This is a genomic window from Stenotrophomonas sp. STEN009, from assembly GCF_056760395.1.
The window spans coordinates 56,950-108,498 of the sequence record NZ_JBRRES010000011.1; the positions used below are offsets into that span (position 1 = coordinate 56,950).

Annotated in this window: 43 protein-coding genes (1 of these 43 only partly in view); 20 read left to right on the forward strand and 23 right to left on the reverse strand. The window is 67.8% G+C overall.

The genetic code is table 11. The features are described from left to right. A protein-coding gene (locus ACVOMM_RS07410) for a TonB-dependent receptor plug domain-containing protein (RefSeq protein ID WP_164151368.1) crosses the window boundary here: on the forward strand, nt 1-1,435 show its 3' portion. The gene continues 1,109 nt to the left of window position 1, outside the view; the window shows 1,435 of its 2,544 coding nt (coding positions 1,110-2,544); its start codon lies off the left edge, out of view; its stop codon occupies nt 1,433-1,435. A gap of 161 nt (nt 1,436-1,596) precedes the next feature. Then, the gene (locus ACVOMM_RS07415) at nt 1,597-4,113 is read left to right on the forward strand and encodes a PepSY domain-containing protein (RefSeq protein WP_263175997.1); all 2,517 of its coding nucleotides are present in this window, start codon (nt 1,597-1,599) and stop codon (nt 4,111-4,113) included. A 36-nt stretch (nt 4,114-4,149) separates the two neighbouring features. Here the strand turns inward: ACVOMM_RS07415 and ACVOMM_RS07420 are convergent, their stop codons facing one another. Beyond that, the gene (locus ACVOMM_RS07420) at nt 4,150-6,684 is read right to left on the reverse strand and encodes a methyl-accepting chemotaxis protein (protein WP_481526075.1); all 2,535 of its coding nucleotides are present in this window, start codon (nt 6,682-6,684) and stop codon (nt 4,150-4,152) included. 203 nt (nt 6,685-6,887) lie between these two features. Here ACVOMM_RS07420 and ACVOMM_RS07425 point away from each other — a divergent pair, with 203 nt between their 5' ends. Then, the gene (locus ACVOMM_RS07425) at nt 6,888-7,727 is read left to right on the forward strand and encodes an arylamine N-acetyltransferase family protein (RefSeq protein ID WP_065181569.1); all 840 of its coding nucleotides are present in this window, start codon (nt 6,888-6,890) and stop codon (nt 7,725-7,727) included. Between the two features lie 259 nt (nt 7,728-7,986). After that, nucleotides 7,987-8,703 carry a transporter substrate-binding domain-containing protein gene (locus tag ACVOMM_RS07430; RefSeq protein WP_481526076.1) on the forward strand — a complete coding sequence of 239 codons (717 nt, stop codon included), beginning with the start codon at nt 7,987-7,989 and terminating at the stop codon, nt 8,701-8,703. A 51-nt stretch (nt 8,704-8,754) separates the two neighbouring features. Here ACVOMM_RS07430 and ACVOMM_RS07435 read toward each other — a convergent pair whose 3' ends face one another. Further along, the gene (locus tag ACVOMM_RS07435; RefSeq protein WP_065174425.1) at nt 8,755-9,651 is read right to left on the reverse strand and encodes a LysR substrate-binding domain-containing protein; all 897 of its coding nucleotides are present in this window, start codon (nt 9,649-9,651) and stop codon (nt 8,755-8,757) included. A gap of 98 nt (nt 9,652-9,749) precedes the next feature. Between ACVOMM_RS07435 and ACVOMM_RS07440 the strand changes: the two genes are divergently transcribed. Further along, nucleotides 9,750-9,932: a hypothetical protein gene (locus tag ACVOMM_RS07440; RefSeq protein WP_081279699.1), complete on the forward strand. Its 183-nt coding sequence runs from the start codon at nt 9,750-9,752 to the stop codon at nt 9,930-9,932. Between the two features lie 34 nt (nt 9,933-9,966). On the opposite strand, the gene ACVOMM_RS07445 is transcribed toward ACVOMM_RS07440, so the two are convergent. Together ACVOMM_RS07445 and ACVOMM_RS07450 are read right to left on the reverse strand one after the other, a co-directional pair. Beyond that, a complete protein-coding gene (locus ACVOMM_RS07445) occupies nt 9,967-10,533 on the reverse strand; it encodes a GIY-YIG nuclease family protein (RefSeq protein WP_180875465.1) in 567 nt (188 codons plus the stop codon). 61 nt (nt 10,534-10,594) lie between these two features. Beyond that, the gene (locus tag ACVOMM_RS07450; RefSeq protein WP_481526077.1) at nt 10,595-12,145 is read right to left on the reverse strand and encodes an alkaline phosphatase; all 1,551 of its coding nucleotides are present in this window, start codon (nt 12,143-12,145) and stop codon (nt 10,595-10,597) included. A 120-nt stretch (nt 12,146-12,265) separates the two neighbouring features. Here ACVOMM_RS07450 and ACVOMM_RS07455 point away from each other — a divergent pair, with 120 nt between their 5' ends. Then, nucleotides 12,266-13,054 (forward strand): D-alanyl-D-alanine carboxypeptidase family protein, encoded by a 789-nt coding sequence (locus tag ACVOMM_RS07455; RefSeq protein ID WP_460256057.1) that lies wholly within the window; start codon nt 12,266-12,268, stop codon nt 13,052-13,054. A gap of 13 nt (nt 13,055-13,067) precedes the next feature. On the opposite strand, the gene ACVOMM_RS07460 is transcribed toward ACVOMM_RS07455, so the two are convergent. Then, nucleotides 13,068-13,661: a TetR/AcrR family transcriptional regulator gene (locus ACVOMM_RS07460; protein ID WP_053515691.1), complete on the reverse strand. Its 594-nt coding sequence runs from the start codon at nt 13,659-13,661 to the stop codon at nt 13,068-13,070. A 16-nt stretch (nt 13,662-13,677) separates the two neighbouring features. Continuing rightward, entirely contained in the window at nt 13,678-14,265 is a 588-nt protein-coding gene (locus ACVOMM_RS07465; protein WP_481526078.1) for an NAD(P)H-dependent oxidoreductase, read from the reverse strand. Between the two features lie 202 nt (nt 14,266-14,467). Between ACVOMM_RS07465 and ACVOMM_RS07470 the strand changes: the two genes are divergently transcribed. Next, nucleotides 14,468-16,516 carry a TonB-dependent receptor domain-containing protein gene (locus ACVOMM_RS07470; protein WP_081284364.1) on the forward strand — a complete coding sequence of 683 codons (2,049 nt, stop codon included), beginning with the start codon at nt 14,468-14,470 and terminating at the stop codon, nt 16,514-16,516. Nucleotides 16,517-16,580: 64 nt separating this feature from the next. Here ACVOMM_RS07470 and ACVOMM_RS07475 read toward each other — a convergent pair whose 3' ends face one another. After that, the gene (locus tag ACVOMM_RS07475) at nt 16,581-17,408 is read right to left on the reverse strand and encodes an isocitrate lyase/PEP mutase family protein (protein WP_481526079.1); all 828 of its coding nucleotides are present in this window, start codon (nt 17,406-17,408) and stop codon (nt 16,581-16,583) included. A gap of 153 nt (nt 17,409-17,561) precedes the next feature. Between ACVOMM_RS07475 and ACVOMM_RS07480 the strand changes: the two genes are divergently transcribed. The 4 genes from ACVOMM_RS07480 (at nt 17,562) to accC (ending at nt 20,888) form a co-directional block, all read left to right on the forward strand. Continuing rightward, complete coding sequence (locus tag ACVOMM_RS07480) at nt 17,562-18,296, forward strand: DOPA 4,5-dioxygenase family protein (protein ID WP_111186283.1); 735 nt, start codon at nt 17,562-17,564, stop codon at nt 18,294-18,296. Nucleotides 18,297-18,527: 231 nt separating this feature from the next. Further along, a complete protein-coding gene (aroQ, locus tag ACVOMM_RS07485) occupies nt 18,528-18,971 on the forward strand; it encodes a type II 3-dehydroquinate dehydratase (RefSeq protein ID WP_053515684.1) in 444 nt (147 codons plus the stop codon). A 59-nt stretch (nt 18,972-19,030) separates the two neighbouring features. Further along, nucleotides 19,031-19,510: an acetyl-CoA carboxylase biotin carboxyl carrier protein gene (gene accB, locus ACVOMM_RS07490; protein ID WP_053515682.1), complete on the forward strand. Its 480-nt coding sequence runs from the start codon at nt 19,031-19,033 to the stop codon at nt 19,508-19,510. 10 nt (nt 19,511-19,520) lie between these two features. After that, nucleotides 19,521-20,888: an acetyl-CoA carboxylase biotin carboxylase subunit gene (gene accC, locus ACVOMM_RS07495; RefSeq protein ID WP_014648613.1), complete on the forward strand. Its 1,368-nt coding sequence runs from the start codon at nt 19,521-19,523 to the stop codon at nt 20,886-20,888. 132 nt (nt 20,889-21,020) lie between these two features. On the opposite strand, the gene ACVOMM_RS07500 is transcribed toward accC, so the two are convergent. Both ACVOMM_RS07500 and ACVOMM_RS07505 read right to left on the reverse strand, forming a co-directional pair. Further along, on the reverse strand, nt 21,021-21,395 hold the full coding sequence (locus ACVOMM_RS07500; protein WP_065174417.1) for a hypothetical protein: 375 nt from the start codon (nt 21,393-21,395) through the stop codon (nt 21,021-21,023). Then, nucleotides 21,392-22,366 (reverse strand): hypothetical protein, encoded by a 975-nt coding sequence (locus ACVOMM_RS07505; RefSeq protein WP_180875472.1) that lies wholly within the window; start codon nt 22,364-22,366, stop codon nt 21,392-21,394. The genes ACVOMM_RS07500 and ACVOMM_RS07505 overlap by 4 nt, the downstream gene beginning before the upstream one ends. 150 nt (nt 22,367-22,516) lie before the next feature. On the opposite strand from ACVOMM_RS07505, the gene prmA reads away from it, so the two are divergent. From prmA to fis, 3 genes are all read left to right on the forward strand, one after another. Then, complete coding sequence (gene prmA, locus ACVOMM_RS07510) at nt 22,517-23,437, forward strand: 50S ribosomal protein L11 methyltransferase (protein ID WP_481526084.1); 921 nt, start codon at nt 22,517-22,519, stop codon at nt 23,435-23,437. Between the two features lie 42 nt (nt 23,438-23,479). Continuing rightward, nucleotides 23,480-24,232: a DUF3426 domain-containing protein gene (locus tag ACVOMM_RS07515; protein WP_322522625.1), complete on the forward strand. Its 753-nt coding sequence runs from the start codon at nt 23,480-23,482 to the stop codon at nt 24,230-24,232. Nucleotides 24,233-24,347: 115 nt separating this feature from the next. After that, nucleotides 24,348-24,623: a DNA-binding transcriptional regulator Fis gene (gene fis, locus ACVOMM_RS07520; protein ID WP_005419706.1), complete on the forward strand. Its 276-nt coding sequence runs from the start codon at nt 24,348-24,350 to the stop codon at nt 24,621-24,623. Between the two features lie 28 nt (nt 24,624-24,651). Here the strand turns inward: fis and ACVOMM_RS07525 are convergent, their stop codons facing one another. Genes ACVOMM_RS07525 through ACVOMM_RS07550 form a run of 6 tightly spaced genes read right to left on the reverse strand, consistent with a single transcriptional unit; the run spans nt 24,652 to nt 30,468 of the window. Then, a complete protein-coding gene (locus tag ACVOMM_RS07525) occupies nt 24,652-25,647 on the reverse strand; it encodes a phosphatidate cytidylyltransferase (protein WP_053515673.1) in 996 nt (331 codons plus the stop codon). Then, nucleotides 25,644-26,273 (reverse strand): lysophospholipid acyltransferase family protein, encoded by a 630-nt coding sequence (locus tag ACVOMM_RS07530; RefSeq protein ID WP_053515671.1) that lies wholly within the window; start codon nt 26,271-26,273, stop codon nt 25,644-25,646. Before ACVOMM_RS07530 ends, ACVOMM_RS07525 begins: the two co-directional genes overlap by 4 nt. 12 nt (nt 26,274-26,285) lie before the next feature. Next, on the reverse strand, nt 26,286-26,723 hold the full coding sequence (locus ACVOMM_RS07535) for a hypothetical protein (RefSeq protein WP_481526080.1): 438 nt from the start codon (nt 26,721-26,723) through the stop codon (nt 26,286-26,288). Then, entirely contained in the window at nt 26,720-28,063 is a 1,344-nt protein-coding gene (locus ACVOMM_RS07540; protein WP_481526081.1) for a phosphatase PAP2/dual specificity phosphatase family protein, read from the reverse strand. Before ACVOMM_RS07540 ends, ACVOMM_RS07535 begins: the two co-directional genes overlap by 4 nt. After that, a complete protein-coding gene (locus tag ACVOMM_RS07545; RefSeq protein ID WP_197600793.1) occupies nt 28,063-29,826 on the reverse strand; it encodes an alpha/beta fold hydrolase in 1,764 nt (587 codons plus the stop codon). The genes ACVOMM_RS07540 and ACVOMM_RS07545 overlap by 1 nt, the downstream gene beginning before the upstream one ends. 24 nt (nt 29,827-29,850) lie before the next feature. Next, nucleotides 29,851-30,468, reverse strand: a complete 618-nt coding sequence (locus ACVOMM_RS07550) for a CDP-alcohol phosphatidyltransferase family protein (protein WP_053515665.1) — start codon at nt 30,466-30,468, stop codon at nt 29,851-29,853. A 210-nt stretch (nt 30,469-30,678) separates the two neighbouring features. On the opposite strand from ACVOMM_RS07550, the gene purH reads away from it, so the two are divergent. Both purH and purD read left to right on the forward strand, forming a co-directional pair. Next, nucleotides 30,679-32,262 (forward strand): bifunctional phosphoribosylaminoimidazolecarboxamide formyltransferase/IMP cyclohydrolase, encoded by a 1,584-nt coding sequence (gene purH / locus ACVOMM_RS07555; RefSeq protein ID WP_368865255.1) that lies wholly within the window; start codon nt 30,679-30,681, stop codon nt 32,260-32,262. Nucleotides 32,263-32,323: 61 nt separating this feature from the next. Beyond that, nucleotides 32,324-33,610: a phosphoribosylamine--glycine ligase gene (gene purD, locus ACVOMM_RS07560; protein ID WP_340044405.1), complete on the forward strand. Its 1,287-nt coding sequence runs from the start codon at nt 32,324-32,326 to the stop codon at nt 33,608-33,610. Between the two features lie 81 nt (nt 33,611-33,691). Here the strand turns inward: purD and rpoH are convergent, their stop codons facing one another. From rpoH to rhlB, 6 genes are all read right to left on the reverse strand, one after another. Then, nucleotides 33,692-34,567 (reverse strand): RNA polymerase sigma factor RpoH, encoded by an 876-nt coding sequence (rpoH, locus tag ACVOMM_RS07565; protein WP_053515659.1) that lies wholly within the window; start codon nt 34,565-34,567, stop codon nt 33,692-33,694. A gap of 277 nt (nt 34,568-34,844) precedes the next feature. Then, on the reverse strand, nt 34,845-35,558 hold the full coding sequence (ung, locus tag ACVOMM_RS07570) for a uracil-DNA glycosylase (RefSeq protein ID WP_053515657.1): 714 nt from the start codon (nt 35,556-35,558) through the stop codon (nt 34,845-34,847). Continuing rightward, nucleotides 35,555-36,397 carry a response regulator gene (locus ACVOMM_RS07575; protein ID WP_053515655.1) on the reverse strand — a complete coding sequence of 281 codons (843 nt, stop codon included), beginning with the start codon at nt 36,395-36,397 and terminating at the stop codon, nt 35,555-35,557. The genes ung and ACVOMM_RS07575 overlap by 4 nt, the downstream gene beginning before the upstream one ends. A gap of 7 nt (nt 36,398-36,404) precedes the next feature. Next, on the reverse strand, nt 36,405-37,352 hold the full coding sequence (gene ftsX, locus ACVOMM_RS07580; protein WP_053515654.1) for a permease-like cell division protein FtsX: 948 nt from the start codon (nt 37,350-37,352) through the stop codon (nt 36,405-36,407). A 3-nt stretch (nt 37,353-37,355) separates the two neighbouring features. After that, on the reverse strand, nt 37,356-38,042 hold the full coding sequence (gene ftsE, locus ACVOMM_RS07585) for a cell division ATP-binding protein FtsE (RefSeq protein ID WP_053515652.1): 687 nt from the start codon (nt 38,040-38,042) through the stop codon (nt 37,356-37,358). Nucleotides 38,043-38,165: 123 nt separating this feature from the next. Further along, nucleotides 38,166-39,893, reverse strand: coding sequence for an ATP-dependent RNA helicase RhlB (rhlB, locus tag ACVOMM_RS07590; RefSeq protein ID WP_065181549.1), 1,728 nt, complete (start codon nt 39,891-39,893; stop codon nt 38,166-38,168). Nucleotides 39,894-40,416: 523 nt separating this feature from the next. On the opposite strand from rhlB, the gene trxA reads away from it, so the two are divergent. Together trxA and rho are read left to right on the forward strand one after the other, a co-directional pair. Continuing rightward, nucleotides 40,417-40,746, forward strand: coding sequence for a thioredoxin (gene trxA / locus ACVOMM_RS07595; protein WP_025878607.1), 330 nt, complete (start codon nt 40,417-40,419; stop codon nt 40,744-40,746). Between the two features lie 230 nt (nt 40,747-40,976). Continuing rightward, a complete protein-coding gene (gene rho, locus ACVOMM_RS07600; RefSeq protein WP_065174406.1) occupies nt 40,977-42,710 on the forward strand; it encodes a transcription termination factor Rho in 1,734 nt (577 codons plus the stop codon). Between the two features lie 78 nt (nt 42,711-42,788). On the opposite strand, the gene ACVOMM_RS07605 is transcribed toward rho, so the two are convergent. Next, nucleotides 42,789-45,320 (reverse strand): glycoside hydrolase family 3 protein, encoded by a 2,532-nt coding sequence (locus tag ACVOMM_RS07605; RefSeq protein ID WP_481526082.1) that lies wholly within the window; start codon nt 45,318-45,320, stop codon nt 42,789-42,791. Nucleotides 45,321-45,661: 341 nt separating this feature from the next. On the opposite strand from ACVOMM_RS07605, the gene ACVOMM_RS07610 reads away from it, so the two are divergent. Then, the gene (locus tag ACVOMM_RS07610; protein ID WP_053515642.1) at nt 45,662-46,669 is read left to right on the forward strand and encodes a LacI family DNA-binding transcriptional regulator; all 1,008 of its coding nucleotides are present in this window, start codon (nt 45,662-45,664) and stop codon (nt 46,667-46,669) included. A 20-nt stretch (nt 46,670-46,689) separates the two neighbouring features. Here ACVOMM_RS07610 and ACVOMM_RS07615 read toward each other — a convergent pair whose 3' ends face one another. Next, complete coding sequence (locus ACVOMM_RS07615; protein ID WP_164151402.1) at nt 46,690-47,967, reverse strand: sugar MFS transporter; 1,278 nt, start codon at nt 47,965-47,967, stop codon at nt 46,690-46,692. Between the two features lie 409 nt (nt 47,968-48,376). Between ACVOMM_RS07615 and ACVOMM_RS07620 the strand changes: the two genes are divergently transcribed. Further along, nucleotides 48,377-51,370, forward strand: a complete 2,994-nt coding sequence (locus ACVOMM_RS07620; protein ID WP_481526083.1) for a TonB-dependent receptor — start codon at nt 48,377-48,379, stop codon at nt 51,368-51,370. Nucleotides 51,371-51,549: the final 179 nt, after the last annotated feature.

Sequence of the window (51,549 nt, forward strand, 5' to 3'; positions counted from 1 at the left end):
ACTGGAAGACGCCTCGGTGTTCGCCGGCGCCAAAGGCACCTGGGGTGAGTGGTACTGGGACGTGAGCGGCTCCTGGGGACGCAACGACATCGAGTTCACCATCTACAACACCGTCAACGCCTCGCTCGGTCCCGACCAGCCGGCCGGGCTGTTCTTCCGCCCGGGTGGCAATACCCAGACCGAAAAGAACCTTAACGTGGACGTCAGCCGGGACATCCCGGTCAGCTTCAGCAGCCAGCCGCTGCGCCTGGCGATGGGTGCCGAATGGCGCGAGGAGAGCTTCAGGATCAGCCCCGGTGACGGCCCGTCCACCGCCATCGGGCCGCTGACCGAGCAGGGCTTCGCGCTGGGCTCCAACGGATTCAACGGCTTCAGCACGCGCACCGCCGGCACCTTTGATCGTCGCAACTGGGCCGCCTACGCCGACCTGGAAGCACAGCTCACCGAGCGGCTGCTGCTGGCCGGTGCGCTGCGCTACGAGGACTACGATTCGTTCGGCAGCACCACCACCGGCAAGCTCACCGCGCGCTTCGACTTCAACGAGCACTTCGCTCTGCGCGGCGCCTACAACACCGGCTTCCGTGCACCAACGCCCGGCCAGGCCAACATCAGCCAGATCAGCACGGTGTTCGGCGGTACCGCACTGGAAGACATCGCCACCCTCCCGCCGACCAATCCGATTGCCCAGCTCAAGGGCGCGCAGCCGCTTACTCCGGAAGAGTCCAGGAATGTGTCATTGGGCGCGGTGTGGACCGAAGGTGACTGGCTGGTCACCCTGGACGGCTATCAGATCAAGGTGGAAGACCGCATTGCTCTGAGCACCAGCTTTGCAGTCACTCCGGAGGAGCGTGCGGCGCTGGTGGCCGGCGGCAATGCGGAAGCCGCGTCCATCTCGCAGGTGACCTACTTCGGCAACGCCTTCGATACCACCACCACCGGCGTGGACCTGGTGACCAGCTTCAAGAGCAACCACTTCGGCGGGGTCACCACCTACTCGCTGGCGGCCAACTGGAACCGCACGAAGGTGGACCGCTACGACACCGACTTCATCGACGAAGCGCGCGTGTACAAGCTGGAGAAATCGCTGCCCAGGACCAAGGGCTACTTCAGCATCAATCACCAGCGGCAGATCTTCCACGCCAATCTCCGGTTCAACTATTACAGCAGCTGGTACGAGGATCACCTGGACAGCGGCGTGATCTCCGCCGAGGACGGCGGCCTGCCGATCTACGGGGGCAGCGCGTTGATCGTGGATGCGGAGGTGGGCTGGAAGTTCGATTCGGGCCTGTACGTCAGCGTGGGCGCGCAGAACCTGTTCGACCGTGTGCCGGCCAGCAACCCCTGGGGGGGGGTGGCCGGTGCGCAGTATCCGGTGCATTCGCCCTACGGATTCAACGGCGGGTTCTATTACACGCGGGTGGGCTGGAAGTTCTGACGCAGGTGCAAGTGCGCGCTACGGTGGCCATGGAAGGCCCCGTCGCTGGCGCCACCCCACCGGCTTGACCGCAGGCAGGGCGCCCCCGAGAATTACGCGACTAATTCTCATTTGCTGTTGCGCAGGATGCGGGCGGCAGCCCTCCTGGCTTTCATCCCCCGATGTTCAAGAACGTCCTGTTCCAACTGCACTGGCTGCTGGGCATCACGGCCGGCACCGTCCTGGCCATCATGGGCCTGAGCGGCGCAGCCCTGTCTTTTGAAGATGAACTGCTGCGCGCCGCCAACCCCGGCTTCGCCGCCATCGCCGAACATCACGCCGAAGGCCAGCAGCCGCTGCCCCTGAGCGAGCTGGTGCCGATGCTGCAGGCCGACAGCAAACGGCCGTTGCAGCGGCTGCGCGTGGATGCCAGCGGCCAGCGCCCATCGGTGGCCCGTTTCGCCGGCGGCAAAGCGCACTGGGTGTACTTCGACCCCTACAGCGGCGAGCGCTTCAGCGCCCTGCGCGGGCAGGCCTTCTTCGACTTCGTCGAAGACCTGCACCGCCACCTCGCCGCGGGCGAGCGCGGAAAATGGATCACCGGCAGCTGCGCGATCGCCCTGCTGTTCTTCACGCTGTCCGGGCTCTACCTGCGCTGGCCCCGCCGCTGGTGGCACTGGCGAAGCTGGCTGGCCGTGGAATGGAAGCGCAGCGGCCGCGGCTTCCTGTGGAGCCTGCATTCGGTGGCCGGCACCTGGGTGCTGCTGATCTACCTGATGAGTGCCCTGACCGGCCTGTGGTGGTCGTTCGACTGGTATCGCAGCGCGGCCAATGCCCTGCTCGGCGTGGCGCCACCGGCCAAGCAGGTGATCGATGCCGGCGCCGTGCTCGACCTGCGCCGCGTGGAAGCGACGCTGTACGCGCAGGCCGGGGTGCGCACCGGTTACATCGACCTGCGGCTGCCCGAGAAGCCCGGCCAGGCACTGAATGTGCGGACCATGGCGGGCGATCCAGCATTGCGCGGCGGCCATCATGACCGCGCGCACGATCTGCTGCAGCTCGACCCTGCCAGCGGTGCGATTCTGGACGCGCGTCCCTACGCGCGCCAGGGCGCTGGCGGTCAGCTGGCTACCAGCGTGTTCGCGCTGCACTCGGGCAGCTACTTCGGGATTCCCGGGCGCATCATCGTGATGCTCAGCAGCCTGGGCATGAGCCTGTTCTTCATCACCGGCTGGCTGCTCTATCTCGACCGTCGCCGCAGCCAGCGCGCCGCACGTGCGCTGCGCCAGCCGCTGCCGGCGGCCGCAGCCAACGGCGCCGCATGGCTGATGGTGCATGCCAGCCAGAGCGGCCTGGCCGAGCAGCTGGCATGGCGCGCGGCAGCGCAGCTGCAGGCCAGCGGACAGGCGGTGCAGGTATTGCCGCTGGCAAGGATCGACGCGCACCGCCTTCAGGCGGCGAGCCACGCGCTGTTCGTGCTCAGTACCTTTGGTGACGGCGAACCGCCGGATTCGGCACGACGTGCCTCGCGCCAACTACTGGGCCGATCCCTGGACCTGGCCACACTGCAGTTCGGCATGCTCGCGCTGGGCGACCGCCAGTACCCGCACTACTGCGCCTTCGGCCGCCAGTTCGATGCGTGGCTGCTGGGCAACGGTGCCCGCGCGATGTTCGACCGCATCGATGTGGACGCTGCATCGGTCACGGCACTGCGCCAGTGGCAGCAGCAGCTCGGCCTGTTGACCGGCATTGCTGCCGACGACAGCGTGCTGCCGGCGGCCACCCGCATGCACGACTGGCAGCTGCTGGATCGCCAGCAGCTGAACCCGGGCAGCGTCGGTGGTCCGATCTGGCGGATCCGGCTGGCCGCGCCGGATGACGTGCAGTGGCAGGCCGGCGACATCCTGCATATCGCGCCGCGGCACAGCGCCGCGCATGCCCGTGCGGTACTGCTGGCGCATGGACTGGACCCGCTGCAACCGCTGCTGATCGAAGGCGACACGCAGACCCTGCAGTGCCTGGCCAGCGAACGCGAACTGCCGGACGCGGCCAGTGCGCTGCAGGTGCAGGATGCCGGACGCTGGCTGACGGCCCTGCCCGTACTGCCGGGCCGCGAGTATTCGATCGCCTCGTGCCCGGCCGATCGCGTGGTGGAACTGGTCGTGCGCCTGGTGCACGACAACAACGGGCGCCCGGGGCTGGGTTCGGGCTGGCTGTCGCTGCACGCGCCGGCAGGCGCGCACATCGCCGCGCGCGTGCACCGCAACCCCGGCTTCCATCGCGTGCCGGGCGCACCCATGGTGCTGATCGGCAACGGCACCGGCATCGCCGGCCTGCGCGGCCTGCTGCGCGAGGCGGCACACGCAGGCGAGCACGGCCACTGGCTGCTGTTCGGCGAGCGCCAGCGCGCTCATGACTTCCTGTTCGCCGATGAGGTGAGCGCATGGCAGGCGCAGGGCCATCTGATCCGGGTCGACCTGGCGTTCTCGCGCGACGCAGCGGGCGGTTACGTCCAGGACCGCCTGCGGTCGGCCTGCGATGAACTGCGGGAATGGATGCAGCGTGGCGCCGTGATCCATGTCTGCGGCTCGCTGCAGGGCATGGCCGAGGGCGTGGATCAGGTACTGCGGGGCGCGCTCGGTGACGAGGTGGTGGAAACGCTGCTCGAGAGCGGCCGCTACCGGCGCGACGTGTATTGAGCCGCGCCGCCGGGCTGGACCCGGCGGCGGACGCGATCACGCCGCCGCGCGGGCCTGACGGTCCGGCTGCAGGCGGAACGCGGACACGGCTTCGGCCAGCGCGCGCACCTGCGCCTGCATCTGCGCGGTCGACGAGCCGGCTTCTTCCACCAGGCTGGCATTGCGCTGGGTACTGGCCTCCATCTGCACGATGGCGTGGTTCACCTGGGCGATGCCTGCGTGCTGATCCTGCGAGGCGCTGCGGATGCCAGCGAGCAGGTCCGCCAGCTGCTGCACGCTGCCGACGATCTCGTCCATGGTGGTGCCCGCCTGCGCGGCCTGCACGCTGCCCTGGCCGACGCGTGCCACGGAATCCTCGATCAGCGCCTTGATCTGCCTGGCTGCCTCGGCACTGCGCTGCGCGAGCAGACGCACTTCCGCCGCCACCACCGCGAAACTGCGGCCCTGCTCTCCGGCACGCGCAGCCTCCACGGCGGCGTTGAGCGCAAGGATGTTGGTCTGGAATGCGATGCCGTCGATCAACTGGGTGATGTCCCCGATGCGGTGCGATGCTTCACTGATGCCCTGCATGGTCTCCACCACCTGACCGACGGCCACCCCACCCCGCTGTGCAACCGCTGCAGCCCCCTGCACCAGCGCGTCGGCACGTCCGGCGGCGTCGGCGTTGCGGCCGACGGTGTCGGTCAGCTCATGCATCGAGGCTGCGGTCTCTTCCAGATTGGCCGCCTGCTGCTCGGTACGCTGCGAGAGGTCGTGATGGCCGGCAACGATTTCACCGACACCGCTGTCCAGGCTGGCAGCGGCGCGCTGGATGCGGGTCACGATGCGGCCGAGCTGTGCGACGGTTGCATTGGCGTCGTCGCGCATGCGTGCGAACACGCCCTGCAGCTCACCTTCCATGCGCACGCTGAGATCCCCACGGGCCAACGCCGCCAGCAATGCCTGCAGGTCCCCCAGGTTGGTTTCAAAGGTGGACAGCAGGCGGTTGATGCTGGTGGACAGCGTATGCACGAAACCGTGCTTGCCCTGCAGCGAAATGCGCCCGTGCAGGTCACCCTGCGCGGCAGCGTCGACCAGTGCCGCCACCTCGGTCTCCAGCAGCGTTTCCAGCGCACGGCTGCGCCACTCCAGCGCCACGCCCAGGAACTGGTCGTCATCGACGATGGCATTGGCGATCAACTGATAGCGCACACCGGCATGACTGATTTCCCGCTCCTGGCGGTGGCGCGCGTCGACCAGGCCGGCCAGGGCCGGATGCAGGTCCCGCGCGTCAGTGCCGACCAGCGCGTCGGCCTGCAGGCCCAGCACGTGCCGCAACGCAGGATTGGCGTAGGCCACCTGGCCTTCGGCATCGACCACCATCAGCCCGGTCTGCGCGCAGTCCAGGGCCTGGCGTACGCGCGTGTTGCCACGGGCCATCGCACGCTCGGTCTCGATGCGCGCACGCAGCCGCTGCTGCATGTCCACCAGGCGCTGTGCCAGCTGGCCGATCTCGTCGTTGGCGTTGTGCACGCGCAACGTGGTATCGAGCCGGTCATCGGCGATGTCACTGGCGAACCGCAGGGTGTCCTGGATCGGCCTGCGCACCGCGCGCAGCACCAGCAGCAGGCTGGTGATCAGCACGCCGGCCACCAGCAGCAGGGTGAGGGTGAACAGCACGCTCATGGTGCGTGCACCGGCCTGCTGCCGCGCCTGCGCCAGGGCCAGCGCCTTCACCTGTGCCTGCTGGAAGGCGGCGAGCGCAGGCGCCACGCCGGCAGCCGTCTCCAGCAGCGATTGCGTCTCCACATCAAGGCCGACGCGGGCAGCGGTATAGCCAAGCAGTGCCGACTGATAGGCGTCCATGCCGGTGCGGAGGGCCTCCTGTACGTCGGGCGGCAACCCCGCCAGCGCCAGATCGAACGGCAGCTTCTCTTCGCTGGCGCGGTCGGCATGAGTCGAATCGCCATCGAGCAGCAGCAGCGCTTCCTGGCGCCGCATCTTCTGCAGGTGCAGCGCCAGTGCCGGCCGGTCCAGGCCATCCACCTGCTGCTGCAGGGCATCGGCGGCCTGCTGCAGCTGTGCAGCCAGGCCGGCATCACCACGCCCCATTTCGTCCACACGTTCGAACAGCGCAGCCACTCCCTGCGAGAATCCCTCGGCGGCCTCGGTGAGCGCCTGCAATGCCTTGCGGCGACCGGCATCCATCGGCATCGCCCTGAGCGCCTTCAGATCGACCTGCAGTGCCTGCTGGGCCGCCTGCAGCTGGCTGCGGTCAGCATCGTCGAAACTGCGTGCATACTGGGTCTGCAGGCGACGCGCCTCCGCCACCCGCGTCGCCAGGCGTGCGGCCAGATCGCTGCCACGCTGGTAACTGGCCTGGCTGCGTGCGGCCTGGCTGCTGGCATGGCCGGTCCAGGCATGGACGGCGGCGATCGCCACCAGGCCCGCGCCGCAGACCAGCAGGGTGGCCTTGAGTTTGTTGGCCACGCTGAGTCGATGCGGCTGCAGCCAGACCAGCAGGCGTGGAAACGCCGAGCGCATCGCGATGAGACGGGTGCGCAGGGACCGAAGGGGGACGACGGCCGACATCACAGACTCCAGGCGGAAGGACGCACCTGTATCGGCCTGACCGGCGACAACTTTAGGCACATTGCCGAAGCCGTGGCACGCACCGTGCCGGTTGCGCTCTTTGTACCGGCCCCAGGCGACGGAGACGTGACACGGCGCCCGCGCTTGACCTCAACCCCGGTTGCGGTTGCACAGTGGGATTCTTCCCACCTGCCGCCCTCGCCATGACCCCGCTCGACGTCCCCCGTTATCTGCAGCGCCTGCAACTGGATGCTCCGCCGTCGCTGGACCTTGCCGGACTGACCCTGCTGGTGCAGCGCCACAACGCCCTGCTCCCCTTTGAAACCCTCAGCAGCCTGCTGCGCGACGCGGTGCCGATCGATCTGGACAGCGTGCAGCACAAGCTGCTCGACCAGCAGCGCGGCGGTTACTGCTTTGAACTCAACGGCGGCCTGCTGGCGCTCCTGCAGGCAGTGGGCTTCGACGCACAGCCGCTGAGCGCGCGCGTGCTGCTGGCGGCACAGGACAATGCCCCGACGGCGCGTACCCACCTGCTGCTGCGCGTGCACGTGGAGGGAGAGGACTGGCTCGTCGATGCCGGCTTCGGTGGCCTGACGCCGACGGTGCCGCTGCGGCTGTACGAAACGGCGCCGCAGGCCACGCCGCACGAGTCTTTCCAGCTTCAGCAGCTGGCGGGTGAAGACGACTTCGTGCTTTCCGCCCAGGCGGGCGACGCATGGCGGGCGATGTACCGCTTCGACCTGCGGCCGCCAGCGCCGATCGACAACGTGGTGGCCAACTGGTACGTGTGCACGCACCCGGATTCGGGTTTCCCCGGCCAGCTGCGCGCGTCACTGGCCGGCCCGGACTGGCGGCGCACCATCGGCAGTGGCAACTACACCGAGTACCGCCCCGGGCAGGCGCCGCTCAAGCGTCCGCTGCGCGATGCCGCCGACGTGCGCGACGTCCTGCAGTCGGCATTCGGCCTGCGCGTGCCGGACGATGCGCGGCTCGATCCGGCGATCACCGATTGGCTGCAGCGCTCGCACGCCGCATCACGGTAGCACCGCGCGGCACGGTGCCCGGGTTACGGCGTCACCGGCGCCTGCAGCGCAATGCGGTTGCCCTCGCTGTCGCAGATCTCGGCCACCCGCCAGTGGCCGGCACCATGCAGTTGCAGGTAGAAGGCAATGGCGTGAGCAGGTCGCTGGCCGGAATCTCGGCATGCGCGATGGGGTTCATCGTCGCAGGATAGCGCCGCCCTGACATTCCGTGCGCATCGTTGCGGGCATGCTGGCCTGCCCACCCTTCGCGGAGCGCTGCATGACCCTGGCCGATCACCGAAGTGCACTGGCGCCACTGGGCCATCTGCGCGTCGCCATCAATCTGGGGAATCCGGTCCTTGCGCAGGGCGACACACGATCGCCGCGCGGCCCCTCGGTGGAGCTGGCCACCGCGCTGGCGCAGCGGATGGGCGTGCAGGCGCGATTCACCTGTCACGATGCGGCCGCATCGGTGGTCGCGGCGGCAGCCGACGACGCATGGGACCTGGCCTTTCTCGCCATCGAACCGGCACGTGCCGACCGCATCGCCTTCAGTGCACCGTATGTGGAGATCGAAGGAACCTACCTGGTGCGCGAGGACAGTCCCGCGCGGCAGGTGGCCGATCTGGATCGCGATGGGCTGCGTATCGCCGTTGGCCGCGGTGCCGCCTACGATCTGTTCCTGAGCCGGGAACTGCGGCACGCCACGATCGAGCGTGCCGACACGTCGGCGGCCGCCATCGATCTGTTTGACGCGCGGCGCCTGGATGCCGCCGCTGGCGTGCGCCAGCCGCTGCAGGCCTGGGCACTGCAGCATCCGGGACACCGCGTGCTCGCCGACCGCTTCACTGCGATCCAGCAGGCCGTGGCCGCACCTGCGGCGCGCCCCGCTGCCGCCCTGCGGGCCCTGTTCGACGAGGTCGAGGCGATCAAGGCAGGGCCCTTGCTCGAGGACGCTTTCGCACGTTCCGGACAGGCGGTCACCCTGGTGCGATGACGCAGCAGTGGCCCGCAGCACGCGACAGGTGGCTGCGTGCGCCGGGCCGGATCAGCCCTGCGTCTCCATGTGCCGCGCATGCTCGCTGGCCTGCGCATGCAACCACTCACGGAAGGCGAGGAATCCACGGTGGCGCGCCGAGCGCTGCGGATACACCAGCCAGTGCGGCCAGGCGGTTTTCAGCCGCTGCTCCGACAGCGCGACCAGCTGGCCCGAATCCAGCAGCAGGCGCGCGCGCGTCAGCCGGCCCAGGGCCACACCGACGCCATCGAGCGCTGCACGGTGATGCGCTTCCGAATCGTCGAGCACCGCCACGAACCGCGAAGGGGGGCTCTGCCCGATCAGGGCAAACCACGCGGCCCATGCGCCATCCGGATCGCCCAGCAGCGGCCACTGCGCCAGTGGAGCACGGTCGATGCCGCCCATCCGCGCGATCAGCGCCGGGCTGGCCATCGGCACCAGCCACTCATCGAACAGCCGCTCGACCACCAGCCCGGCCCATTGCCCGCCGCCTACGCGCAAGGCCGCGTCGAACTGCAGCTGCCGATCGAAATCGACAAGGCGCTCGCTGGACTGCAGGTTGATCTCGATCTGCGGGTGTGCGGCGACGAAATGACCCAGCCGTGGCACCAGCCATGCGGAGGCCATCGACGGTACGGCGCTGATCGTCAGCACATGTTCGGCGCGCGCGGCGTAGCGCTGGAACACCTCGTTGATTGCATCCAGGTGCGGCCCGACCCGATCGAGCAGGCGCTGGCCCTCCAGGGTCAGTGCGACCCCGCGCGCCTGGCGGACCAGCAGCGGCTGGCCGAGGCGTTCTTCGAGCTGCCGCATCTGGTGGCTGAGCGCGCTGACGGTCAGGTTCATCGACGCCGCGGCGCGTGACAGGTTGCCCAGGCGCGCGGCAGCCACGAAACCCTGCAGGGCATGGAGGGGTGGGCGGGACATGAGGCTTGAATCCTGTTCAAGTCAAGCTTGCGGAAATGTCGCTTTTTACGTCCTCATGCTGCCCGTATCGTTCAATCCACTCAAGTGGAGCGACGATCATGAACATCTTCAGCAGTCTGTTGTTCCTGCACGGTCACATCGCAAGCGCCGAGCTGGCCCGCCAGTTGGCCACGCCGGTGGCCAGCACGACCGGGGCACCGGCAAAGCCGTACCGGAGCACACACCTCGACCGTCCAGCTGCAGCAAAGGTGACTTGCCCCACCTGCCCCGCCCCGCGCTGAGCGCGGCAGCGGCGGGCTTACCAGTGCCGGGGCGCTAAGGCCCGTACCAGGCCTGCACATGGGGCGGTAGCGATGGCAGCGGGTCGATGTCCAGCGCGCGATAGCCATCGAGGGTATCGCGCAGCAGCGCCGGTCCGGGGCTGCCCGGCATGCGCAGGCTTTCCTCTTCCGGCAGCTGCAGGGCGGCCCAATCATGCAGGCGATCCAGCCGCTGGACCATGGCGGCGCGCAGCCAGGGGCGCAGCGGGAAGGTCCGATATCCGCGCCCATCCAGCGTACGCACAGCATCGGACAGGGCCTGGTTCGCGCCACGCACCCATTCGGTGCGTCCGCCGGCCTTGTCCTGCACGGTCATCGGTGCCGGCGCGCGATGTGCTCGGAAGGGGGCACGCAGCTCCAGCTCCAGGTCACGCGCATCGCGCTCGGTTTCCGCCTCCACCAGCGCCCCGGCGCACAGATCGAAGAACTCGAACCAGCGCCGATGCAGTGCGCTGATGCGACCGAGCGGGTCACGCGAGAAACCGATCTTGGCGTAATCCTCCCAGGCGCAGGGAAAGACGTAGGCGAAGACACGACCATCGATGCGGATCTGCGGTTCCATCGGCGCAGGCTGCATCGCTTCGGACGCGATGGCAACCGGGCCGAACCGTGCGCCGTTCGGGTCACGGCCGCTGCAGCACGTCCTCCACTGCGGCAGCCACGTCGGTGTTGTCGATGTAGCTGCCATCATTCCACCGCACATGCTGTCGGTAACCGGCGTCGATGCCGCGTACGCGGGCGCCGAGCCGCTCCGCGCCGGCGCCCTTGGCCCACAGCGGTACCAGTGCATTGGAATGATTGCCGGTGGGGCGGAAGCTCATCCCCGGCATCTGCCCGCGCCCGTTGTTGCGCACCGGCTCGAACGCCACCTGCTGCGCGTCGGGCCCCATCGGCATGCTGTTGTCGTGGTCGGTGGTGACGATCAGCAGATTGCGCTGCCATCCGCCGTTGCGCTCGATCCACGCCACCACCGCCGATACCGCATCGTTGAACTCGACCGTCTCTTCGATCAGGCGGCCGTACTGCGGCTGGTCGCCGCACTGGCCGTAATGCCATTCGGTGCCGCACGCACTGGTATGCGCGGCCCAGTCGGTGGCCCCACCTTCCACCATCAGGAACAGGCCCTTGGACGAGCGCTGCTGCAGGAACTGCAGGGCGCCGCGGGTCATGGTCGCCAGGTCCGGCACGCTGTCGATCTTCCTCACGCCGGAGGGAGTGGTCTCATCCCTGCCCAGGACCTGCAGCTGACGCGCCTGCTGCAGGGTGCTGGCCACACGCGGTACGCCGATCAACGGGCGGTCGGCTGGCAACCTCCCCTGTGCAAGCGCAGCGAACGCTTCCTTGCTGCGGATCAACCGCCACGGTCCGGCAGGATTGCCAGCGATGGGGGTGCCTGCTTCCAGCTGCTGCCAGTCCTGCTGCGACACCCACTCCCAGGCGTTCGCGCAACCCTCTTCCTTCACTGCGCCTGCATCGTCATCGCAGGCGCGGCCATCGACGCTGTAGCCGGGGCCGCCGGTTCCCATGACCAGGTCCATGTGGCCCTGGGCCAGCATCTGGTGGGCGATGGCATGGTAGTTGTTGCGCGACGCGTTCTGCGCGGCGAACGCGGCCGGTGTCGCGTGCGAGAACGGCACCGAGGTGACCACACCGGTTGCCATGCCCAGGCGCTTGGCGCGCAGGGTGTTGAACTCGACCGCGACGCCGTCGTTGTTGACGTTGATGGCGTTGTTGTACGTCTTGATGCCCGACGACAACGCCGTGCCCGCCGCGGCGCTGTCGGTCGCCACCGCGGCCAGGTACTGATAACCGGCGAACGGAAGATCCGCTGCCGGTACCGGGGTGGCATCCCATGCTTTCGCGGCGTCGTAGCCGAGCGTCTGCGCCGAATCGTGCGTGGGCTGGCTGCTGGCGTTGAGCGGGAACGTGGCCACCGCAAGGCGCTGCGGGAATTGCGCGTACGGGGCGCCTTCGCGGCTGCCATACTGCCAGTACGCGGCGGCATCCCAGGTTCCCCAGCCCGCGCCGTCGTTGATCATCACGATCACGTTGTGCGGGTAGCCGCCGGTCGCCACCGGCGCCTGCGCACGCGGTGCCGGCTGGCAGCCGGCGAGGGCTGCCAGCGCGGCCAGAATCGAAGGGTAGAGCCAACGGCGCGGCGTGTGTGCGGTCATCGTGCATCCTGTGGGGTCGGGCAGGCGGCCCGGAATGCGCGACGTTATATCATTGCAATATTGCAGATTCACGCATCGTGGCAGCGGTATCCTGTGGAACGTCTCCCCTGCCGCGCCACCATGCCGTCTCCACGTCCCCCGGTCTCCTCGATCACCCTGGATGCCGGCAGCTTCGCGGTCATCCACCAGGAGAACGCCGACCTGCAGCGTCCGCCTGCTTCACTGACCAAACTGATGACCGCGTACGCAGCCTACGAACAGGTCGCATCCGGCGCCGCCGCTTGGGAGATGCCGGTGACCGTTGCCGCCGAGGACGTGCACGCGGTTGCTGACGATGAAACGCGCATGGGCCTGGTGCCCGGCGAAACGGTCACGCTGGGCCGGCTGCTGCAGGGCATGCTGGTGGTATCGGGCAACGACGCGGCCCTTGTGCTTGCCCGCCATCTGCACGGCTCGCAGGCGGCGTACCTGCAGCACATGAACGCGCTGGCGCGGCGTCTCGGCCTGGGCAGTACCTGGTTCGCGTCGGTGTCCGGCATCACCACGCCGCGGCACGTATCCAGCGCACGCGACATGGCGGTGCTGGCGGGCCGCCTGCTGGCAGATCATCCGCAGGTGCTGGCCATCACCGCACAGCCGGCGTTCGCGCACGGGACGTTCAGCCGCAGCAACCAGAACGCACTGCTCGCCGATGAAGGTGTGGACGGCCTGAAGACCGGCTATACCCGCGCGGCCGGGTTCTGCCTGGCGGCTACGGCGCGCCGCCCCATCGCCGGACACGCGCAGCCGGTGCGATTGATCACCGTGGTGCTTGGCTCGGAAGACCGCGAAGCACGCGATGCGCGGGTGCGCAGGCACCTTGCCAGTGGATTCGCCGCGTTGGCCGGCGACACCGTCGCAGAAGCCTGAGCTGCGCGGGCAGTCAGTCCCGTACAACGGTGGATACGATCACCCGCTGCAGTTCGCGTTCCGCGTCGGCTTTGCCGATCGCGCCATTGGCCACCGCTTCGGACAGCGCTTCGGCAGCGCCGAGGATCGCCCAGCGCCCCTCCACCGGTACCTGGCCGTCACCGGCGAACGGGCCCAGCCAGTCCGCGCAGTTGTCGATGAACTCCTGCTGGTAGCAGTGCCGCACCTCGCGCAGCTCCGGCGCGCCGACCAGCGCTGCGAGGATGCTCTGCACGTCACTGCCCTGGCTCAGCACGCAGTCGATGTAACCGGACGCGATGGCCGCTGCGCGCGCGGTCAGTTCTGCCGGCGCCGCGGCGATACGGTCATTGAAGATGAGCGTCTGCCGCTGGTCGTAGTCATGGTAGAGCGCCGCCAGCAGGCCGTTGCGCGTCACGAAGTGATCGTAGGCCACCGGCTTGGTCACGCCCGCCGCTTCGGCCAGGCGCCCCAGGGTCAAGGCATCGGTGCCTTCGGCGCCTACCAGCGCCCATGCGACATCCAGCAGCTGGCGGGCCCGCTGCTCGCGGGTCAGTCGGCGACGCGTGGGGGTGTCGGTGGCAGGCATCGGCGGAACACGGCTGTCAGCTCGTTGGATGTCCGATTTTACGGCCGATCTCCATCGCGGTCTGCAGATGCGCCGCGGCCGCCCCGGTGTCCGCCTCCAGCAGCAGGGTGGAGGACAGCACGCGCGCGCCGCAGTAATCGAAGATGCCCATGTCGATCTGCGTGTTCATGGCCGCGCCATAGCCACGGCGTTCAATCATCGCGGCATCGGCACCCCCGATGCCGACCAGATGCACCTGCAGCCGCTTCTCCACTTTTCCATCGGCACCCTCGGCGTAGGCCCAGCCCTGGGTGAAAACGCGATCGATCCAGCCCTTCAGCAGCGCCGGGAACGACCACCAGTAGAGCGGGTAGACCAGCACCAGCGTGTCGGTCGCATCCAGCCGTGCGTGCTCGGCCGCCACATCGGCCGGTGGCGGCGCGATGCCGCGGAACAGGGCCTGGTCCTGCCCGTTGAAGCGCGGGTCGAAGCCTTCGGCCATCAGATCGGCCATGGCGGTGGTATTGCTCTCATCGGCATCGGCGATGGCCTGCGCGATGCGAGCGGCTACCGCGTGGGTCAGCGAGGCAGGATCGGGATGGGCAACAACAATCAGGCTGTGCATGGGCAACTCCTTGGAGATTAGTTACTAATGGTAACTAGCGCACCCAGCCCGATCAGCACTGCCAGCAGGACACTGTTTCTGGCGTTCTGTATCGCCTCAAGTCAAATGCAAATGATTCGTGATACGATTGTTAAGGAGATCTGAAACCCCACACGGACGTCCCAGCCATCGCCAGTGGACCCCTCACCCGGAGTACCGCGCGATGTTGCATGCCAGTCTGAAGTCCCGTCGTTCCGTTGCCACGCTGGCCGTGGCCATCGGCCTTGCCCTCGCCTCCCAGGCCCACGCCGAGGCGTCAGCCGATGCCGCCGCCAAGCAGATGGACACCGTGGTGGTCACCGCCACCGGCGCCCAGCAATGGATCCGGGATGCCCCCGCCAGCATCAGCGTGATCACCCGCGAGGACATCGAGCGCAAGCCGGTCAGCAGCATCGGCCAGCTGCTGAGCACCGTGCCCGGCGTGACCGGCGGTTACGCGCTGTCCGGTGCGCAGTCGAAGATCCGGCTGCGCGGCCTGCCCGAGCAGTACACACTGATCCTGATCGATGGCCGCCGCCAGGGCAGCTCGGCCGGCGTGAACTATCGTGATGACCTGGGCCCGCAGGATCTGAACTGGCTGTCGCCGGACATGATCGAACGCATCGAAGTGGTGCGCGGCCCGATGTCCTCGCTGTACGGATCGGACGCGATGGGGGGTGTGATCAACATCATCACCCGCAAGATCGCCGACCACTGGGGCGGCTCGGCCACCTTCAACTACAGCAAGCCCGATTCGGACACCCGCGGCAACACCACGCAGATGGGAGCGCTGTTCAGTGGCCCGCTGACCGACAACCTGGGCGTGCGCATCGGCGCCAACGTCACTGACCGCGAATCTGACCGCGGCGCGCGGCAGACACCGGGCAACAAGGCAGCGAACGCCAACGTGCTGTTCAACTGGCGCATCAGCGACAGCCACGTCGTGGGCGTGGAGGCCTCGCGCGGAACGCAGCGCAACAGCGGGGCCGGCCAGGTCAACAGCTGGGGACTGTCCAAGCTGGTGCAGACCGGCTACGTCATCCGCCATGACGGCACCTACAGCGACGCCACCACGTCGAAGACCACGCTGGTGCAGAACGAATACGAAGACAAGGGCAGCGACGTCGGCAACCGTTCGAAGGAAACGGTGTTCGATACCGCCTTCAACACCGGCTTCCACTGGGGCGTCGAGCACAGCCTGAATGTGGGCGGGCAGTGGAAGCGCGAGGAGTTGGAGAACAGCGACACCATCGGTACCGTTCCGGTCACCTGGACGGGCAGCGGCCGCATCAGCCCGACCAGCGAGGCCGACTCCTGGGCGCTGTTCGCCGAGGACCACCTCACCCTGCACGAGCGCTTCGTGCTGACCCTGGGCCTGCGCTGGGACAACACGGAAAACTACGATGACAACCTGAGCCCGCGCATCTACGGCGTCTGGCACCCGGCCGACGCATGGACCGTGCGCGGTGGCATTTCCAAGGGCTTCCGTGCCCCCAACCTGAAGCAGGGAACGGCCGGCGCTGCGACCCAGTCCGGCGGCAACGGCTGCCGTGCCCTGACCGCCGAAGGCTGGAGCAGCCGTTCGGTGAATGCCGACGGCACGCGCGGCTGCTACATGGCCGGCAACCCCAACCTGGAACCGGAGACCAGCACCAACTACGAGCTGGGCGTGGGCTTCGACCGCGAGGGCTGGTCGGCCTCGGCCACCTACTTCCTGACCAACTTCGACGACAAGATCGAACAGGTGCCGCTGAGCCAGATCCCCGGCCAGACCACCAGCTTCGTCAACGGCTACTGGTGGACGGTGGCACAGAACATCCAGAAGGCACGCACCCGCGGTGTGGAAGCCAGCGTGACCGTGCCGCTGCACGAACGCCTGAACTGGACCACCCACGCCACGCGCATGCTGGAATCGAAGAACCGCACCACCGGCGCCACCCTGCTGGTAGTACCGGAGCTGACCGCCAACACCTCGCTGGAATGGCAGGTGACCGATGCCTGGTCGTTGAATGCCAGTGCGCAGCACATCGGCAAGCAACTGGTATCGGCCACCAGCGCCACCTTCGCCAAGGCGTACACCACCTGGGATCTGGTGACCGGCTTCGACGTGAACGAGAACCTGACCCTGCGTGCCGGCGTCCTGAACGTAGGCGACGTGTCCACCATCGACGAAGGCAACAACTACGACGGCGGCGCGCGCACCTTCTTCGTGGGCGCCACCGCACGGTTCTGATGCAGCACTGGCTCGGATCCCTTCGCGCAGCGAAGGGATCCTGCCGTGCATCCGCGGCCCTGCCTCAGCGGAACAGCGCGTTCAGCGCCGCACCCGATGCTGCCGCCTGCAGGCCATCAAAGCGGCCTTCCTGCTGGATGGGATCGGTGGCCCGCATCAATCCCCCCCACGCCGCACGGGCCAACGCCCCGCCCAGGCTGACCCGGCGTACCCCCATCGCAGCGATGTCCTGCAGCGTCAGTGACGTCGGTCCGCCCACCAGCAGGTTCACCGGCTTGCCGCCGGCCGCGGCCACCACCGCCTGGATCTGTTCGGCCGTGGTGATGCCCGGTGCGTACAACACATCGGCACCTGCGGCCGCGTAGGCACGCAGGCGCTGCAGCGTGTCTTCCAGATCCGGTACGCCCACGAAGAAGTTTTCCGCCCGGCCCACCAGCAGCACATCGGCCGCGGCGCGATCGATGGCCGCACGCGCCGCACGCAGGCGTTGCACGGCCTCCTCCAGCGGGCGCAGCGGCGCGTCGGCCAGACCGCTGGCATCTTCAATCGACAGAGCGGCGATGCCCGCATCCAGGGCCGCCGTCACGGCCTCAGCCACGTCCTGTGGCGTGGCGCCGAAGCCATCGCCGAAGTCTGCGTTCACCGGCAGGTCGGTGGCGGCCACCATCAGCCGCAGGTGGTCAAGCGTCGCCTGCAGCGATACCGCACCATCGGGGCGACCTTCGCTCCATGCACATCCCGCGCTGGTGGTGGCCAATGCCAGGAAGCCCTGCCGCTGCAGGTAGCGCGCGCTGCCGATGTCCCACGGATTGGGCAATACGAAGCAGCCCTGCGCATGCAACTGCCGGAACGTGGCACGTCTGCGGGCAGTGCTGGCATCTGCGCTGTTCATGGCGGGTATCCGTGCGGTGAGCTGACCACCCTATCCGGGCCGCGCACAGGACTCAACGCACCTGCGGCGCAGCATCAGGTGATGCCACCGGATCATTGGACGCGGCCCCCGCATCCGTCCGACGGTGACGGTCCGCCGTCCACGGAAACAACCATGCCGCGCTCCCCGCATTCTTCTGACGCCATTGCTGGCGACGACACCGATGCACACCAGGCCGCGCCGTTCTCACCCAGCCGGCGCCGCCTGATCGCATCGGCCGGCCTGGCCGCAGGTGGCCTGGCCGGCGCCACGAGTCCGGCCGCCGCAACACCGGCCCGAGAGGTGGCGAACACGACCGCACCGGGGCGTCCCGGATTCCAGGCGATCGTCCCGCCGCCGGCGCAGGGCCGCAGTCCCTGGGGACAGGACACCGCCAGCGAACCGACCCCACGACCGCGCAGCACACGCCCGGGCGAATCGCCATTGCCGACCCTCCCACGCCCCTACACCGACATCAAGAGTTACCACGCCCACATCTATTTCGACGAGGACACCTCGGCCAAGGCCGCACTGATCCGGCGCTGGGTGGCGGAACGCTTCCCGGTGGAACTGGGCAACTGGAATCCGGAGCCACGCGGCCCCCATGTCACCCCGTCCTTCTACTTCGGCTTCACCAACGATCTCCTGCCGGTCGTGGTGCCATGGCTGCAGCTCAACAGCCTGGGCCTGACGATCCTCATCCACCCCAACACCGGCGATGGGCGCGCCGACCACCTGCACTACGCGCTGTGGGTGAACCGCGCGCAGCCGGTGAACGCCTACGACTGGCCCGCGCCCCGGCCGGGCGAGCAGGAGCCGCTGGAACAGGTGTTCCCCAACGTCGTGCCGACGCGGCCGCTGGAAACCTGAGCAGACCCGCCCGGCCTGGCCGGACAGGAGCGGTCGGCCGCCATCGTCGGCGTACGTGCGGGTATCAGCAGCCGTCGCCGCGTTCAGCGCGCCTTGAGGCGCTGCCCGGCATACGGGCACAAGCGCTTCCAGCGATTTCAAACAATTGATTGAAACGCGGCAAACTTCGCCGAACTGGACAGCATCGGCCGCTTCCGCCAGACTGCCGCCCTTTCCAGTCGATCGGATCCCATGGCGAAGCTGCTGGTCCTGCACGGCCCCAACCTCAACCTGCTCGGTACCCGCGAGCCGGAGGTCTACGGCCACACCACCCTGGCCGACATCGACCAGGCGCTGGCCCGCCAGGCCGACGCCGCCGGGCACGTGCTGGAGAGCCTGCAGTCCAACGCCGAACACGCGCTAGTGGACCGCGTACAGGCCGCCCGCACCGACGGCACGGCGTTCATCCTGATCAACCCGGCCGCGTTCACCCACACCTCGGTCGCCCTGCGCGATGCGCTGGCGGCCGTGGCCGTGCCGTTCATCGAAATCCACCTGTCCAACCCGCACGCCCGCGAACCGTTCCGCCAGCACAGCTATTTCAGCGACAAGGCGGTCGGCGTGGTGTGCGGCTTCGGCGCCGACAGCTACCGCTACGCGATGGACGCGGCGCTGCTGCGGTTGTCCGCCACCTGATTGTCGACCCGGGCGCCCACGGCGCTCTCCTCACCTAGATAGAAACCCAAGAGGCCCTCATGGATCTGCGCAAAATCAAGAAGCTGATCGACCTGCTGGAAGAGTCGAACCTGGCCGAAATCGAAATCAAGGAAGGCGAAGAGTCCGTGCGCCTGTCGCGCGCGCCGGTCGCCGGCTATGCCGCCCCGGTCGCCGCTCCGGTGTATGCCGCCCCTGCCGCGCCGGCGCCGCAGGCAATGCCGATGCAGTCGCCGACCGAAGCCTCCACCGGCGGCACCGCCAAGCCGGGCCCGGCGCTGCCGGAAGGCCACGTGCTGCGTTCGCCGATGGTCGGCACCTTCTATGCCTCGTCCGCTCCGGACAAGCCGGCCTTCGTCACCGTGGGCCAGCAGGTCAAGGAAGGCGAAACCCTGGCCATCATCGAAGCGATGAAGATGTTCAACCCGATCGAAGCCGACGCGTCCGGCACCATCGTCGCCATCCTCGGCGAGAACGGCCAGCCGGTGGAGTTCGACCAGCCGCTGTTCGTGATCGGCTGAGGGGCACGCCATGCTCGACAAAGTCGTCATCGCCAACCGAGGGGAGATCGCGCTGCGCATCCTGCGCGCGTGCCACACCCTGGGCATCCGCACGGTGGCCGTGCACTCCACGGTCGACCGCAACCTCAAGCATGTGGCCATGGCCGACGAGTCGGTCTGCATCGGCCCGGCGCCGTCGCCGCAGAGCTACCTCAACATCCCCGCCCTGATCGCCGCGGCGGAAGTCACCGATGCCCAGGCCATCCATCCGGGCTACGGCTTCCTGTCGGAGAACGCCGATTTCGCCGAGCGCGTGGAGGAATCCGGCTTCATCTTCATCGGCCCCAAGGCCGACACCATCCGCATGATGGGTGACAAGGTCGAAGCCATCCGCGCCATGAAGGCCGCCGGTGTGCCGTGCGTGCCCGGCTCGGGCGGCCCGCTGGGCGAGGACATCGTCGCCAACACCAAGATCGCCCGTGAGATCGGCTACCCGGTCATCATCAAGGCAGCGGGCGGCGGCGGCGGTCGCGGCATGCGCGTGGTGCACGCCGAAGCCTCGTTGAAGACCTCGATCGAAACCACCAAGAGCGAAGCGAAGGCGGCGTTCGGCAATGGCGAGGTCTACATGGAGAAGTTCCTGGAGAACCCGCGCCACGTGGAGATCCAGGTGCTGGCCGACGGCCAGGGCAATGCCATCCACCTCGGCGAGCGCGACTGCTCGATGCAGCGCCGTCACCAGAAGGTGGTCGAGGAAGCGCCGGCACCGGGCATCACCGCCGAGCAGCGCGAGCAGATCGGCAAGGTCTGCGTGGAGGCCTGCATCCGCATCGGCTACCGCGGCGCCGGCACGTTCGAGTTCCTGTACGAGGACGGCCGCTTCTACTTCATCGAAATGAACACCCGCATCCAGGTGGAACATCCGGTCACCGAAATGGTCACCGGCATCGACCTGGTGGCCGAGCAGCTGAAGATCGCCGCCGGCCAGAAGCTGTCGATCAAGCAGAGCGACGTGGTGCTCACCGGCCATGCCATCGAGTGCCGCATCAACGCCGAAGATGCTGAAACCTTCGTGCCGAGCCCGGGCACCATCACCGGCTTCCATCCGCCGGGCGGCCCCGGCGTGCGCGTGGACACCCACATCTACAGTGGTTACCGCGTGCCATCGAACTATGACTCGATGATCGGCAAGCTGATCGTGCACGGCCCGGACCGCGAAACCGCGATCGCCCGCATGCGGGTGGCGCTGAGCGAAATGGTGGTCGACGGTATCAAGACCAACATCGCCCTGCAGCAGCGGATCATGCGCGACAAGGGCTTCCAGGCCGGTGGCCAGAACATCCACTACCTGGAAAAGCGTCTGGCCGAGCGCAAGAACAAGCCGATCGCGCTGACCTGATCGGCACAGGTGCCGGACATGAAAAGGGCGGGGATATCCCCGCCCTTTTCTGTTTTCTGCAGCGCCTTCCCCCGCGCCCGGCGTACCGGGAAACGCAGCCGCGCGTGAGGGCCCGGCGCTGCAGGATCGGTGTCAGTGCCTGTCGGCCGCGGTTGCCGGAATCTGCGAGTTCGGCAGCGGGCGCACGCCATTGGGCGAGGTCGGATCGACGATCACCATGGTCTCGGTCGAGCCATCGGGCCAGACCACCTGGAAGGTGCTGCCCGCCGGCAGCGATGCGAACGGCACGCCGCTCTGCGCGCGATAGACCGCAGCGACCTGGCTGGCGCCGGCGCGGCGCAGGTCTTCCTGTGCCTTCACCGTGGTCAGCTCCACCTTCGACAGATGCCGGTAGCGATCCTCGTAGGTATCGATCATCAACAGGCCCACCGCGCCGGCCGAATAGGCCACGAACAGTGCCACCCAGAACCAGAACTTGGCCCCGTGAAGGAATCGACGGTAGTTCATGGCCTGCTCCCCCTTCCAATCAATCGCTTGATCCATTCGTTCATCTTCCCAGCACCTTGCCGCGAAACCGCAGCGTCATACACGAAATCCCGGAAATCCTGCGTCTCATCCTGCGAACAGATCCCTCCATTCGCACAAAAACTGTTGACCAGCACGCTGTCGGCCCCACACGGTAGACCGAGTTCGCAGGCCGCAAGCCGCCACGCCATTTCGCTGAGCTGCTCGCCGGCCACCAGCCCGTCCAGTGCACTGTCACCGGCGGCGCGCACGCCCATTCCCGGAGCGAGGGCCATGAATGCCTCCGGATCGCGCGACAGGCGCACGCGCTCGACCAGACCACGGCGGTAGTCCGCGCTGTCGTGCAGCGGCTCACCTTCAGCGAACAGCGCAGCTTCGGCCGCCAGATTGCCCTGCGCGGCCGCCTTGCGACGCTCTGCCAGCACCAGCGCCGCGCCCAGTTTGTCGCCGGGCACGAACCCGCCGCAGCGCTGGGCGACGCGCTCGCGCGCATCGACCATGGCCGGTGCGGCACTCAGGCCCAGCCCCGCCAGCACGTTGTTGTCCAGGCGATACCCGCCCGGATCGACCGCGTACTGCGCGCAGTAGTCATACACGCGGCTGAGCATCCAGCGCGCTTCGTGGTTGCCACCGTCGGCCTGCGCGCGCAACCGCTGCGCATAGGCGAACAGATCGGTGGCGCCCTCGATGTCGGCCCGGATGTCCAGCGGCAGGCCGGACGGCAGTGCGCCGCCCCGCTCGAAGGCCGCCAGACGCCGCGCCAGCGCCTCGGGCATGACCGGCATCGTCGTGCCATCCTCGTTGCCCGTCACCTGCGCCGTCGGCAGCCCGGAGGCCGCCACCGGCGACGATACCGTGCCCACGTGCCCGCTGGCCCGATACCCGGCCACGCCCAGCACGGCCACCGCCGGCAGCACGAGCAACCAGGTTTTCAGTGTCGGAGCGAGGGCCATCGGCAACGGAAGCGTCGGGGGCGCACAGGAAAGCGCGCAGTTTAGCAAGGCCCGGCAGGCCTGTCTGAACGGGGGCCGTTCATCTCAGAGCATACGGAGACGCCCCGATGGTCTAGCATGGCCCCCTTTCCCGCGATTGCCCCCGATCCCATGCCGTTCCTGGAACTGACCCTGCGTTGCACCGAAGCCACCCAGCCCCGCTATGAGAATGCGCTGGAGGACGTCGGGGCGTTGGCCGTGACCCTGCTCGATGCCGAGGCCGACACCAGCAACGAGCAGGCGATCCTGGAACCGGGCGTGGGCGAGACGCCGCTGTGGGACAGCCTGGTGCTGACGGCGCTGTTCCCGGCTGACAGCAACGCGCTGTTGCTGCTGGCGGCGCTGGAAGCGTTCGACCCGGAACTGGACTGGAGCGGTGGCAGCTTCCGCGCCGTCGAGGACGAGGACTGGGAGCGTGCCTGGCTGGACCAGTTCCAGCCGATGGACTTCGGCAGCCACACCTGGATCGTGCCGTGGAACCATGAGCTGCCGGAGGCGGCGCAGGCCGCCGACGCGGCCGTCGTCCGGCTGGACCCGGGCCTGGCCTTCGGCTCCGGTACTCATCCCACCACCGCGCTGTGCCTGCGCTGGCTGGACCAGCTGGCCGTGGACGGCCAGCTGCAGGGCCAGCGCGTGCTCGATTTCGGGTGCGGCTCGGGCATCCTCGCCCTGGCTGCGCTGAAGCTGGGCGCCGCCGAGGCGATCGGCGTGGACAATGATCCGCAGGCCCTGGTCGCGACCGCCGACAATGCCGAGCGCAATGGCGAGCAGGGCCGCATGCAGGTCTATCTGCCACAGGACGAGCCGGTGGCAACCTATCCCATCGTGGTCGCCAACATCCTCGCCTCGGCACTGGATGCCCTGGCCGAGCTGCTGGCCGCGCGCGTGGCCGGCGGTGGCCGCATCGCACTGTCGGGCATCCTGCATGGACAGGAGCACGAACTGCTGCAGCGTTACAGTGCCTGGTTCGACGACCTGCAGGCGACCCGCGATGGCGACTGGATGCGCATCACCGGCGTGCGCCGCGCCTGATCGTGTTTGAATGAGCGCTCGACCCGAACCCGCACCGTGAGCATGTCCGAGCCGACCCCCGCACGACGTCCACTGGCCACCTTCCTGCGCCCCGCGCCGGAAGGCGGAACGGCACCTGCCGTCGAGGCGCACGTCGATACGCCTGCACAGGCCGGTCCGGCGCCCGAACCCACTGCGGCGGAGATCGAACATGCGCCGGCAGCGGCGGTGATCACTGCGCAACCCGTTCCGCAGCACACCGATGATGTGCCCCCGCATGCCGCGGCGGTGGCATCACCATCGAACCATGACGCACCCGGTTTCCTCGCCCGTGCACCTTCACGCTCGCGCCCGGCGCCGCGCTGGCACTGGCTGCTGGTGGCGGGGCTGGCGGCGCTGCTGATCCTGCAGAGCGTGCTCGCCGACCGCGCGCGGCTGGCCGCCGATGCCGGCCACCGCACATGGCTGGTGGCGCTGTGCAGCGTGCTGCGCTGCAGCCTGCCCGCCTGGCACGAACCCACCGCCTTCACCATGACCAGTCGCGACATCCGCCCGCTGCCTGATCAGGCCGGCGTACTGCAGGTCCAGGCCAGCATCCGCAATGACGCGCGATGGCCACAGGCCTGGCCCGACCTGCGGCTTTCGCTGTCCGATGCGGACGGACGGGTCATCGGCAGTGACGTTTTCAGCCCCACGCAGTACCTCGGCGAGAACCCGGGTACCGCCGTGCTGGAACCGGGTCAGAGCGCACACATCGCGTTCCGCGTGCAGGAGCCTGCGGCGTCCACTGTCGCATTCACCTTCGAGTTCCTGTGATCGGGACGAAGGCGACCAGCCATGGCAGGTCGGGCACGCTCGCGCTAGACTGACAGCCACCACCTCATCCGGCCGCGCGCTCCGCGTGCACGGGCCAACCAGATCGGGAACCCCCTTGAACGCTGTCCTTTCTCGTCCTGACAACAGTCGTGGCGCTCCCCGGCCACCGCTGCGCGAACACGTCGCCCAGTCCGTGCGCCGGTACCTGCGCGACCTTGATGGCTGCGATGCAGACGACGTCTACGAGATCGTGCTGCGCGAGATGGAGATTCCGCTGTTCGTGGAAGTGCTCAACCACTGCGAAGGCAACCAGAGCCGGGCCGCGGCGATGCTGGGCATCCACCGTGCCACGCTGCGCAAGAAGCTGAAGGAATACGGCATCAGCGCCTGAGCGCGGATGGCGACGTCGTGGAAGCGGGTCACCCGCCGCCGCCCGCCTTCCAGTAGTACCGCACCACGTGGAAGAACACCGGTGCGGCGAAGCACACCGAATCCAGCCGGTCGAGCATGCCGCCATGGCCCTCGATCATGTGGCCCCAGTCCTTGATGCCACGGTCGCGCTTGATCGCCGACATCACCAGGCCCCCCCAGAACCCCATCAGGTTGATCAACAGCGACAGGCCGAACGCCTGCAGCGGCGTGAACGGCGTGATCCACCACAGCGCAGCGCCCACCACGCTGGCACTCAGCACGCCACCGATGAAGCCCTCCACTGTCTTCGATGGCGACAGCCTGGGTGCGATCAGGCGCCTGCCCAGCAGCTTGCCCCAGATGTACTGCAGCACGTCCGAGGACTGCACCACGATCACCAGGAACGCCAGCAGCAGCACGTTGCGCGCGGGCTCATGCCCGGGCACACGCAGGTTCAGCAGCAGGGGCACGTGCGAAATGCAGAACACGCAGATCATCAGCCCCCACTGCACCTTGGCCGTGCGCTCCAGGTAATGCGTGGTGTCACCGCCGATGGTGGCCAGGATCGGCAGGAACAGGAACGCATAGACCGGAATCAGCAGCGTGTACATGCCATACCAGTCGATCCACACCAGGTAGTACTGCCAGGGCAGTACGATGTAGAACGCCGCCAGGAGCGCGTAGTAGTCACCTGACCGGGTGGGTGCCAGGGTGATGAACTCGCGCAGGGCAAACAGCGAGATGATCGCGAACAGCACGATCACCCCGGCCCGGCCGAACAGCAGCGCCAGGCCGACCACGATCGCCATCACCCACCAGGCGCGGATGCGCGAGACCAGATTGGCGATGACCGCGCTGGGCCGTCCACGCTGCCGCCAGCGCAGGGTCTCGGCCACCAGCGTCGCCAGCACCAGCACCGCGCCGACCCCGGCGAACAGCAGCCCGGTCTGCTGGCCCACGCTGCGCGCGGCGAGGTCACCCGATACGGCGATCAACCCGCTCATGCGCGTCCTCCGTCCGGCGCCAGATCCAGCAGCGCCTGGCGGCTGCGCTCGAGAAACGCCGTCTTGTCCTCATCGGCCTGCAGCCGCAGCGGAGTACCGAAGGTGGCCGTGCACAGCAACGGCAACGGCAGGAACCGTCCCTTGGGCATCACCCGCTTCAGGTTGTCGATCCACACCGGGACGAATTCCAGTTCCGGACGCTGCCGCGCAAGATGGTAGATGCCACTCTTGAACGGCAGTAGCGGCTCATCGCCGACGTTGCGCGTGCCTTCCGGGAACAGGATCAGTGAGCACTCCGCATCCACCGCGTCACGCAGCGCCTGCAGCGGATCCTGCTGGCGGCGCGCCGCTTCGCGCTCGACCAGCACGCCGTTGAACACCGCATCGATCAGGTAGCGACGCAGGGCATCGCGCTGCCAGTATTCGGCGGCTGCCACCGGACGCACCTGCCGCCGCAGTGCCGGCGGCATCGACGACCAGATCAGCACGAAATCCCCGTGGCTGGCGTGGTTGCCGTAGTAGACACGGCGCTCGCTGGAGGGCGCGCAGCCGAGCCACAGCGCCCGCGCGCCGGTGAGCACATGGATGGCGCCACTGCAGGCGCGGGCGATCAGTTCAGCAAACATCGATGTCTCTCCTCAGGTCTGCGGCCACAGCACGGCCACCAGCAGCGTGGCGAACTGCAGCAGCGCCGCCGCGTACTGGCGCAGCAGCAGGCCCCGCATGCCCGCCCAGCGCGCATCCCATCCGCGCGTAGGCGCCTGTGCGTCGCGGCGGCGCAGGCCGGCGACATGCAGGGCCGCGTCCACCCGTTCGGCCGCCGCCTCACCGTGCAGATTCTCCTGCAGCAGCAGCTGCAGGAGGCTGGCGTCCAGCTGTACGCGCACCGCGTAGTACGCCTGCACCATCCCCGCCGCCACGCTCAGCAGCAACAGGCCGGCCGCGAACATCGCCAGTCCCGGCTCGATGCCCAGCAGCAGCAACGCCACCAGCAGCAGTCCCAGCGACAGCGCAGCGGGCAGCCGGCCCTGGCGCAGCAGCAGGCGCATCATCGGCAGGTCGACAGCGAGGCTCATGCGGGGCTCTCCGAGGTGATGGCGGCCTGGATGGCGCGCAGGTGGTCGTCATGCAGAACGATGGAGGGCCGCGCGGCACGTATCCGTGCAACCGCCTCCGCTGCGTCCCGTGCCCGGCCGCTGCACAGCAGCCAGGTCGCTACGCTGGCCGCACTGCGCGAATAGCCCAGGGCACAGCACACCAGTACTGGCCCCTGCATGCGCAGGCGTTCGATGGCGGCAGCGGCCTCGCGCAGCTGCGCCGGCGAGGGCACCACCATGTCCAGCATCGGAACGCTGGCATACGCAGCACCTGGCGCCCGGCACGACAGCTCTGCGCAGGTATCGACCACGCCGTGCAGTGGCGACGCCAAGGCCGCCCGTGGAATCCGTCCCAACCACACGCCATCGGCCACCGCCGAGGGCTGCGGTGCCCGCCATGTCCATAGCCGCGAATTGATCCAGGCGGCGCCCAGGTAAGGCGCGAGCAGCCAGCGCGCGGCCATGGTCAGGCGCCCGTCGTCGCGCTTCTGGAACATGGCCGTGCCCAGTCCGGCGTACGCCAGCGCCACCAGCAGCAGCGAGATCGCCGGCCACAGCAGCCACAGCAGCCACAGCGCAGTGTCTCGCAGCGCCAGCGCCGGCACCAGCAGCACGGCGGCACCCAGGAGGTAGAGCAGCGCCAGCCGCCACCGCGCGGGATCCTCCGCGGACTGCCAGGCACGCAACGGCGGTGTTCCCTGGTCCGGCCACAGCCACACGCACAGCCAGCCCACCAGCAGGCCGGTGGGAATGTCGATGAAGTGATGCTGGAACGTGGTCAGCACCGAAATGCCGATCAGCAATGCCCACGCATGCAGCACCAGCCGCCAGGCGCCCTGCAGGTAGTGGGCGAACTTCACCCACAGCACGATCAGCAGCACGATGTGCAATGACGGCGCCTGGTTGAAAGGCTTGTCGAACCCCAGCAGCACTTCGAACAACCAGCCATAGGCACCGCCCGTCTCCGGCCGCTCGAAGCTGAAGCGCAGCGGCCACAGCAGAAAGCAGGCCACTGCGATCACCTGTGCGCTGAGCAGCCGCAGCGCATGGCGGTCCAGCTCCAGGCGCTGCCGGCACAGGAAGAACGACACCGCGTAGAACAGGTCGATCGACCAGTACGGCACGATCGTCCAGGGCACGAACGGAATGCGCGTCTCCCAGTCGAACACGACAACCGGAACCACGTCGTGGCGGCCGGCCATCCAGTTGGCAAAGCCATAACTGGCAAAGAAGAACGGGCCCAGCACCGCCAGCCACAGCAGCGCGCGGCGCCACGGACGCGGTGCATCGGCAACGATCGGCGTTGCGGTGATGGCCATCAGGCGACCCGACGCGCCAGCGATACGGTGAAGATGCCGAACGCGTCAATGCGCTGGGTCACCTTCTCAAAGCCCGACAGCCGCACCAGCTCGTCCATCTCCTGCTGGGTGCGCCGTCGCATGACCCAGGCCGCGCCCCCGCGGTGGCTGGTGAGTGCACGGGCGATGAATTCCAGCTGCGGGTGCCAGGGCTGGCCGGTATAGGCCAGGTAGCCCCCCTCCGTCACCACCGCGGCAATACCCTGCAGCGAACGCAGCACGGCGTCGTTGTCGGGGAACAGCTCGTACAGCCCTGAGACCACAGCCAGCGTCGGCGCGGGTTCCACCGTCGCCAACGACGCCGGATCGAACGCGTCGCCCTGCTCGAAGCGGGCGATGTCGGCGGCTCCCAGCCGTTCGATCAAGGCCTGGCCCTGGGTCACATTGAGCGGGCTGAAATCACGCAGCACGATGCGGTCGGCGCGCTGTTCGCCCTGGCCCAGAGCTTCCAGCACATACCGGCCATGGCCGGCGGCCACGTCCAGCACCTGCACCGGCAGATCCTGACCGCGCAGGCGCATGGCCGCATCACGCAGCAGTTCCTGCAGGTGCTGGCCACGCACGCGGATGCCGCGCCAGCCGATCGCATCGAGGTAGTTGCGGTCGATCATCCGCCCCAGCGGCCCCTTGCCGCGCGCTTCGTCGCGGTAGATGTAGTCCAGCGTGCTGCCGGAGTCGAAACCGGTCTGCAGGCCCAACGCGATGCCTTCGGACAGGGTGCCGCCCAGGCGCAGGCCCGCACGCACCCCGCGCCAGCGCAGGTCGGCCAGGCTGTTGCGTTCCGGAGGCCAGGCCAGGATCTCCGACTCCTCGAACGTCGGCCCATGCCGATGCGCGTCGCGCCGCGACAGCGTGCGCAGCGGTTCGGCGAAACGCGCCTGGATGAAGTCGCGGATGCGCGCCAGTGCCGGTGCACGATCGCGCTCGCCCAGCGTGTCGTGGAAGAAACCCGGCAGGTACACGCGCTCCTTGATCGGACTGGACAGGCGCTCATAGAAGCGGTCCTGCGGACCACGGTGCACCACGAAGTCGGAGCCGGACACCAGCAGTTGCACCGGCACGCTGATCGCCTGCGCGTCGGCCACGATGCGGTCGGCGGCTTCATACAGGCCCAGCAGCACGCGTACCGAGATCGGCCGGGTGATCAGTGGATCGGTGCGGTAACTCTCCACCCGTGCCGGATCATGCGTCAGCCACTGCGGCTTGACGTAGCTGTTGACGAAGAAATTGCCGCGCAGCTTCTGCATCAGGGCCAGGCCTGGACGTGCGAACGGCACATACAGCTTCACCTTGAATGCCGGTGACGCCAGCACCAGCGCGCGCAGGCGGGGGGCATAGTCGTGTACCCAGGTCGCAGCGATGACCGCGCCCACGCTCTGCGCGACCACGACGATGTCCTCGACCGCGATGCCGTGCTCGCTGCCGATGTGGGCGATGAAGCTGTCCAGGTCGCGCACCAGCGCAGGGAAGCCCGGTGCGTCGCCACGCTCGCCCGGCGAGCGGCCGTTGCCGCGCGCGTCCCAGGCGAAGAAGGCGATCTCCGGCAGGTCCAGCTCGTCGACCAGATGGGCGACCCGCCCTGAATGCTCGTGGCCACGATGCAGCAGCACGATGGCCCGGACCGTGCGCCCCGGTGGTGTGCCTGCGGCCGCAACCGGCCAGTGCCGGTAGAACAGCGGTACTTGGTCGAAGCTGTGGAATTCCCGTTCCTGCACCTGACGCATGCCTTCTCCTGGTGGGCTGTTGACTTATCGCTGCGCTGTGGCCGCTTCCTTCAGTCCCCGCCGGACGCGGTTGACCGCCGTTACCCCGCACAGCAGCGCCATCGCTGCGGCCACGCCGCCGACCGTCAAGGCACCGGCCCAACCGAACGCCAGCAGCAGGCCCAGCAGGCCGATGACGAAGGCACGGTCGCTCTTGCCCATCGGGCCGTCATAGCGGCGGCTGGCACCGACCATCAGGCCCAGCACGCCGGCGTACTCGCTCAGTGCTGCGCCCCAGGCCAGCAACCACAGCGCTTCCGGGCGAACGCCCGGCACGCTGAGCAGACTCAGGTACAGCGCCGCATCGGCCACCACATCGCACAGCTCGTTCAGATAGGCGCCCAGCCGCGACTGCTGGCCGAACTCGCGGGCCAGCATGCCGTCCACGGCATTGAGGGCCATGCGCAGCAGCATCCACAGCGGCAGGGCCAGATACAGCAGCGGTTGCTGTGGCGCACAGCACCAGACCACGACGGCGACCAGCAGCGAGACCACGGCAGCGGCCACGGTCACCGCATTGGCAGTGATCCCCGCGCGATGCAGGCCGCCTACGGCCGGACGCAGCAGGTCCTGGAAACGTCCTTTCAATGCATAGATCGACACGATCCGAACCCGCAGCTCCCTGGCAGTTCCGGCACAGCCTACCCGATTGGGAGCGCACCTCCGTCGAAATGTCCGCGGCGCGGCGCCGGCCAGGGCATACCGAAGGCGGCCGCAGGGCCGTTGGGGCCGGTCAATTTTGCCGCCGCCGCCCGCCGTCGGCCCCCACCGCCTACAATATCGGCCCCGCTCCGCTGCCGATTGCCCTGTCCCATGACTGCTGATCTGTTGCCCGTCCGTCGGGCCCTCCTCTCCGTTTCCGACAAGACCGGCCTGGTCGAGCTGGCCACCGCTCTGGCCGCCCGCGGCGTCGAGCTGCTGTCCACCGGCGGCACCGCCAAGGCGATCCGTGATGCGGGCCTGGCCGTGAAGGACGTCGCCGAGGTCACCGGTTTCCCGGAAATGATGGACGGGCGGGTCAAGACCCTGCACCCGATGGTGCACGGCGGCCTGCTGGGCCGCTCGGGCCTGGATGACGCCGTGATGGCCGAACACGGCATCGGCGCCATCGACCTGCTGGTACTGAACCTGTACCCGTTCGAATCGGTCACCGCCAAGGCCGACTGCACCCTGGCCGACGCGGTGGAGAACATCGACATTGGCGGCCCGGCCATGCTGCGCTCGGCGGCCAAGAACTTCGCCCGCGTGGCCGTGGCCACCGACCCGTCACAGTACGCCGAGCTGCTGGGCGCCCTGGACACCCATGATGGCCAGCTGCCGGCGGCCACCCGCTTCGCCTTCTCGGTCGCCGCGTTCAACCGCGTCGCCCAGTACGATGCGGCGATCAGCAACTACCTGTCAGCGGTCACCGCCACCGACGCCGCCGTGCCGGTGCGTGCCGAGTACCCGGTGCAGATGAACTCCACCTTCGTCAAGGTGATGGACCTGCGCTACGGCGAGAACCCCCACCAGAGCGGCGCGTTCTACCGCGACCTGTACCCGGTGCCGGGCACCCTGGCCACCTTCCAGCAGCTGCAGGGCAAGGAACTGAGCTACAACAACCTGGCCGATGCCGATGCCGCGTGGGAATGCGTGCGCCAGTTCGATGCGCCGGCCTGTGTCATCGTCAAGCACGCCAACCCGTGCGGTGTGGCGGTGGGTGCCGGCAACGGCGATGCCTACGAGCTGGCCTACGCCACCGACCCGACCAGTGCCTTCGGCGGCATCATCGCCTTCAACAAGCCGCTGGACGCTGCCACCGCGCAGGTCATCCTGGACCGTCAGTTCGTGGAAGTGCTGATCGCCCCGGACTACGAGCCGGCGGCGCTGGAATACGCGCAGAAGAAGGCCAACGTGCGCGTGCTGCGCATTCCGCATGGCGACGGCCTGAACAACTTCGACAGCAAGCGTGTCGGCTCGGGCCTGCTGCTGCAGTCCTCGGACAACCGCGGCATGACCCGTGACGAACTGAAAGTGGTCAGCAGGCTGGCACCGACCGACAAGCAGTTCACCGACCTGCTGTTCGCCTGGAAGGTGGCCAAGTTCGTGAAGTCCAACGCGATCGTCTATGCCAAGGACAACCGCACCATCGGCGTGGGTGCCGGCCAGATGAGCCGCGTGTATTCGGCGCGCATCGCCGGCATCAAGGCGGCCGACGCGAACCTGGTGGTTGAAGGCTCGGTGATGGCTTCCGATGCGTTCTTCCCGTTCCGCGACGGCATCGATGCCGCCGCCGCCGCCGGCATCAAGGCGGTCATCCAGCCGGGCGGCTCGATGCGCGACGCCGAGGTGATCGCCGCCGCCGACGAGCATGGTCTGGCCATGGTGTTCACCGGCGTGCGCCACTTCCGCCACTGATCCGCATCACCAAGCCGGGCCCTGCCCGGCTTTTCTTTTCTGCTTACGAGAACCCTGTCCCATGAAGATCCTCGTCATCGGCTCCGGCGGCCGCGAACACGCCCTGGCATGGAAGCTGGCCCAGTCCTCCCGCGTCGATGAGGTACTCGTGGCACCCGGCAACGCCGGCACTGCCACCGAAGACAAGTGCCGCAACGTGGCGGTGAAGGTCACCGACATCGATGGCCTGCTGGCCCTGGCCCAGGCCGAAGGTGTTGAACTCACCGTGGTCGGCCCGGAAGTGCCGCTGGTGGCAGGCGTCGTCGATCGGTTCCGTGCCGCCGGCCTGCGCATCTTCGGGCCAACCGCCGCCGCTGCCCAGCTGGAAGGCAGCAAAGCCTACGCCAAGGACTTCCTGGCCCGGCACAACATCCCGACCGCGTTCTACGCCGTGCACACCGACGTGGAGGCAGCACTGGCCTACATCCGCGAGAAGGGTGCGCCGATCGTGGTGAAGGCCGATGGCCTGGCCGCCGGCAAGGGGGTGATCGTTGCAATGACCCTGGCCGAGGCCGAGGATGCGGTGCGCGACATGCTCTCCGGCAACGCATTCGGTGACGCCGGCGCACGCGTGGTGATCGAGGAATTCCTCGACGGCGAGGAAGCCAGCTTCATTTCGATGGTCGATGGCGTGCATGCGCTGCCGATGGCCACCTCGCAGGATCACAAGCGAGTCGGCGACGGTGATACCGGGCCGAACACCGGCGGCATGGGCGCGTACTCACCGGCCCCGGTGGTCACGCCGGAGGTGCACGCGCGGGTGATGCGCGAGGTGGTGAACCCGACCGTGCAGGGCATGATCGCCGACGGCATTCCGTTCACCGGCTTCCTTTACGCCGGCCTGATGATCGATGCCAGCGGCGCACCGAAGGTGATCGAGTTCAACGTGCGCTTCGGTGACCCGGAAACCCAGCCGGTGATGCTGCGCCTGCAGTCGGATCTGGTCGAGCTGGTGGAAGCCGCCATTGATGGCCGCCTGGACCAGGTGCAGGCACAGTGGGATGCGCGCCCATCGCTGGGTGTGGTGCTGGCCGCGAAACCCTACCCGGAATCGCCAGTCACCGGCGATGTGATTTCCGGCCTGGATGAGGTGCCGGCCAGCGCCAAGGTCTTCCATGCAGGTACTGCACTGGACGCGCAGGGGCGGGTGGTCAGTGCCGGCGGCCGCGTGCTGTGTGTGGCGGCGCTGGGTGACAGCGTGCGTGATGCGCAGGCCAATGCCTACGCCGGTGTGGCCAAGGTCAGCTGGGCCAACGAATTCCACCGCAACGACATCGGCTGGCGCGCGATCGCGCGTGAGCACGCGTAAAGGGCAGCGGCCTGTTGCTTGGCAGACCCAACAAAAAACCCGGCAATGCCGGGTTTTCTGTTGGGTACCTGTGACGTCACATCACGCGGTGAACAGCGCCTTCATCTTCTTCAGGGCATTCGCCTCGACCTGGCGGATGCGTTCGGCCGACACGCCGTACTCGTCTGCCAGTTCCTGCAGCGTCACCTTGCTGTCCGCATCCAGCCAACGGCGGCGGATGATGTCACGCGAACGCGCATCCAGTTCGGCCATGCCTTCGCGCAGCAGCTGCAGCTGGTTGTCCTCGCTGTCGGCACGCTCGTAGGCCATCGACGGATCTTCATCGTTGGCCACCAGGTATGCGGCCGGCGACGGCGGCGCATGATCATCATCCTCGTCGCTGGGCGCATCGAAACCGATATCGCGACCGGACAGGCGCGACTCCATTTCCATGACCTCGCGCTCGGACACGTTCAGATCCTTGGCCACCGCGCTGACTTCCGCGGCGTTCATCCAGCCCAGGCGCGTCTTCGACTTGCGCAGGTTGAAGAACAGCTTGCGCTGCGCCTTGGTGGTGGCGACCTTGACGATGCGCCAGTTCTTCAGGATGAACTCGTGCATCTCGGCACGGATCCAGTGCACGGCGAAGGAGACCAGGCGCACGCCCATGTCCGGGTCGAAGCGCTTGACCGCCTTCATCAGGCCGATGTTGCCTTCCTGGATCAGGTCGCCCAGGGCGAGGCCATAGCCGTTGTAGCCGCGGGCCACGTGCACCACAAAGCGCAGGTGCGAATGCACCAGCTCACGGGCAGCGTCCAGATCGTTGCCGTCGCGGAAGCGACGGGCCAGGTCCTGTTCGTCATCGACCGACAGCACCGGGATCTGGTGCACGGCACCGATGTAGGCGTCCAGCGAACCGAGCGCACTGGGAATCGGGAGATTGTTTGCCACAAGGGCAGTAGAGGTGTTCTGGCTCATAGGCACCCATCTTAGCAGTCCGGGATTTGGACTGCTAAAGGAGGAAAAAGTTCCAGCATCCTATTGATGCAACACTGGTCCCAAACAGAGCCCTACCGTAGCGCGATTTGATGACAGTGGCGAGCGCGCTTTTCGGGATTCACAATCCCTTGGAATTCAACCAATTACCTGCTGGAAACCGGCCGATTCCGGTCAAGCGGAGCTGAACGGGCCGTTCCGGAGGCCCATTCAGGCCGCCAAACGTTGCCCGGTGTTCAGGCCCGGCCGTCTGTGAAGATCAAAGCGCCGCGCGCGGCGGCAGCGACCAGTCGATCGGCGCCTGCCCGCGACGCTGCAGATAGTCGTTGGCCATCGAGAAATGCCGGCAGCCGAGGAAGCCACGATGGGCCGACAGCGGCGAGGGATGCGGGGCTTTCAGCACACGATGGCGCCGGGTATCGATGACCTTGCCCTTCTGCTGCGCGTAGGCCCCCCAGAGCATGAACACCAGGCCTTCGCGTTCGCGGTTGAGCACATCCACCACGTGGTCGGTGAAGCCTTCCCAGCCGCGGCCCTGGTGGGCGCCGGCCCTGCCCTCCTCCACCGTCAGCACGGCATTGAGCAGCAGCACGCCGCGCTGCGCCCACGGCACCAGGCAGCCGTGATCGGGACGGGGGATGCCGAGGTCGCCCTCGATCTCCTTGTAGATGTTCAGCAGCGATGGCGGCACCGGAACGCCGGCGGGCACCGAGAAGCTCAGTCCATGCGCCTGGCCGCGCCCGTGGTACGGGTCCTGGCCCAGGATCACCACTTTCACCTGTTCGAACGGCGTGGCGTCGAACGCCGCGAAGATCTGCGGCCCCGGCGGGAACACCGCCGCGCCGGCCGCCTTGCGCTGGCGCAGGAAGGTGGAGAGTTCGCGCATCTGCGGCTGCAACAGGTAATCGCCGACCTGCTGCTTCCAGCTCGGTTCCAGCTGGATCGTCGGGGTGTCCACTACGTCATCGGTCATCGCAACAGGGGTCCATCGTTCAAGCGGGCCAGGCGCAGCTGGAACAGCACCTTGGTCACCAGCAGGCGCTCCTCGATCGGCTTCAGCACCAGATCATTGGCACCGGCCTGCAGCAACCCGGTCTGGTTGTGTGGATTGCCGTCGCCGGTCATCACCAGCACCGGCAGTCGGCGTTTGCCGTAGCCGAAATCCACGCGCACGCGCTGCACCACGTCGCGTCCGCTCAATTCGCCCTTCAGGGTGACGTCGGTCAACACCAGGTCGATGCGGTGGCGGCTGCGGCCCAGCGATTCGGCCGTGAGCAGGGTGAAGGCCTCTTCGGCACTGACCACGTGCAGCACGTTGAGCTGCTGGCGTTCGAGCATGCGCTTGGTCGCCTCCGCCACCACCCGGCTGTCCTCGATGTAGAGGATGGTCGCCCCGGGAATGGTCTGCGGCTGCACATAGCCACGGATGAAGGTCGCCAGCGCCTCATGGCCCAGCGCCTTGTCGAAATAGTCGGTGACGTACTCGGTGAAGCGCCGCTGCTCCAGATGCTGCTGCGCATCGCCGGAGACCACGATCACCGGCACGTACGCCTGGCCGGCAGCTTCGCGGACCGTCCGCGCCAGCGCCAGGCCGTCGCCGTCACGCAGGGTCAGCGAGGTGGTGACCAGGTCCACCGGCCCCTGCGCCAGCGCCTGCTGGGCATCCTCGATGCTGTCGCAGCCGATCACCTCCACGCCCGGCAGATCACGCTGCAGCACGTCGGCGATCAGCTTGCGCACCAGTTTGGAACCGTCGACCACCATCACCCGCGTAGCGGGCCCTTCAAGGTGCTTCAGCGCTTGCGGTTGCATGCCGGTCTCAGGTGTCGGTCGGGCGGGTCTGGCGGAGGAAGTGGCCGGTGACCAGCCACGCGCCCAGCCACCCCAGCAGCAGCGTGCCCAGCAGGACCAGGCTGCCATGCAGCAGGTCCAGGCCGTGCAGCACGAACGGGCTGCCGTAGCTGCGTGACAGGTCAGCCAGCGGCGCGCGCAGGGCGGCGCCGGCAACACCGATCAGGGCCAGCGCCACCGCGCCGGCGCCCAGCCCGTACCAGGCGCCCAGATACAGGAAGGGCCGGCGGATGAAGCCATCGCTGGCGCCGAGCAGCTGCAGCACGCCGATCTCCTCGCGCCGTGCCTGGATGTCGAGGCGCACGGTATTGCCGACCACCAGCGCGGCGCCGACGCCGAGCAGCACCGAAAGCACCTGTACCAGCCGCGCGCCGAACGCCAGCCACGCATCCAGACGCTGGCGCCACAGCGCATCGTGCTGCACCAGATCGGCCTCGGGCAGGCTTTCCAGCGCACGCGCCAGACGCGCATCGTCCTTGCCCTGCCCCGGGGTGATGACCAGCAGCGAAGGCAGCGGATTGTCGTTCAGCGCGTCGATCGCCTCGCCAAGGCCGGCATCGCGCAGCTCCTGCAGCCCTTGCTCGGGCGTGCGCACGGTCACCTCGCCGACGTCATCGCGGTCGCGCAGCTGGCCGGCCAGGCGCAACGCACCGGGGCCATCCACCGTGCCCTTGAGGAAGACATTGATGTCGCGCGACTGCTGCACGCTGCCGGCGAAATGCTTGAGGTTGTCCAGCGCGATCGACAGGCCCAGTGGCAGTGCCAGCGCCAGCGCCATGACCATCACCGTCAGCAGGGTCGCCCACGGCTTGCGGCAGGCGCGGCCCAGGCTGAACACCACGCTGTGCACGTGGTGCTGGAACCACACGCCGAGACGCGAGGGTGCGGCGGCTTCGCTGTTTTCGTTCTTCGCCATGCGTTACTCCGCCAGATCCTGCGGCGAGATGTCGTCCACCAGCCGGCCGTGGTCGAGAATCAGCACGCGCTTGCGCATGCGACGCAGCAGGGGAAGGTCGTGGCTGACCACCAGCACACTGGTGCCGCGCGCGGGCAGCTCGGCAAACAGGGCCATGATCTCCGCCGCCAGGGTCGGGTCCAGGTTGCCGGTCGGCTCGTCGGCAACCAACAGCTTGGGTTCACCGACGATGGCGCGGGCGATGCCCACGCGCTGCTGTTCGCCGGCCGACAGCTGCGATGGCAGCGCCTTCTCGCGATGGCCCAGGCCCATCCGTTCCAGCACGGAACGCACGCGCTTGCCGATGTCGCCACGGCGCGTACCGCGCAGGATCAGCGGCAGTGCCACGTTCTCGGCGATGGTCCGGTCCATCAGCAGGCGATGGTCCTGGTACACCGCACCGACCGCGCGCCGATGGCGCGGGACGTCGCCGCCGCGCACCTTCAGCAGGTTGCGCTCGTCGAAGACCACCGCGCCGCGGCTGGGCCGCTCGTCGAGGTGAATCAACTTGAGCAGGGTGCTCTTGCCCGCCCCGGAATGGCCGGTGACGAACAGCATTTCGCCCGGCGCGACCTCGAAGCTGACGTCGATCAGTGCTTCGTGGCCACCGGCGTACTGTTTGCTGACATTGTCGAAGCGCAGGACACTCATGCCCCGATTATGCAGGACCGGCGCGAAGTATCGATAGCGCCGGGACGCGCCCGGGTGGAATCGTTGATCTGCCGCTGCGCGCGCCGGGCATGGCCCGGCGCTACCGCTGACCGGGCGCGCCGATCAGCCGCCCGACAGCATCCGGCGGATCTTGCGGCCGATGCGGGTCAGGAACGAGTCGGCGGCGTCGGTGCTGCGCACCGGCTTGGCCACCACGTGAACCGGCGTCACCGGCGAGGCACCGTTGCCGGCGCTGCCGTTGGCGACCATCGCCTCGCCACCCTCGACCGGACGGCCATGGCGACGACGACGGCGCTTGCGCGGCTTGCGCTCGCCGTCCGCCGCGAGCTCCGGAGCACCTTCGGCACGCGGCGGACGCGGCGGGCGCGGGGCCTGGGCCGGGGTGCCGGACCCGGCACCTTCCACCGGCGCGGTCGCGCCCTGCTCGCCTTCCACCCGCGGCTTGCGCGGACCACGCGAGCGGCGTTCGCCGCTGCGCTCGCCCTCGCGGCGCTCGCCACGGCCGGCGCCGGAGCGACCACCGCTGCGGCCACCGCCACGACGCTCTTCCTCGGCGGCGCGGGCTTCGCGCGCCTCGCGGAAGATCTGGCCGACGCTCTCGTTCTCGTCACCGTCCTCGCCAGCGACCGTGGCCGGGCGTTCCGGACGCGGCAGTGCGGTCATCAGTTCCTTGGTGACCGGCTCGGACGGAATCTTCTGTTCGATGTAGGCCTCGATGTCCGGCAGGCTCATCGCATAACGCTCGCAGGCGAAGCTGATCGCGTCACCCTCTTCGCCCAGGCGTGCGGTACGGCCGATGCGGTGCACATAGTCTTCGGCGTCGAACGGCAGGTCGTAGTTGTAGACGTACTTGATGCCGTCGATATGCAGGCCGCGGGCAGCCACGTCGGTGGCGACCAGGATTTCCAGCTGGCCCTTCTGGAAGCGGTTGAGCAGGCTCTCGCGCTTCTTCTGCGGCACGTCGCCGGACAGGACGCCGACCCGGTACCCGGCCTTTTCCAGCGAACGCGCCACGCGCTCGACGAAGACCTTGGTGTTGACGAAGACCATGGTGCGGGCGCCCTCGCTGCGCGAGAGCAGGCCCAGCAGCAACGGGATCTTCTCGTCGTCGGCCGGGAAGTAGATCTTCTGGCGCACGCGCGCGGCGGTCACTGTTTCAGCTTCGACCACCAGCTTCTGCGGCTCGTTCATGTGCTCGTAGGCCAGCTCCAGCACGCGATGGCTGAGGGTGGCGCTGAACAGCAGGGTCTGCCGGGTGGTGCGCTCGGGCATGCGGCGCAGCAGAAAGCGGATGTCCTTGATGAAGCCCAGGTCGAACATGCGGTCGGCTTCGTCCAGCACGCAGATCTCGCAGGCGTGCAGCGAAACCACCTTGTGCTGCTTGACGTAATCGATCAGGCGGCCGGGGGTGGCGATGATCACATCCACGCCCTGCTGCAGGATCTCGCGCTGCTTGTCGTAATCCACGCCACCGTAGACGAGGGCGAAACGCAGGCCCAGGTCGGAACCGAACTTCACGGCGTCCTTGTGGATCTGGATCGCCAGCTCGCGGGTGGGCGCCAGGATCAGCGCGCGCGGGTCTTCCGCCTTGCGGTCGGCCAGCGCCGGGCGGCTCAGCAGGCGGTTGACCACGGCAACCAGGAACGCCAGCGTCTTGCCGGTGCCGGTCTGGGCCTGGCCGGCGACATCACCACCGGCCAGCGCGACCGGCAGTGTCAGCGCCTGGATCGGGGTGCAGCGGGTGAATCCGGCTCCTTCAAGGCCGGCCTGCAGGGCCGGATGCAGCTCAAAGGAGGAAAAGGTCAAATCGGTCAGCGGTTTGTCGCTCATGAGTCCGTCTTGGTATGGCCACCGGCCAGCGGGCGGGCGGCACTGCATCGTCTGGGGGCACCGTCGCAAACTGCGGCCCCTGCGGCGGGTCGGCGGACCGGGGACCACCGGGTCCGCGCGCCGCTCAATGCCCCAGTTTAACGCACTCCGGCGGCCAAACCGGAATGAACCGTCTCACACAACCGCGAGACAGGCCCGTGCGGGACGCCTCTTCACCCAGCCACACCGCGCTTGAACAGCCCTGCCGGGGGCGCTGGAGTCCGCGGCTGCCGGCCCCCACTTCAGGAAGACAGTGAAATCCGACACATACCGCGCTTCGAAGCGATCACGATACGCTGGGTTCCAGCCGGCCACTGTCCATGCCCCGCGATAGGGGTACACTGCCGGCCGTGAGCGTCCAGGCATCCCGCCGAACGCACCGCGGCAGGACGCCGCGAGGCAACGACGAGGGTCGCGCCACCGGGCAAGGCCCAGTTCACCCACCTCCGGCCTGGCCGGGTGCAATCCAAGACGAGAAACCAAGATGAGCGACAAGGTTGTACACGTCGGCGATGCCGACTTTGATAGCGCCGTGCTGAATTCCAAGGAACCGGTGCTGGTCGATTTCTGGGCCGAGTGGTGTGGCCCGTGCAAGATGATCGCCCCCGCGCTGGACGAGCTGGCCGATGCCTACCAGGGCCGCGCCAAGATCGCCAAGGTCAACGTCGACAACAATCGTGCGCTGGCCGCCAAGTACCACGTGCGTTCGATCCCGTACCTGGTCGTGTTCAAGGATGGCGAGAAGGTCGGCGAGCAGATCGGTGCGGTGGGCAAGGCCCAGCTGGCCGGCCTGCTGGACAAGGCCCTGGCCTGACCCTGTAACGACTCCGGCAGCCGCCCGGTGCGGCTGCCGGCAGGCGCGGACCGCGCCTGCATGAATGCTGTTCCCGGCGACCCTTGCACGGCGCCGCGGGCCGATGATAGTGTCGGCACATCCGGCCGCGTTCGCGTGCCGCACCTTCTGGACGCAGTTTCTTCCAGACCCATCCCCAACGTTCGCCGCCCCAGCCGGGCGCTCGCACCTTCAAGCGAGGAATAACGCTCTTGTCCGATAACACTCCCGAAACCGGCAGCGCAGAAGCGCCCGCCGAAAAGCGCGTGCGCAAGGCCCGCGTGACCAAGGCTGCCGCACCGGCCGCCGCCGAAACCAGCGCGCCCCCCGCGCAGCCGACCCTGCCGCTGGCCGCCGCGCCCGAAGCACCGGCGCCGGCCGCAGCCGCTCCCGCGCCGAGCGCGCCCGCCGCCGAGGCCCCTGCCAGCAGTGGCGGCGGTGAAGGCGGTGAGGGTCGCGAATCCGGCCAGCCGCGGCAGCAGAACCCTCAGGGTGGCGGCCAGCATCCGCACAACCAGAATGGCCAGCAGGGCCAGGGCCAGGGCAACCGCCGTGACCGTTTCCGCAACCGCCGCGACCGCGACCGCAACAACCGCTTCCGCGATGACGGCATGCCCAACGAGGGCGGCGAGCAGCAGGCCTTCGTGCCGCGCGTGCAGCCGACGGTGCCGGAAGGCTTCCCGGTCTATTCGCTGAGCGATCTCAAGCGCATGCCGGCACAGAAGCTGCTGGAAATCGCCGAACAGCTGCAGATCTCCGAAGGCGTGGCGCGTGCCCGCAAGCAGGATGTGATCTTCGCTCTGCTGAAGGTGCTGACCCGCCACGGCGACGGCGTTGCCGCCGATGGCGTGCTGGAGATCCTGCCGGACGGCTTCGGCTTCCTGCGCGCGGCCGAAGCCAGCTACCTGGCCGGCCCGGACGACACCTACATTTCGCCCAGCCAGATCCGCCGTTTCAACCTGCGTACCGGCGACCACCTGTCCGGCCGCATCCGCTTCCCGAAGGACGGCGAGCGCTACTTCGCGCTGTCGATCGTGGACACCATCAACGGTGAGCCGCTGGAAGCGTCGAAGAACAAGGTGCTGTTCGAGAACCTGACCCCGCTGTTCCCGCGTCGCCGCTTCACCCTGGAGCGCGGCAACGGTTCGTCGGAAGACATCACCGGCCGCATCCTCGACCTGATGGCCCCGCAGGGCAAGGGCCAGCGCTCGCTGATCGTCTCCCAGCCGAAAGCGGGCAAGACGATGATGATGCAGCAGGTCGCCACCGCGATCACCACCAATCATCCGGACGTGCACCTGATCGTGCTGCTGATCGACGAGCGCCCGGAAGAAGTGACCGAAATGCAGCGCACCGTGCGCGGCGAGGTCATCAGCTCGACCTTCGACGAGCCGGCCGCACGCCACGTGCAGGTTGCCGAAATGGTGATCGAACGGGCCAAGCGCCTGGTCGAGCACAAGAAGGACGTGGTGATCCTGCTGGACTCGATCACCCGCCTGGCACGCGCCTACAACAACGTCGTGCCGAGCTCGGGCAAGGTGCTGACCGGTGGTGTGGACGCCAACGCCCTGCACCGCCCGAAGCGCTTCTTCGGTGCCGCGCGCAACGTTGAAGAAGGCGGCAGCCTGACCATCATCGCCACCGCGCTGGTCGACACCGGCTCGAAGATGGACGAGGTGATCTACGAAGAGTTCAAGGGCACCGGCAACAGCGAAGTGCACCTGAGCCGCCGCATCGCCGAGAAGCGCGTGTTCCCGGCCATCGACATCAACCGCTCCGGCACCCGCCGCGAAGACCTGCTGATCGAGCCGGAACTGCTGCAGAAGATCTGGATCCTGCGCAAGCTGCTGCATCCGATGGATGAAATGGCCGCGATGGAATTCCTGCTGGACAAGATGAAGAACACCAAGTCCAACGACGAGTTCTTCGGTTCGATGAAGCGATAAGAAAAAAGCCCCGCACTGCGGGGCTTTTTTTGCTCGGGAACGGCGCATTCGCCGGGCATGGCCCGGCGCTGCCTTCGGTTACGGGCAGGCCACCGCGCCCTCGGCGGTGGCCGTGTTGGCCGTCAACCTGACCTGGGTGAATGCCGCGGCGAACGGCGCGTCGGCGCTGACCACGAACGGGGCTTCCACCGCGCCCAGGTCCACGCCGCGCTTTGCAAAGCAGGCCAATGGCACGGTCACCGTCTGCTTCTGCCCGGCCGCCAGCGCGACCAGCTGCGGGGCGATGTCCACCCCGCCCTCACAGCCGCTGCCACACTGCATGGTCACCTTCACCGGCGATGCCGGGCGCTTCACCAGCTGCACATCGAACTGCAGCGCGCCGTTGCTGCGCGCCAGTGCGCCGAGATTGCGGCGCGAGGTGCTGCGTGCGATCAGCTGCGCCGGGGCCCGCCAGGTCACCTCCTTGGCGTCCTGCTGGGTGTTCACCTGCACGGTGCGCACCTGCACCACCGACTTGGCGGTGGGCCAGCGCAGCGTAGCGTTCAGATCATTGCCAAGCGGTTGGGTCGCTCCCGCGGCGGCAACGTGCAGGGCGAATGGTGGCGTGTCGGCGCGGTTGAAGATCGGCAGCACGGTGACTTCGCCGCAGCTGTCCGGGTCAGCTTCCTCGAGCCTGGCGACCTTGCCGCCCTTGGCGTAGCTGAGGCCATAGCCAAGCGTGAACAGCGCCGGCTTCTTGGCGTCGGGCTGGTCGATCGGTGCCGGGCACGGAACGCCCGGCCACGGGAAGCTGAGGCGTCCACGGAAGTCGTGTGCCGGCTTGCCGCCCTTGCCCGCCACCAGCACATCAGTCACGCCCTTGCCTTCGGTGCCCGGCAGCCAGGCGGCGACGAAGGCGCTGGACAGATTGAGCAGGTCGTTGACATACATCGGGCGACCGGACAGGTAGACGGTCACCACCGGCTTGCCGGTTGCAGCTGCGGCCTTCAGCGCGGCCAGGTCCTGCGGGTAGGCCCGGCTGTGGCTGACGGTATCCGAAGCGAGAATATCGCCGTTGGTTTCCGCATAGGGCGTCTCACCGATCACCGCCAGCACCACATCGAAAGCCTTCGGATCGACGCCTTGGCCATCGGCGCTGAAGCTGACCTTGTCCGCCCCCAGTTCGGCGCGCAGCGCGCCCAGCACGGAATCGGCGTTGGGAAAATCGGAATTCCTGTTCTCGGTGCCCTGCCAGGTCAGCGACCAGCCACCGGACTGGTCGCCGATGCTGTCGGCGCTCTTGCCGACCACCAGCACCCGTGCATCGCGGCGCAGCGGCAGCACCTTGCCTTCATTCTTCAGCAGCACCAGCGATTCGCGCACGGCACGCCGGGCCAGGTCACGGTGCTGCACGGCACTGGCATCGCCGGCGTAGCGGCTGTCGGACGGCTTGTGGTCGAACAGGCCCGCGCGCAGCTTCACCCGCAGGATGCGGGCCACCGCATCGTCGATGCGCCCCATCGGAATCTCACCGCTCTTGACCTGCGCGGTGGTGTTGGCGATGAACGCTTTCCAGTCGTCGGGCACCATCACCATGTCGATGCCGGCATTGATGGCCTGCGCACAGCTGTCGTTGCGGCAGCCCGGCACCTGCGCGATGCCGTTCCAGTCGGAGACGACGAAGCCATCAAAACCCATCTTGTCCTTCAACGCATCGGTCAGCAGCGCCTTGCTGCCGTGCATCTTGCCGTAGTCCACGCCTGCGGCGCGGTCGTTCCAGCTGTTGAACGAGGCCATCACCGTCTGCGCACCCTCGGCAAGCGCACCATAGTAGCCCTGCGCGTGGACGTTGATCATGGTGTTCTTGTCGACCAGCGCCTCACCCTGGTCGCGGCCGTTGTCGGTGGCACCATCGCCCAGGTAGTGCTTGGCGGTGGTGACCACGTTACCGTCGTCCTTGAAGGTGCCCTGTGCTCCCTTCACGTAGGCGTGGGCGTAGCTGCGGATCACCGCCGGGTCGGACGAATAGCTCTCATAGGTGCGGCCCCAGCGAGGGTCATGGGCCACGGCCAGGGTGGGTGCGAACACCCAGCCGATGCCGGTGGCGCGCACCGAGCGCGCGGTCGCCTCGCCGATGCGTTCGATCAGTTCGGCATCGCCGGCCGCGCCCAGGCCGATGTTGTGCGGGAACAGGGTCGCACCCAGCACGTTGTTGTGGCCGTGCACCGCATCGGTGCCCCAGATGACCGGCACCGGCGTCTTCGCATCGGTTGCCAGCGATGCAGCGTGGTAGGCATCGGCCAGCTGCAGCCAGTCCTGCACGCTGGCGTGCTTGTCCATGCCCGGCCAGGAGCCACCGCCATTGAGGACCGAGCCGATGTAGTAGCGGCGCACCTCGTCCGGCGTGATGGTCTTGATCTCGGCCTGGGTCATCTGCCCGATCTTCTGCGCCAGCGTCATCTGCGCAAGGATCTCCTGCACGCGCCTTTCGATATCCGCATCAGCAGCGATCACGCTGTGGACGCGCGGCCAGTCCTGCAGGCGTTCGCCCGTGGACGGCGCGGCACCCGCCGATGCGGCCAGGGCGGCCAGCAGACAGCCGGCAAGAAGGGTCTGGGTGGGGCGCTTCACTGGGTACTACCTCCGTGGATGACGTTCCTGGCGTGCGGGACTGCAGCGGCACGTCGGCACGGGCGATCGGACGCCCGTCCTGACAGCGCTGTCATATAAGCCTGCCTGCATCGTGTCAATGAGCGATCGCACATCCTGTGGCGGCAATCGCGTAACGGCGGGCTTTGCGGCCGACGCAGCACACGGCCCGCGGCGGTGGGTGTTGCGACGCGACAAGAATTCAGGACGTGCCAGTCCCCCTCGCGTCGTGGCACCATCCGCCTGCTCCGGCAACACCGACATCGCAGGTACGCACTACCATCGGCGCGTAGCCGCCGCCTTCCAGGAGGATCCACCGCATCATGCGCAGTCGAATCGAGGATGTCGCCGCCGTTGCCGGGGTATCGATCAAGACGGTGTCCCGCGTGCTCAACCGCGAGCCCAACGTGCGCGAGCAGACCCGCGAACGGGTGCTGGCGGCCGTGGCGCGCCTGGGCTACAAGCCCAATCTGTCCGCGCGCAGCCTGGCCGGACAGCGCTCGTACGCGCTGGCACTGGTCTACAACAATCCTTCGCGCAACTACCTGATGGAAATCCAGAACGGCATGCTCGAGGCCTGCCACGCACAGCACTACAACCTGATCCTCGGCCCGGTGGGCACTGGCCGGCGTACCCTGCCCGACATGACCGCGCTGTTCGAGAACTCGCGTCCGGATGGCGTGGTGCTGATCCCGCCGCTGACCGACGACGAAGTAGTGCTGTCGTACCTGGAAGAGCATGACATTCCCTTCGCCTGCATCGCCCCGCGACACCCGGAAGGACGCATCGGCGTGCGCATGGATGAAACCACTGCGGTGGTCGAGCTGATCGGCCACCTGGTCGCGCAGGGCCACCGCCGCATTGCCCACATCAAGGGGCCGCGCGCGCATGGTGCCTGCCAGTGGCGCTACGCCGGTTACCGCCAGGCCCTGCGGCAGGCAGGTATCGCCTACGATCCGGCGCTGGTGGTCAACGGCCAGTTCTCGTTCGAGTCCGGCGTGGACGCAGCCAACCTGCTGCTCGACATGGATGAGCCTCCCACGGCAATCTTCGCCGCCAACGACGACATGGCCGCGGCCGTGTATCGCGTCGCGGGCGAACGCGGGCTTCGCGTGCCGCGCGACCTCTCGGTATGCGGTTTCGACGACACGCCGATCGCAGGGCACATCTACCCTGCACTCACCACCGTGCGCCAACCGACCTCGCACATGGGGCGGCTGGCCACCGAACAGCTGATCGAGCACATCCGTGCCGAAGCCGCTGGCCGCATGATCACGGTCGAGCACGCGGTACTCGAACGCGAGTCGACCGCCGCACCACGGCGACGTTGAGCCAGCGGCGAACCTGCGGCTCACGCGGCAGGCAGCCGCGAACCCTTCCATGCATAGAAGGCAATGTAGAGATAACACAGCGCCGGCAGCAGGAACGACAGCTGCAGGCCATGATTGTCGGCAAGCCAGCCCATGGCCAGCGGAATGACCGCACCGCCGACGATCGCCATCACCAACAGGCTTGAAGCCTGTCCGGTGAGAGCTCCAAGGCGGGTGATCGCCAGCGCGAAGATGGTCGGAAACATGATGGAGTTGAACAGTCCGATGCTCACCACCGCCCACTTGGCCAGGCCACCCGTGGTGGAGACGGTGATGCCGAGCAGCAGCACCACCGCGAGCGCGAAAAGGCCGAGCAGCCAGCGCGCATCCAACCGCGCCAGCATCGCCGCGCCAAGCAGGCGCCCGACCAGCGCACCGCCCCAATAGAGCGAGACATAACCGGTGGCCTCCTGCTCGGTCATGCCCTGGCCGATGCCCGGCGAGGACAGGAAGTTGACCAGCACGCTGCCGATGGAAACTTCCGCGCCCACGTAGCAGAAGATGGCCAGCACACCCAGTCGCACATGGCGGTGGCGCAGGACGTCCCACGGCCGGCTTCGCGCGCCGGTGCGTTCCTCCACGCCGGGAATGGTGGGAAGACGGAACATCCAGATCGCTGCCGCCAGCAGGAACAGGACCACTGCCAGGCCGAAGTACGGCAGCTGCACCGATTGCGCTTCGGCTGCACGGTAGGCCAGTGCTTCGGCCTGCGGCAACAGCGCCAGCTGCTCCTCGCTGCGCGGCTGCGCCGACAGGATCAGCAGGCCACCGAACAACGGTGCCAGCGTGGTGCCCAGCGAGTTCATCGATTGCGCCAGGGTCAACCGGCTGGAGCTGGTGCGCTCCTCGCCCAGCAATGCCACGTAGGGGTTGGCTGCCACCTGCAGCACGGTGATGCCGGTGGCCAGCACGAACAACGCCGCCAGGAACAGCCCATAGACATGGGCGGCCGCAGCCGGCCAGAACAGCAGGGAGCCGACGCCTGCAATGGCCAGCCCGGCGACGATGCCGCGCTTGTATCCCACCGCAGCCACCAGCCGGCCCGCAGGCAGCGACATCAGGAAGTAGGCGCCGAAGAAGGTGAACTGGATGAGCATCGCCTGCACCCAGCTCAGCGCGAACGCCGCTTTCAGGTGCGGAATGAGGATGTCGTTGAGGCAGGTCAGGAAGCCCCACATGAAGAAGATGGCGGTGACCACCGCCAGTGCGCGGGTGGTGCCCTGCACGTGATGTCCTCGAACGGTCGTTACTGTGTCCATTGCTTGTCCTTCCAGTCAGTGATCGAAGCCATCCTGCGGTCATGCGTGACATTTGCAGCCATTGTGATTGTCCAGCGCTGTCAATCCGACCAATGACCTGACACCTGCGGGCTGAAAGCTGATCCGCGCAGTTTTGTTCTGCACCGCACAACACTTTCCTGCCCTCGTGTTGGCAGCGCTGTCATCCCTGAAAAACCGCTGCAGATGCCGTCGCACAAGGCGTTGTTTCCGAAGCGACGAGGTTCTGGCAACGATTTCACAGCGCGCCTTGCGACCGCCGACGCGGCGCACTTCATGGCAGTTTGTTGACAACGCTGTCAAGCGTCGCTCCAATCCGGGCCACATGCAGTAGTCCGTGATTGAACGAAGCAGGATCGCCATTACCGAATTCCCTGGGGAGGGAGCTTCCATGAAGACGTACAAGGCAGTACCTCGCAAGACGATGCTCACTTCCGCGCTGCTGGCTGCGCTGGCCGCCCCGGCATGGGCACAGGACGCACCCGGCACCAACGAACCAGTCGATCCGACCACGCTCGATGCGGTGCAGGTCACCGGTATCCGCGGCAGCCTGACCTCATCGATGAACCTCAAGCGCGACAGCCAGGGCGTGGTTGACGGCATCGTCGCCGAGGACATCGGCAAGTTCCCGGACACCAACCTGGCCGAATCATTGCAGCGCATCAGCGGCGTTTCCATCGACCGCACCTCCAGCGGCGAAGGGTCCAAGGTGACCGTGCGCGGCATTGGTCCGGACTACAACCTGGTGCTGCTGAACGGGCGGCAGATGCCGGCGTCGAATCTGGGCAACGGCGGCGGCGGCCTGTCCGGCTCGCGCTCGTTCGACTTCGCCAACCTCGCTTCCGAGTCGATCTCTGCGGTGGAGGTATACAAGACCAGCCGCGCCGACAATCCTGCCGGTGGCATCGGTGCCACCATCAACATCAAGACGCTGCGGCCGCTGGAGTCCGAGCCGGTGATCAGCCTTGGTCTGAAGGCGGTCAACGATTCGTCCAACGACAACCTGCCGCGGACCCTGCGCGGCTCCAACGTCACCGGTGAGCTCTCGGGCATCTTCAGCCAGCGCTACGCCGACGATCGCTTCGGCGTGACGTTCAGCGCCAGCCACCAGGAACGTGATTCCGGCTTCAACCAGGCCACCGTGGCCGAGGGCTGGGCCACGTTCAAGGGCAACGAGAGCGCGGACTGGCGGGCGCTGCCGCTGCCTGGCCAGGGGTATTCCGACCGCATCACCAACCGCCCCGGCCCCGACGACGTCTACGCACGTCCGCAGAACACCGCCTACAACGTCAATGGCGTGCAGCGGCAGCGCACCAACGCGCAGGCGACGTTCCAGTGGAAGCCGGCCGACAATGTCACCACCACGCTGGACTACACCTATGTCGAGAACAAGGTGCAGCAGCAGCGCAGCGAGCTGTCGGTCTGGTTCAACTATGGTCCGGGCGACAGCATCTGGACCAACGGCCCGGTGTCCGCGCCGATCATCTACGGCGAGGACATGACCAATTCGGACGTGTCGATGGGCGGCGCCAAACTGGCCACCAAGACCGACATGCACTCGCTGGGCTTCAACGTCGACTGGGAAGTGAACGACGCGCTGGACCTGTCCTTCGATGTGCACAACGCCGAGTCGGAATCGCGGCCGGACAGTCCCTATGGCTCGGCGGGCGTGCTCGGCGTGGCCGCCTTCGTGCGTGGCACCACCACCGTCGACTACAGCGGCGACCTGCCGATCATCAACATCGCACTGCCGCCGGGCGGCGTGCAGGCCTCCGACGCACTGGTCACCGGCTCGGTGTTCCAGAACAGCTACAACAAGTCCAAGGTGCAGCAGTACCAGGGCCGCGGCACGTTCCGCTTCGCCGACTATTCGGCGCTGGACTTCGGCGTGGGCCACACCCAGGTGAAGAACCGCTCTGCCTCGGCCATCATGCAGCGCAACAGCTGGGGCGGTCTGGGCTCTCCGGCCGACTACGCCGATGACATCTGGTACGCCGACAACATGGGCAAGTACTTCAAGGCATTCTCCGGCCACAACGATCCGCGCCTGACCGGCCAGTTCCTGGTGTTCGACTTCGACCGCCTGATCGATCGCGCGGCCCAGGTCGGCACCGATTCCGATCCGGCCTGCCCGAGCTGCTACTACGCACCGACGGAGTACTCCGAGGACATCCGCACCACCGAGAAGTCGAAGAGTGCCTACCTGCAGTACCGCACCACGTTGGATTGGTCGATGCCACTGCACGTGGCCGTCGGCGCGCGCTACGAGCAGACCGAGGTGGAGTCGAATGCGCTGGTGCGCGTACCGACCGGCATCAGCTGGAGTTCGGCCAACGAGTTCAACATCGACTACGCCGCCGATCGCGGCTTCGTCGGTGGCAAGGGCAAGTACGACTACGTGCTGCCGAACGTTGATCTGAAACTGGACCTGGCCGAGACGCTGGCGCTGCGCGGCAGCTACAGCCGCACCCTGGGCCGGCCGAGCTGGACGCAGATCCAGAGCGGTCAGTCGCTGGCCGACATCGTGCGCACCCAGGGCGGCACCGGCACCCGCGGCAATCCGGGTCTGGAGCCGCTGATCTCGGACAACTTCGATCTGTCGCTGGAGTGGTACTACGGCGAGGCCAGCTATGCCTCCGTGGGCTTCTTCCGCAAGAACATCAAGAACTTCATCAGCGACACCATTGTGCGCGAGAACGCCGGCACCCTGCATACGCCGGTCGGTGGCGCGTACTGGAACGAGGCACTGGCATCGGGCTGCGGCACCACCGACATGCCCTGCATCCGCGACTACATCTTCACCAACCATGCCGGGGATCCTGGCGTGACCTATACCGGGCGCAATTCGGCCGGGCAGATGACCGGCACCATCGTCGGCCAGCCCAACGACCCGGTGGCAGGTTTCGACATCACGGTACCGGCCAACCAGCACTCGGATCACCTCGACGGCTGGGAAGTGGCGGTGCAGCACCTGTTCGGCCAGTCCGGCTTCGGCGTGGCCGCGAACTACACCAAGGTGAAGTCGGGGCTGACGTTCAACAACCTCAGCCTGGGCGACCAGTACCCGATGATCGGCCTGAGCGATTCGGCCAACGTGGTCGCGTTCTACGACAAGAACGCCTGGCAGATCCGCGCGGCCTACAACTGGCGCGACAAGTTCCTCAACGGCATCGGTGGCCAGGGCCCGAACCCGAACTACACTGCCGCGTACGGTCAGCTCGATCTCAACATCAGCTACGCGGTCAGCGAACAGCTGACGCTGAGCCTGGAAGCGATCAACCTGACCGACGAGACCATGCGCACCTATTCGCGGCACACCAACATGCTGCGTTATGCCACCCAGACCGGTCCGCGCTACATGTTCGGCGTCCGCTACAAGTTCTGACCGGCGCCGGAGGCCTGGGGGGGGGGGGGGGGGGGCGGGCCCCCCCCCCCCGCCCGGGGGAGGGGGGCCCCCCCCCCCCCCCCCCCCCCCCCCCCCCCCCCCCCCCCCCCCCCCCCCCCCCCCCCCCCCCCCCCCCCCCCCCCCCCCCCCCCCCCCCCCCCCCCCCCCCCCCCCCCCCC

Coding starts and splice junctions, on each gene's coding strand:
- accC (WP_014648613.1), top strand. CDS start 19,521: ATGCTCGACAAAGTCGTCATCGCCAACCGAGGGGAGATCGCGCTGCGC.
- ACVOMM_RS07515 (WP_322522625.1), top strand. CDS start 23,480: ATGTCCGAGCCGACCCCCGCACGACGTCCACTGGCCACCTTCCTGCGC.
- ACVOMM_RS07420 (WP_481526075.1), bottom strand. CDS start 6,684: ATGTCGGCCGTCGTCCCCCTTCGGTCCCTGCGCACCCGTCTCATCGCG.
- ACVOMM_RS07615 (WP_164151402.1), bottom strand. CDS start 47,967: ATGGACACAGTAACGACCGTTCGAGGACATCACGTGCAGGGCACCACC.
- ACVOMM_RS07525 (WP_053515673.1), bottom strand. CDS start 25,647: ATGAGCGGGTTGATCGCCGTATCGGGTGACCTCGCCGCGCGCAGCGTG.
- prmA (WP_481526084.1), top strand. CDS start 22,517: ATGCCGTTCCTGGAACTGACCCTGCGTTGCACCGAAGCCACCCAGCCC.
- rpoH (WP_053515659.1), bottom strand. CDS start 34,567: ATGAGCCAGAACACCTCTACTGCCCTTGTGGCAAACAATCTCCCGATT.
- ung (WP_053515657.1), bottom strand. CDS start 35,558: ATGACCGATGACGTAGTGGACACCCCGACGATCCAGCTGGAACCGAGC.
- ACVOMM_RS07540 (WP_481526081.1), bottom strand. CDS start 28,063: ATGGCCATCACCGCAACGCCGATCGTTGCCGATGCACCGCGTCCGTGG.
- accB (WP_053515682.1), top strand. CDS start 19,031: ATGGATCTGCGCAAAATCAAGAAGCTGATCGACCTGCTGGAAGAGTCG.
- ACVOMM_RS07575 (WP_053515655.1), bottom strand. CDS start 36,397: ATGCAACCGCAAGCGCTGAAGCACCTTGAAGGGCCCGCTACGCGGGTG.
- ftsX (WP_053515654.1), bottom strand. CDS start 37,352: ATGGCGAAGAACGAAAACAGCGAAGCCGCCGCACCCTCGCGTCTCGGC.
- ACVOMM_RS07535 (WP_481526080.1), bottom strand. CDS start 26,723: ATGAGCCTCGCTGTCGACCTGCCGATGATGCGCCTGCTGCTGCGCCAG.
- ftsE (WP_053515652.1), bottom strand. CDS start 38,042: ATGAGTGTCCTGCGCTTCGACAATGTCAGCAAACAGTACGCCGGTGGC.
- ACVOMM_RS07425 (WP_065181569.1), top strand. CDS start 6,888: ATGACCCCGCTCGACGTCCCCCGTTATCTGCAGCGCCTGCAACTGGAT.
- ACVOMM_RS07455 (WP_460256057.1), top strand. CDS start 12,266: ATGCCGTCTCCACGTCCCCCGGTCTCCTCGATCACCCTGGATGCCGGC.
- ACVOMM_RS07450 (WP_481526077.1), bottom strand. CDS start 12,145: ATGACCGCACACACGCCGCGCCGTTGGCTCTACCCTTCGATTCTGGCC.
- purH (WP_368865255.1), top strand. CDS start 30,679: ATGACTGCTGATCTGTTGCCCGTCCGTCGGGCCCTCCTCTCCGTTTCC.
- ACVOMM_RS07500 (WP_065174417.1), bottom strand. CDS start 21,395: ATGAACTACCGTCGATTCCTTCACGGGGCCAAGTTCTGGTTCTGGGTG.
- ACVOMM_RS07445 (WP_180875465.1), bottom strand. CDS start 10,533: ATGGAACCGCAGATCCGCATCGATGGTCGTGTCTTCGCCTACGTCTTT.
- ACVOMM_RS07470 (WP_081284364.1), top strand. CDS start 14,468: ATGTTGCATGCCAGTCTGAAGTCCCGTCGTTCCGTTGCCACGCTGGCC.
- ACVOMM_RS07530 (WP_053515671.1), bottom strand. CDS start 26,273: ATGTTTGCTGAACTGATCGCCCGCGCCTGCAGTGGCGCCATCCATGTG.
- rhlB (WP_065181549.1), bottom strand. CDS start 39,893: ATGAGCGACAAACCGCTGACCGATTTGACCTTTTCCTCCTTTGAGCTG.
- ACVOMM_RS07480 (WP_111186283.1), top strand. CDS start 17,562: ATGCCGCGCTCCCCGCATTCTTCTGACGCCATTGCTGGCGACGACACC.
- ACVOMM_RS07460 (WP_053515691.1), bottom strand. CDS start 13,661: ATGCCTGCCACCGACACCCCCACGCGTCGCCGACTGACCCGCGAGCAG.
- trxA (WP_025878607.1), top strand. CDS start 40,417: ATGAGCGACAAGGTTGTACACGTCGGCGATGCCGACTTTGATAGCGCC.
- ACVOMM_RS07545 (WP_197600793.1), bottom strand. CDS start 29,826: ATGCGTCAGGTGCAGGAACGGGAATTCCACAGCTTCGACCAAGTACCG.
- ACVOMM_RS07610 (WP_053515642.1), top strand. CDS start 45,662: ATGCGCAGTCGAATCGAGGATGTCGCCGCCGTTGCCGGGGTATCGATC.
- aroQ (WP_053515684.1), top strand. CDS start 18,528: ATGGCGAAGCTGCTGGTCCTGCACGGCCCCAACCTCAACCTGCTCGGT.
- ACVOMM_RS07505 (WP_180875472.1), bottom strand. CDS start 22,366: ATGGCCCTCGCTCCGACACTGAAAACCTGGTTGCTCGTGCTGCCGGCG.
- ACVOMM_RS07415 (WP_263175997.1), top strand. CDS start 1,597: ATGTTCAAGAACGTCCTGTTCCAACTGCACTGGCTGCTGGGCATCACG.
- purD (WP_340044405.1), top strand. CDS start 32,324: ATGAAGATCCTCGTCATCGGCTCCGGCGGCCGCGAACACGCCCTGGCA.
- ACVOMM_RS07440 (WP_081279699.1), top strand. CDS start 9,750: ATGAACATCTTCAGCAGTCTGTTGTTCCTGCACGGTCACATCGCAAGC.
- ACVOMM_RS07465 (WP_481526078.1), bottom strand. CDS start 14,265: ATGCACAGCCTGATTGTTGTTGCCCATCCCGATCCTGCCTCGCTGACC.
- ACVOMM_RS07435 (WP_065174425.1), bottom strand. CDS start 9,651: ATGTCCCGCCCACCCCTCCATGCCCTGCAGGGTTTCGTGGCTGCCGCG.
- ACVOMM_RS07430 (WP_481526076.1), top strand. CDS start 7,987: ATGACCCTGGCCGATCACCGAAGTGCACTGGCGCCACTGGGCCATCTG.
- ACVOMM_RS07620 (WP_481526083.1), top strand. CDS start 48,377: ATGAAGACGTACAAGGCAGTACCTCGCAAGACGATGCTCACTTCCGCG.
- ACVOMM_RS07475 (WP_481526079.1), bottom strand. CDS start 17,408: ATGAACAGCGCAGATGCCAGCACTGCCCGCAGACGTGCCACGTTCCGG.